The sequence below is a fragment of the Weissella confusa genome (genome assembly GCA_041871065.1).
Taxonomy (GTDB): domain Bacteria; phylum Bacillota; class Bacilli; order Lactobacillales; family Lactobacillaceae; genus Weissella; species Weissella confusa_A.
The window spans coordinates 680,172-737,842 of record CP168942.1 but is presented as its reverse complement, the minus strand read 5'-3'; the positions used below and the strand labels follow the sequence as shown (position 1 = coordinate 737,842).

Here is a 57,671-nt window from a genome sequence, read left to right as displayed (position 1 = left end):
GCAATGAGTCACCAGTATACGTTTCTTCAAACATACCGCGCATACCCATGTACTCATTTCCAAGTGATGTAATTGATTCTTGCAAACGCTTGTCAGCAGGAGTCAACTCGTGCGTTGTAATCGTCCAAGGACTAATTTCAAAAATTCGTTTCATGTTATTATTCCCTCATAATTAGCGCACTGGCTCGGTCCAAATCATAAAGTCGTTTGGTGCCAGTTGCGTCTCAGATTGATTTGTTTTTAGCAAAATACTTGTTGGCTGATCAACTGTTAAGTCGGTCGTGCCATTGTTGAATACCCCAACGATGCGCGTTTGATTGTCTTCGCGCGTCAATCGGATTTGACGTTCCCCAATCACGTCAAAGATAATTTTGTCGTCAGATAGCTTAGCAATGACTTGGCGCCTGACTTGTACTAATTTTTGCATAAAGTCGTACAAATCATGGTCTTGTAACTCTGGCTGCCAAACCATCGGCTTGCGATCGTCCGGATCGTTCTCCCCTGTCATTCCGTATTCTGTTCCATAGTAGATTGATGGGACACCTGGTTGCATGAAGGTAAATGCAAGAATGCTTTTTGCTAGTTGTTTATCTTCATGAGCCAAGGTCATCAAGCGTGGCGTATCGTGTGAATCCAAGGTGTTAAACATCATGCGATTTGTTGCATCACGGTACAACATCAATTGATGACTCATCTTTTGAACTAACGCATCTGCTGACTCATTTTCCAAGAAGTATTGGAGAATGGCGCCGGTGTAGCTATAGTTCATAACGGCTGTAAATTCATCGCCGACCAACCAGCTCTGCGATGTGTGCCAAATCTCACCTAGAATATAGAAATCTGGTTTCAATGCCATCATCGCATCGTGGAATTGTCGCCAGAAATGATGATCAATTTCATTGGCAACATCTAGACGCCAGGCGTCAATATCAAATTCTTTGACCCAATACGTCGCAATGTTCAACAAATAATCAACCACTTCCGGATTACTTGTATTCAGCTTTGGCATGTGTGGCGTGTAGTCAAACGTGTCATACGTTGCATCAGCTGCAAATTCGAAGTTATCGGTTGGTGTGTACGTTGCTGGGAACTGGTGAATGTGGAACCAGTCCGCATATGGTGATGCTTGCCCGTTCTTCAACACATCCTGCCACTGCATTGACTTATCACCAATGTGATTGAAGACCGCATCCAGCATGACGCGAATGCCACGTTCATGCGCTGCTTGAACCAGTTGCTTAAACAACTTGGCATCCCCGAAGTGTGGGTCCACCGTCATATAATCTTGCGTATCATATTTGTGATTCGATGGCGCTTGGAAGATTGGATTCAAATAGATACCCGAAACCCCAAGGTCTTGTAAGTGATCCAAATGGTCCAAAATCCCCTGCAAGTCACCACCGTAAAAGTCTTCACGACCAGGATGATCAGTTGAATCCCAAGCCTTCGTACCAACCGGATCATTTGAAACATCCCCATTTGCAAACCGCTCTGGAAAGATTTGGTACCAAACCGTATCGGTCACCCATTCCGGGGCGTTGTACTGGTCAATCGTTTGAAAAAAAGGCATGCGAAAGTAAAAGTTCATATCCATTAAATCGGCATCAGCCACTTTAAAGAAGCCTTTGTCGCTATAAATTTTCTGGATGCCGAGCATATCAGTCACTAAGAAGGCATATGCTAACCGCCGCTTTGGCTCGGTCACCGTCACCTGCCAAAAATCAGAAATCCCATCTGACATAATCTTAGTCATCTGCTTTGGCACTTGGTAGAACTTTTCATCAGTCGGCAAGCTTCGCAAACTGTACGGATCACCTGCTAATAATTCAACGTTAACGATATCGTCTTTGGCAGTACGCAGACGAATATTAACCATTTGCTCATTTACGACATACGCCATCTCACTGTCGGGACGGTGCATAATACCTGCTAGGTTCATAATGCTCCCCTCTCCAATAATTAACGCACGCTGTCACCGTGTTCGACAGATGTTTCCTTCACGGTCCAAACACTAATACCACCCAAAACAAACAAGACTGCTGATACCAAAATCATGTGTGGCATGTGGTTACCCAATAGTGGGTAAAGTGCGAATGATGCTACTGAGGCAACAATTTGTGGGAAGCAAATCCATGAGTTGAACAAGCCCATGTAAGTTCCGTCGTGTTGTCCGTCCAAAGCGTTCGTCAAAATTGTGAACGGAATGGCGTTCATCGTTACCCAAGCCATACCCAACATCACAAACGCAACTGCTGACATCGTCTTTGATCCAGTCGTGGCCAACAAAGCAAATCCAGCAGCCCCAACAATCAAACCAAATGTGTAAGCTGGCCTACGCGTCTTGTTGTTCAAACGTGAAATAATCAATCCCCAAACAATGGCCGTAACAGTTTCGATGGCTGACAAGACACCAAACCAGTTACCAGCAGCTTGGAAGGCTCCTGAAGCAGCGTTTGTCGTGTGCCAGATGTTACTTGCAACCGTACCCGTTCCATACGTCCATAGGTATTGGAAACCAGCCCAGCTAAAGAACTCAACCAATCCAAGTGTCCAGAAGACCTTTGGTGCGTGCTTTAGGATTTCGAAGACGTTTTGCTTCTCGCCCTTTTGTTCATCAAGACCGTGATAGTTTGCGTACGTTTCAGGGTCGTACTCATCAACCTTCCATACTGTGAAAGCGGCTGAAATAGCCAAAATAATTGCTCCAACATAGAATGACCACTTAACTGATGCTGGCAATTGTCCTTGAGCGGCAACGTTGGCAACACCAATTGCAGTAAAGAAGTATGGGAACAAGTTAGCGATAACACCACCAATGTTTCCCCAGATGGTTTGCCATGACCAAGCCATATCCTTTTGGCTATCGTTGACCATGTCTGAAATCATCATCTTAAATGGTTGCATTGACATGTTTGATGACAAGTCCATGAATAGAATGGCAATGGCACCGAACCACAAAGCAGTTGATGTCTTAAAACCAAATGAACCTGCGTTTGGCAACAACGCCATGACGACGATGGCAACCAAAGCTCCCAAAATCAAATATGGCAAACGACGACCAATCTTAGGCAACCAAGTACGGTCTGAGAAGTAACCAACCAATGGTTGGACAACCATTCCAGCCAATGGTGGCAAAATAAAGAAGAACCCTAGCTTCGTAGGATCAGCACCAAGCGTTTGGAAGATACGTCCCATGTTGGCACTTTGCAATGAGAACGCCATGGAAGTACCCAAATTTCCAAACGTCATCAACATCAATGTCGCGATTGTTAGCGTTGGTAGATGCTTCTTACCAACCTTGTTTTGCGATTCTGTCATGATTCAACCTCGTAATTTCAAAATAACCTATCTGTGAATTGCAAATGAAAGCGCTTTATTTACAAATTCCACTATAGTTCTCTTGATTACAAAATGAAAGCGTTTTCAGAATGTTACCGGTAACATAAAATTACATTCATGCGGTATTGGAAAATATGCTACACTTAATATAAGTTGGGCGTGTTAGCGCTTTCATTAATTAGGAGGTTTAAATCATGGTCTCACTTAACGATGTTGCGAAGACAGCTCATGTGTCTAAAATGACTGTTTCTCGTGTCTTAAACCATCCCGAACTAGTCTCACTAGAAATTCAGGAAGATGTGCAACAGGCAATTCTCGAGCTTGGTTATGTACAGAACCGAGCTGGTCGTGCCTTGGCGAACAAGCGACATTACAATATTGCCTTCGTTCTCCTTGATGATATTGCAGAAATTGAGCCGTATTATGCGCATTTATTGATACATTTAACTGATGCATTACGACATCACGGCTATACATTGGAGGTACGCCACGACCGTGAGTTTGATTTGACGAATGTGGACGCTTTCTTAGTCAGTGGTGCACGTCAATCAGATATCGAGGCACTGCACCTCCCTGTTCCCGTCGTCATTTACGGCATGGAACCCGGTCTGATTTCAGTGGACAGCGACAATGCAGTCGGCACCGCAATGGCAACTGAGTATCTCATCACCCACGGCTTTGAACACGTCATGTATCTTGGCCTCGCCATCAACGAGCCGTTTGCGTTGAATCGTGAAACAGGGTATCGACAAACGATGTTGAAATACGGGTTACCAATTGAGGCTTACGAGTTACCAAACAACGAGTGTGCTGCGACTGAGTTGGTGACATTAATCAACCCCACCCCTGGCACTGGGATTGTCACAGCGACCGATCGTTTGGCGCTCGGTGCAATTAGGGCTAGTCAAGCGCTCGGCCTGTCATTTCCAAACGAGATTGGGATTATTGGCTTTGATGGGATTTACATTCACAAGTTGTCATCACCGACCCTAACCACCATTCAGCAACCATTAGGCGTAATAGCGAATACGATGGTTAAGCTGCTGATGGCTCAACTGAACGGCGAAACCGTTTCATCCGAACTCATTACACCTACTTTAGTGATTGGTAATTCAACGCCATAGAAAAAAGCTTCCAAGGGCAGTAACGCTCTTGGAAGCTTTTCATTTTCTATCTCAAAATTTCAATCAAATTCTTGCGTGATGCTTGGCGTGCTGGCAACCAACCAAAGATAATTCCAATGGCAGTTGTGACACCGAAGACCATCAAGACGTTGTTCATCGTGACGACAGCTGTAATATTTGGATTGTCCATCACAACCGTGATCAACTTTCCCAAACCAGCTCCCAGTGCCAAACCGATGACACCACCTGACAAGGTCAACATGACCGCTTCAATCAAGAACTGTAGCAAAACGTGGCGTTCCGTGGCACCAACGGCCAAACGAATACCAATTTCTTGCGTACGCTCTGAAACAGAAATGTACATCATGTTCATGACACCGATACCGGCGATAAACAATGAAATACCAGCCACGGCTGACACAAACAAGGCAATCACAGACACATACTTTTGCAATGATGCCATGGTTGCGCCTTCATCTTCGAATTGGTACTTACCAGAAGATGCTTGGCTACCATTCTTTTGCAAGTAGTCCGTAACCTTTTGCGCCACCTTACCTGGCTTATCCTTTGTTGCAATCGTCAATTGTACCATCGGATAAGAAGCTGTTTGTGTGCCCAGGAACGTGTTGTATGGCAACCAAACTTGCGCTGGCATTTCCATTTGTGAATCTGCACCCATCTTCACAACACCAACAACCGTGTAACTCAAACCACCCAATTCGATAGCTTGATCAACAGCTGCGTGTGCTGAACCAAAATACTTTTTCGCAAAATCATTTGCAATCGTAACATTGCGTTGGGCCAATGCGTTATCATCCTTGGTTAGCTTACGACCAGTAACCAATTCAACATCACCACTACCCTTTACGACTTTGGCATTCAAGTTCGATACCTTTTGCTCACCAGCATAACCATCAAGGGTCGTTGAACCACTCTCAAGGCGCTTCAACTTGATGTTCGCAATCTTGTCAGCGTAAGGGCTGTTCTTGATTGTGTTGACGTCAGATTGATCCAACCCATTTGCATAGTAATCATCTTGTGTGTAGTAAATGGTTTCCTTGATCATCCCCGACTTATCAGCTGAGACGAACTTGGCCATTTGCTTGTTCACACCATTACCAATCGACAAAATCGTGATAACAGATGCAATACCAATGATAATACCCAACATCGTCAAAATTGAACGGCGCTTGTTAGAGATAAGTGACTGCCATGACGACTTAATAATTCCCCAAAGGTCCATCAGTTTCCTCCTACAATTTGCCCGTCAGCCAAACGAATCGTTCGTTGGGCTTGTGCGGCAACATGCGCATCGTGCGTCACCATCAAGATAGTGGTCCCTTCACGATTCAATGCAATAAACAAATCCAAAATTTCTTGCGCGGTGTGACTGTCCAACGCACCGGTTGGCTCATCAGCTAGCAAGAACTTAGGCTTGGCAACAAGTGCACGGGCAATGGCCACACGCTGCTGTTGACCACCAGATAATTCGGAAGGCTTCTTGTTTCCCTTATCGCCAATACCTAGGCGATCAAGCGTTTCTTGCACAGCTTCCTTGATGTCTACACGACGACGACCCGCATATACCAATGGTAGCGCAACGTTGTCGAACACTGACATTTGTTGAATCAACTTAAAGTTTTGGAAAACCCAACCAATGTTGCGGTTACGGAAAGCTGCGAAGTCGCGACGGTTCAACGCCGTTGTATCATCATCCGCAAAGACATACTCACCTTCAAATTCACGGTCAAGCATCCCCACGATGTTGATAAATGTTGACTTACCAGAACCCGATGGTCCCATCACTGCCACGAACTCACCATCTGAAATTTCAAGTGAGATGTCGCGCAAGACGTGCAACTTTGATTCACCGTTTTGGTAGGTCTTATTGATGTTCGATAACTTAATTAGAGCCATCAATTGCCTCCCCGTTCTTAGCTGAATCGTAATCCGTTACCACGTGATCACGTTCAGATAGGTTGGCTGTCACAATGACGTTGTTATCACCAGCGTGGCCGTCAACAACCGTCTTCACCGCGCGACCATTTACCACACGGTAGACCATCTTTTGGCCATCAACCGTCTTTACCGCAGTCTTTGGTACCACGATGCCGTGTTGTGAAAGAGATACCGTCACTGGTTGACCGTAACGGAACGTATCATCCAAAGTAACCGTAAATTCATACTTCGCCAGCTTACGGTTGCTGTCCTTAGTTGGCACAGCGCTCACCGTCAAGACACGTTGTGACGTCTTCTTTGTGTGATCTGAAACGCCGTTAACCGTCACTTCAGCATCTGGCTTGACCTTATCGTAGTCACCATCACTAACCGTCGTCACAACTTCCTTCTTTTGTGAGTAAACTTGTAGCTTTGGTGCGTCTGGATCTGTTTGATCAAGCACAACCACACCATCAAACTTCGCCGTGGCCGTCGTTGCAACCTTGGCTTGGATGTTGGCAACCTTTGTTTGTGCAGCTGCCAAATCGTTTTGCGCGTCTGACAACGCCATCTTGGCTTGAGAAACGGCTTCTTGGCCGGCTGCCGCATCATCTGGGTTCACGGCCTTTTGGGCGTTGTTAAGTGCTTCTTGTTGAATACCCACAGCTGCTTGTAGCTTCGTTACCTCGGCTTGCGCCTCACTAACATCAGCCTTACCATCAGCGGCCTCCATCGTCATCAAGGCATCCCCAACCTTGACTGTTTGGCCATCCTTGACCAAAATTTGACCTGGCTTCATGCTACCCAATGACACTTCTTGAATTTGCATTGGCTGAACAACCCCTGATTCCTTCAAAGCAGGTTGTTCTTGCACCTTAGTTGTGGCGATTGCGTGCTTCTCATCTGACTTACTAAATTGACTCACAATCACACCACCAACAACTAGTACCCCCACAGTACCGCCAATAATAATCTTTGTTCGCTTCTTCATTTTTCTCTCCTAAACAATAAACCCAATCGTACTACTACTATATCCTACCTGACGTTATTTATCTTTGATAAGTAACCGGGTGTTTCTTAACCTTTTTCTTGTCACCTGTCTGGTTTTTAGTACGCATCATTGTAACGCGTATACAATTTAAAAATCCCGTAAATAAATCCAAGTGCTAATCCGGCATCAACAACTCTTGCTGCCCAATCGTCAAGACCAATCCAGTCTACCAAATAAGTCTCACCTAGTGAAATCGCAATGAATACAATCAAAAAGGCGACAAAGAAAACCGGACCCTTAGCGTGCTTGAAACGTGGCATGAAATGGGCAACACCTAAATTAACCGCCAACCCAATGAAATTGACAAACAAGAAGACAAGCACGATTGCGCTTGTCGACTCCGCGACATTGGCAAAGTCCCAAGTAAAGTGCAACGCGTTATCTGCGTCGTTAGCATTCAAACCCTTTTCGATGGCCAGAATTACAAAGCGGTAAATTCCAGTCACAACCGCGACATTAATTAAAATAACCAACAAACGGACGACCAAATTGCTGATCACAAATTGCCATTTTGTTGCGGGTAGCAAGACCAACTTTGCATTTTGCCATGACTGCACTGATTTTACATAAGCCATTATCACATAAAATACTTGCCCAAAGATAACTGGTAGGCCAATCGCTAATGATAATGAAGTGTACAGCTGAGAGCCACCCACTTGCCAGCTATCCTTCAAAGCAATTGCCAGCGCCACAACCATTACAGCACCAACGGCGAATAGAAATGTGCGAAACCCTTCATAACTATCTTTCGCAATCAATTTAACGAGCTTGCTTGTCTTCATCATGATTCAATCCCCTTTCGATTCTCCGTAACGACTTGTACAAAATATTGCTCCAAGCTCATTTGTTCAGTCGTACGAATCTCGTCGATACCACGATCAACGATAATTTGCCCATCCTGAATGACAAGGGTGCGATCAATGACTGATTCAATTTCGTTAATCTCATGCGTCGACATCAACACAATTGATGATTCTGGTAACCAGCGTAGCAAGCTTTGCAAGACACGGCGACGCGTCATCACATCTACACCACTAAACGGTTCATCTAATAGGATGACTTTTGCTTCACGTGACACCGTCAAGGCAAAAATGACGCGTTCAAGTTGTCCCTTTGATAGCTTACTAATCTTAGCTTGACTATCAATCTTAAGTTCCTTACGTAACGCATCCCAACGCGCATTATCAAAATCCGCATAAGCATCTTGATAAAAAGTGGCGACCGATACCACTGTTTCACGCTTCATTGCCCAATTGAGATTTGGAATAAATGAAACCAGTGACTTCAGCACGTCACCAGATTGATTGTCAATCTTAATAACAGCCCCACGTTCTGGGTGAATCAATCCTGCTAAGGCACGCATAAACGTCGTCTTACCAGCACCATTTTCACCCAATACACCAACAATCTCCCCGGCCTCAACCGTCAACGTCATCTCTTTTAAGATTTGACGCAAACCGGTTCGATAACTCAAATTCTTGACTTCTAACATCCCCATTTACCCCTTCTTGTACTGTGCCACCACTTGCGCCAAAATATCCTGCAATTCAGCAATCGATACAAAGGCCAAACTGTTTTTAACGAATGTTTCCGTCATAGCGGTAATTTTATTACGACGAATACGCTGAATTTTTTCTTGATCCGTCGTCACAAAGTTACCCAAGCCACGTCGTGTTTCAACCAAGCCGGATTCAACAAGTCGTGTAATTGCATTTTGAACCGTGCGACCATTAATCACCAAATCAGCCGCCAACTCACGAACGCTGGGCACCTTGCTCCCCAATTCATACTTACCATCCAAAATTTCGCTTTCTAAATAGTCCGCGACCTGGATATATAAGGGTTCATTATCATCAAACTCCATTATGCGCCCTCCTGTTATAGTGTAGTATAACAGTGCAACACCCATAACACAACATCACGCGCTAACAAAAACACAGCCAAGACCATTCACTGTCCTAGCTGTGTTTGTTTTTTTGATTCAATTATTGACCGCGACGCTCAGCAAAGTACGCCTTCATGCGCTTCATTGCTTCAGCCAAGTCTTCATCTGATGCAGCGTATGAGATACGCACGAATTCAGGTGTGTATTCTGAGAATGCATCCCCAGGAATAATGGCTACCTTAGCCTTTTCTGCCAAATCAACGGCGAAGTCAAAGCCACTCTTACCCATGTCTTCAGGAATCTTCGCGAAGATATAGAAGGCTCCTTCTGGGTTAACCATTTCAAAGCCAAGTTCCTCAAGTTGTGGACGCAACCAGTCACGACGTCGCTTGTAAATATCACGCATTTCGTCAGCCACTTCCGCAGCCGTTGTTACAGCAACCAAAGCACCATCTTGCAAAACCTTTGGCAATGAGAACGTCAACGCACCGTGCACCTTTTGGGCGTAGTCGATGAAGCTCTTCTCACCAAGGATAAAGCCGATACGGTATCCCGTCATGGCGTGTGACTTTGACAACCCTGTAATCAAAATCGTTTGATCAGGAATCAACTTTGCCAAAGAAACGTGTTGTTGATCATACGTCAATTGTGAGTAGATTTCGTCTGAAATGACCCATAGGCGGTGCTTCTTGAACACTTCCGCCAAGGCAATCAATTCATCTTCTGAATACGTCACACCCGTTGGATTTGATGGGTAGTTAAACAAGATGGCCTTCACTGGCACCTTGGCATTCGCCATCGCCTCATCAACTTGTTCAGGCGTCAACTTGAACTTCGTTGGACGTGTGTTGATTGAAATCTTTGTACCGTGGGCCAAGTCCAATGACGCAAAGTATGGTGGGTATGCCGGTTCGGGCACGATTACACCTTCGTTGTCGTTCAACAACGTCAAGAACACAACGTTGATTGCTTCAGACACACCAATCGTCACAATCATGTTGTCTTCGCCATCATAGTTCAAATCGTACTTCTTGTTGAAGTATTCAACTGCTGCATTACGCAACTCACGCTCACCTTGTGACTCAGCATAGTGTGAATTGTCTTCACGAACTGATTCGATAATGCGCTCCTTGATTGCGTCATCAACGTTAAAGCCAGGCTCTCCGAACGTCAAACGAACCAAGTCTGGAATATCACGTACGGCCTTTTGAAAATCCAACAACCCATCTGGCGCCAAATTAGTTACAATTGGGTTAAGGGGTTGGATGAAATCTTTTTTAATCATATTAATTATTCTCACATTCTTCCCAAGTAGTAATTATTATAACAATAATCACTTACTTTTCTAGCTGTGTTTTGTGAAGAAAATATGAATGTCAAACAAAATGACTCACAGAGGGGGCTGTGCTGATGCTTGAATTTACTGGAAATCCAATTGAACCGCAACGTGATACCTGGGACTGGGGCGAAATCCGCGCCATACCGCTTAATTTATCAGATGAAAAACTGGTTTCAGTGAGCTATCTACCTGAAAAAATGGTAGTTAGCCCACAATACTTTATCCAGCAACTACCAGGTGCGAAGGCTGATATCTTCGTGCGCGAAACGATTCAACAAAAATTGAACGATGCCGCGGACATGCTGCCATATGGCTATAAGTTGGTTATCTTTGACGCTTGGCGTGATATCGATACGCAACAAGCCCTATTCGATCGCATGCAAAGTTTTGTGCAACGTGACCATCCCGAGTTCAATGCCGACCAAACACTGGCTGCGACATTGCGAATTGTGGCCTTGCCATCATCAAATGCAAACCGTCCTTCGCCGCACAACACGGGTGGTTCAGTGGATGTTTCGATTGTTGATGAACGTGGCCGTCTGTTAGAAATGGGTAGTCCATTTGATGACATTAGTGCCCGCGCCAAAACAACTTATTATGAATTTGAACCGGAATCTGAAGCAGTCATCAAGATCCGTGAAAACCGTCGTCTGCTCTACCATGTCATGACGAATGCTGGTTTCACCAACTATCTCGAAGAATGGTGGCACTACGATTACGGTAATCAAAATTGGGCCTTCATGAGTGGCCACGACACTGCGTTTTACGGTGCCACAAAACCTGAATTCCCTTGGCTATAGCAAAAACGACCTCACATTTTTAGTGTGAGGTCGCTTTTTTTATTATTCTGGAACAAATTCGTCTGCTTCAACGTCTTGAATAAAATGGGTCAAGTTATAAAAGAAAATCTCAGGGTCATCCACCATGTGGACGTGTCCGGCGTTTGGCGTCACACGCAAACGAGCATTCGGCATTTTGTCCCGCATCTCACGAGCCACGTCTAATGGCATTGACTCATGCCCACCGAAAGTCAACAATGTCGGCGTCTCAATCTCGTGCAAGCGATCGGCGACTGACCAGTGTGCCAACTTACCGGTAATCACAAATTCATTGTCACCCTGGAAATGGTTGTACACCGCTGTCCCCATCGTACTGATCTGGTGATGTGGGGCATTCGGGTGACGTGTGATGTATTCACGGTCCAAGTGCGTCGCGTACTTCTGATACGTTGGGTTATCCCATTCGCCACGTTCTTCCACTTCACGCATGAAGGCGACGACATCGGCATCAAATTCTTTTTCGCGGATTGCATTGATGTTCGTGACATAATCGTCGATGTTATCAATCATTGAGATAATGATAAGTCCCTTCAAAACGCCCGGATGACGGAGCGCATATTCTTGGGCAAGCAAGCCACCCCACGAGTGCCCAGCAAGATAAAATTCACCATCTTCATAACCTAACTTTTGGCGAACTTCTTCCACTTCGTTTAGGTAGTAGTCGTAATTCAAGAACTTCTCAACGTTGGTCGGATCATCAAAATCAGGTTAATCTGAATACCATGCCCCAAGTTGATCATATTGCGTCACTTCAACCCCAATTGGATTCAAGAACTCTGGGAAACTTTCATACGGCTCGTGGCCAGCGCCCGGACCACCATGCAACGTCAATAACTTGATTGGCTTGCCCGTTCCGTCAGTGCGTGACCACAAATGGTAGCCATTATCCAAACTCAAAATATGGGTTCCGTCTTTTGTCATACTGTTTTCTCCTAGTTCTTAACTGCGTTCTTCCAATCAAATGTGCCACCAACTGGGTTTACGAAGACACCCTTAACCTTTGGATTCATCAAAGCGGTCATCTTTGAGTATGTCAATGGCGCTACAGCACCTTGCTTTTGCGCATACTCTTCAGCGGCTGCCAAGTCCTTAAAGCGTGCCTTCTCGTCGTTAGCATCTGTCGTCGTTGCCTTTTGGTAAAGCGCATCGTACTCCTTGTCAGACCAACCTGTTAGGTTCCATGAAGCCCCCGTTACCAACGTTTGCAACATATCAACCGGATCAGTGTAATCTGCGTTCCACGTTGCCAATGACAAGTCAAACTTGCCAGACTTTTGCAGTGAACTCGTTTGCTTGGCTGGCACTGACTTCACTGACACCGTCAAGCCCTTCAAGTTCGTTTCCAATTGTGATTGCAAGTATTGGCCAGTTTGCTTAGCTGCATCAGTGTCGTTGGTTAACAACGTCAACTTCACTTGCTTTTGACCGACTTGCTTCAACCCTTGTTGCCACAACTTGGCAGCTTGTGCCTTATCATAGCTGACGTACTTCGTGTGAGCACCAACTGTGAAGTCCTTGCCCGTGTTTGGATCCTTTGCCAATCCCTTGGCGGTAAAGGTCTTAGCTGGTTCAGCCGCACCAGTCAACACATTCTTCGCTAGCTTCTCACGGTTAACCGCAAATGATAGTGCCTGACGAACCTTCACGTTTTGCAACGCCTTATTCTTTTGGTTCATTGTCATGTAGGTCGTTGCAGCGGTATCAACTACCGTGTAACCAGCCTTGTTCTTTGAGTTGCGGGCTTGCGTGGCATTCAACAACGCAAAGTCTGTCTTGCCTGAGTTGTATAGGTTGAAACTCGTCGTTGCATCGGCCGTTGTCGTCACGTTGACGGCTGGCGTCTTAACATTGGCTGCGTCCCAGTAATTTGGGTTCTTTTCATACGTATATGATGAACTTGAACCATCCCACTTCTTCAAGACGTATGGACCACTTGAAAGAGAATCAACAGCGGTCGTACCAAACTTTTGACCCGTTTGCTCAACGAAACTTTGCTTTTCAGGGAAGAAGTACATCATCCCCAACTCAGCCTTAAATTGTGGCAATGGACGTTCCAACGTCACTTGTAGTGTTGTATCATCGAGCGCCTTAGCACCCAATTCATTCAAATCTGTGACCTTACCAGCTTGGATGGCATCAGCATTCTTCACCCCACTGAAGAACATCGCTCCGATAGCCGCCGTCTTAGGATCATTCGTACGTTGCCAACTGTAGACGAAATCTTGGGCTGTTAACTTTGAACCGTCTGACCACTTCAAGTTGTCACGCAACTTAAACGTCCACGTCAAACCATCTTGTGACACGTCGGCTGACTGAGCAGCGGCCAATTCCGGTTGTCCACTCTTTCCAACACGGTACAACCCTTCACCGGTTGCCATAACCGCGTCTTGTGATGGGATGTCCGCAACGTTTGAAGGGTCGGTCGTCTTTAGATCACCGGTAAGCGTCCAATTGATGGCCTTACCTTCACTTGCTGAAACAACCGGCACCCCAGTTCCTGCGACCATACCCAATGTAACTGACAACAAAACTGAATTCTTAACAAACTTATTCATAACCATATCTCCTAATATTCCTGTATGACCTACGAGTAAAAGTTTGAGCTCAAAAAATTTATATAAAAAAACGGCTAGTATTCTGCGCAAAATACTAGCCGTTACTCGTTTACAAAGTAATTAAATTTGGCTAGCCATGATAATCTTCCTTGGGAAGCAGTCATGGCTAGCGTTAGCATCTCAAAAAGCCAACCATCACTGCGAAATAATAATAATAATCGCAATGATAATTGGGGCAACCAACGTCATAACATTCAACTTTTCTACTGACACGTTCTTCATGACGTTGTCCTCCTCTTTTCTTGATGTTCTTAAGTATACGAGGTTAATTATAAAAGTCAACACTTTTCTCTAATTTAATTTTAATCAAACGTTTTAGGGTTGGTTTGTATCGAGTTGGTGGTTAGTGTCCGTCCTAACGGTCGGAGTGCTTGGCCCCTTCTAGGGCACGCTAACACGTACAGACCATGACCTGCAGGGAGCGGAGTCCACGCCGTTGGCGCGTACGCCTTTACCTCCCGTGGCTCTAAGCGGGAAACCCGCTAAGAACCCACACCTGCGGGTCAAGTTCTGCACGCGTCTATACGCGTGGCGGGGCCAAGCACAGCATCCAAGCAATACTCTGATTGTTTTTATTTTCATCTACCGTAAGACAACAATGTGAACTGTTCACCCATTTGTTTTCAGGTAGATGAAAAACTCAAACTGACTGGATTATCTCGATTGCTGGCATGGAAGTTTGGCACTATCGGAGCGTTCAAATGAGGGCAACATGCCGCATGGCCGGCGCTATTCAGATAAGCCACACAGGACTTAAAGGATTAGGGAGAATTATTTGTCCCGCTGAATGGCGTCCGCGCCATTCGGTTGCCCTCATTTGAACTTTGCCGGAGATAGTGCCGAACTTCCATGCCTCGACGCAACGCGTCGACACTAACCACCAAACAAAAAACACCCAGAAAAATCTGAGTGCTTCATGCGTTGATTATGCAACTGTTGCGCTGATTTCGTTGATCCACTCAGTCATAACTGGGTAGTCATTGCCTTCACCTTCTGCGATACGGGCTGGCAATACTGAACCTAGATAGTGCTTGGCCAACAATTGTGACAACACCAAACCACCAATTACATCAAGGATGTAGTGTCGTTCAATGTGCGGAACGTCAAAACGTTGTCCGTGTTGCGTGCAATGTGAAAACGATCAATGGCAAAATTGATTGTCTTGGCAACGTCCCCAATTCCACTAACCGTTGAGCTAGCGGTATCGAAGGCGTTTAGTTCAGCTTGCAACACATCTTGCCAGTTGGCCAATGGCACTTGGCGTGGTTGCTCGCGTTGAATATCTGCTAGTGATAATGACATGTTCAGTTCCACCTAAATTTAATAATTACTATTCATTATAGACCAGACGCTAACATTTCGTCATTAATATCCCTTATGCGAACTTTTCAGCAGAACCTTCGGGCACGCGCACCAAGTCCAAGGCAACCAAGCGTTCGGCGATTTGTACCGCGTTCCAAGCGGCTCCCTTCAACAAGTTGTCTGACACAACCCACATGTGGTAGCTACCATCGTTTTCAAGGTCTGGACGCACGCGACCAACAAAGGTATCGCGCTTACCTTCCGCGTTGATTGGTTGTGGGTAAATTTGGTTGGCTGGATCATCTTCCAACACCACCCCTGGTGCTTCGGACAAGGCTTGTTGAATCTTTGGTGTTGAAGCGCCGTCTGCGTCAGCAACTTCAAAGTAGACCGTTTCACCGTGACCAACTGGGACTGGCACACGTACTGCCGTTGCTGTCACCTTGATGTCTTTAGCGTTCTTGTTGCCCAACATAATCTTCTTCGTTTCGTGAATCATCTTGTACTCTTCGTGCGTGTATCCTTCATCTTCAAACACGTCGATTTGTGGCAACAAGTTGAACGCCAATGGATAGTGCTTCTTGTCACCCTTTACTGGCAAGATTTCAGCCGTTTCTGGTTCACCATTCAAGTGTTGTTGCGCTTGATCGAGTAACTCTTGCCAAGCTGATTGACCAGCACCGGAAGCAGCTTGATACGTTGACACGATAACTTGCTTCAAACCGAATTGTTGGCGAATTGGCTCAAGGGCCACGACCATTTGAATCGTTGAGCAATTTGGGTTGGCGATAATGCCGTTGTGCTCGTACAATGCTTGTTCATTTACTTCAGGAACAACCAACGGCACATTGTCGTTCATGCGCCAGAATGACGTATTGTCGACGGCAACCGCCCCGCGCTTTACTGCTTCTGGCAACAAACGAGCTGATACGGAACCACCAGCTGATGCCAATACCAAGTCCACCCCTTCAAATGACTCCGGTTGCGCTTCTTCAATCGTGATTGTTTCACCACGGAACTCGCGTGTTTGACCGGCTGAACGGGCTGATGCCAATAGCTTTAGTGACGCCACTGGAATTGATGACTGGGCCAATTGTTCAATTAAACGCGACCCCACTGCGCCGGTAGCTCCCAAGATAGCAACTGTATATGATCGTTCTTCACTCATGTGTTTACTCCTCAAATTTTAATAAAACCCCGAATTTTGGGTACATTAAAAGCACAAGCCGAAAATGACCGGTTGTGCTTTCAAAAATTAAATTGTTCTCATTTTATGTTAGCCCTTCAAAGCAACATATTGCTTCAAACGGTTAACGGCTTCTGTTAGGTCTTCAGTTGAGGCTGCGTATGACAAACGCACGTAGCCCTCACCACCAGCACCAAAGATTGAACCTGGTGCGATACCTAGCTTCACCGTTTCTGCCAAATCAATGACAAATTCCATGTCGTTCGTGTTCAACGTCGCTGGAATTTTGGCAAAGATATAGAAGGCACCACCTGGTTGTGCGGCCGTAAAGCCAGCTTCCGCCAAGCCAGCCATGACCAAGTCACGACGTTGCTTATACGTATCACGCATATCAATGGCGTCTTGACGACCATTGCGCAATGCCTCTTCAGCAGCTGCCATCATTGGACCAGGTGCCGTCGTAACCAAGAATTGGTGCATCTTGCCGACGTGAGCCATCAACGTAGCTGGACCAGCCACATACCCAATACGGTATCCTGTCATCGCGTGAGACTTTGACAAGCCACTAATCAAAATCGTTTGATCTGGTAGCAATGATGCCATTGAAACGTGCTCACCATCGTAAACCAACTCAGCGTAAATCTCGTCTGAGAAGACCGACATGTTGTGAGCCTTTAGAATTGCGGCGATTGCCTCAATTTGCTCCGCTGAGTACGTCACGCCAGTTGGGTTTGATGGGTAGTTAAACAAGATAGCCGTGGCATCTGGGTTTTCAGCCAACGTTGCTTCCAACTTTTCTGGCGTCAACACAAAATCAGGTGCCGTGTTAATGCCCACAACATCAAGACCGATAATGTCAGCAATCGCTTCATACATTGGGAATGTTGGCGTTGGGATAATAATCTTCTCTCCCGCGTTCAACAAGCCATTCATCGTTGCAAACAATGCTTCTGAAGCACCAACCGTCACGACAACTTCGCCATTTGGGTTGTAGCGCGGTGCATCAAAGCGCTCCACCAAGTAATCAGAAATTGCTTCACGCAAGCTCAAGTGACCGTGTGGTGCGGCGTAGTGTGAATCATCAGCATCAATAGCGGCCTTTGTAGCCGCCTTAATGTGATCAGGCACCGCAAAATCAGGCTCACCTAGCGTCAACTTGATGATGCCATCAATGGCTGAAAACTTTTGATCAATCACACGGATTGGTGATGGCAAAATCTTGGCAAGCTCCTTGTTATAACGGTTTGCAAGGGCTGGATTTACTTCTGGCATTTCAGTCTCCTTTGGCTCTCAGGCCATTCTTTTTTCTTAAGCCTCGCTGGACTTGGGCAAAAATTACAATAGGTGTTCTAGACCGACTACCAGCCCATCAATTTGATGAACCTGACGAATAGCTAACGCAACGCCCCCCATAAATGATGTGCGTGTAAATGACGTTTGCTTCAAACGTAGTGTTTCACCAGGTGCCCCGAAGATGACTTCTTCTTCGGCAACGTAGCCTGGCAAACGAACGGCGTGCACGGGCACATTATCAATGACTTCACCACGGGCCGCATCATGTTGACGTTGTGCCACTGGTTCAGCTTCACGGGCAGCCGCAATTTTTGCAGCCGTCGCTTTTGCCGTGCCAGATGGTGCATCCAACTTATGCGGATTGTGAATCTCGATAATTTCGGCATCCGGCATATACTTGGCTGCCTGCTCAGCAAATTGCATCAGCAAAACAGCTGACAATGAGAAGTTTGGCACAATAATCGCATGACGATTATACTTCTGTGCCAGGTGTCCCAATTGCGTCACGTCTTCAGCGGACAACCCGCTGGTACCAACAACCAAATCATAACCATGTGACAACGCATAAGTCGCATTATCAAAGGCTGATTCAGGTTGCGTCACATCCACCCAAACATCGGCTGGCGTGTCGATCTCGTCCAGTTCAGTATACACGGAAATGGGACTTTCATGAAGCGTTGCTGAGAGAATTCCCACTAATTCTAAATCTGGTTGTTCAGCAATGAGCGACTGAATTTCGAGCCCCATTTTACCGAAGCCACCGGCTAATAAAACTGTTGTCATGTTTAATCGTCCTTTTCATTAAGTGTCGCTTGCACATCCGCCAATTCAGCGTCCGTTAATGGCAAAATTGGCAATCGCGTTGTGTTTTCGATTTCGCCGCGTTGTGCCAAAACCGCTTTAACTGGCGCTGGGGATGGGTAACGGAAGAACGCGTTCATGCGCGGCGTTAACCAACGTTGCAACCGCCCTGCCGTTTCGATATTACCGGCTGCAACCGCCGCAAACAAGTCCGCCATTTCGCGACTATAGACGTGAGCAGCCACTGAAATCGTTCCCGTTGCGCCGACCGCCTTGGCCGCCAACGTTTGGGCATCCTCCCCAGTGTAGACCGCGAAATCAGCTGGTGTGTGCCCAACCAAGAATGCCAAATCATCAATCGTGGTGACTTGCTTAACCGCGTTAATCATTGGATGTTGGGCCAACGTTACGACAGAGTCATTCGTTAGTCCCACCGCTGAACGCCCCGGAATGTTATACAGCATTACCGGTACGCTTGATGCGTCAGCAATCGCCGTAAAGTGGGCAATCATCCCCGCCTGACTCGGCTTATTGTAATAAGGCGTTACCGCCAACAAGCCATCGACACCAGGAATGGCACTCACTTCCTTGGCCAACGCCACTGAATGTGCCGTGTTATTGTCACCAACATTAGCAACAACTACGCCACGGTCACCGATGTGAGCTGCGAAATGCGTATACAACGCCATTTTTTCGTCATGCATTAGTGTTGGTGATTCACCAGTCGTGCCCCCAATGACAAATCCTTGGGTTCCCTCATGCAACAACCGATCTGCTAGTCGGTCTAATGCCACATAATCAATTTGGTCATTCGCCGTAAATGGCGTAATAATTGCGGTAATTAATTCAATATTTTCGTACATCACTCTTCCCCTATTGCGCCATGCGCCATGTTAAGTAACCCGTTATCGCATCCACGCCCGGCTGAATTGCCGCTTCATTTGGTGATAACCCTGCTTCATGTAAACTATGCGATGCATCATCGACACCAAGCCAGAACATCGTCCCTGGAATTTGGTGTAACAAATAACCAAAATCTTCCCCGGTCATAGCTGGGGCGATGTCCGTGTAATCAACGTCAGGTGCGTTGGTCATATAATCAATGAATAATTGCGTTGTGGTTGGATCGTTTTCAACCGGTAGATAGCCACCTTGGATTAAGGATAAATCCGCGGTCACACCATATGTCGTTTCGATGCCGGCAACGATGTCGCGCACGCGTTGTTGCATCATTTCAATGTCTGTTTGGCGGAAAGCTCTAATTGTGCCATCCAAGTGCGCCGTTTCAGCAATCACGTTACCAATCGTCCCGGCGTGGAACGTCCCCAACGTCACAACGCCACCGCGAACCGGATCAACATTGCGTGACACAATCGTCTGAATCGTCGAGACAAACGCTGCCCCTGCCACAATCGCGTCGGTCGCTTGATGCGGAAATGCGGCGTGCCCGCCACGACCAGTAAACGTGACGTGAATTTCCGTCGTCCCGGCAAACAACGTGCCCATGTGACTCGCAATTTGACCAGCTGGTAAACCAGGATGATCATGCAAACCGTAGAATTCATCAGGGCGCCAGTCTCCCGTAAAGGCGCCCGTTTCATAGACTCGTCGTCCACCATAATCTGACTCTTCAGCCGGTTGGAAGAAGAAAATTAAATTATCCTTCGGTTGATGCGTGGCAAAGTATGCCAGCACACCAAGCCCGACCGTCATATGCATGTCGTGTCCGCAGGCATGCATCACACCTTCATTTGTCGAAGCGAACGGCAATCCGGTCGCTTCGGTGATTGGCAAGGCGTCGATATCGGCGCGATACCCAATGGTGCGTGTCGGATTAGTACCATCTAAGCGCACCAACAAAGCCGTTGGCACCTCAGGTATCTCACGAATCGTCATGAAATCCGTTCTGAATGTTTCGATAACGTTTTTCAAATACGCATGCGTTTGCGTTTCGTGTAAGGCTAGTTCGGGGATTTTATGCAAATCACGTCGAATTTTGATTAAATCTAGTGTCGCCATATGCTTCCCCTGTTTCATTAATCCAAATTACGCAACGCATCAACGAGCGCTGTCTTCGCACTCGTTTGGGCGTCAATTTCCTTGATGACGCGCGCTGGCACCCCAGCTACCACTGTGTTCGCAGGGACGTCCTTCGTGACAATCGCACCAGCCGCAACCACCGCGTTGTCACCTACTTGAACGCCTTCAATCACGACCGCATTCGCACCAATCAACACATTGTCGCCAATGCGAACCGGTTGTGCTGAAGCTGGTTCAACCACCCCAGCCAGTACGGCACCTGCACCGACGTGACTGTGTGCCCCAACAATGGCACGGCCGCCGAGTACAGCACCCATATCGATCATCGTTCCAGGTCCAATTTCAGCACCGATGTTAATAATGGCCCCCATCATAATGACGGCGTTCGCGCCAATTTCGACTTGGTCACGAATGATAGCACCAGGTTCAATACGGGCTGGCACACCATCGTAATTAAGCAACGGTACACCAGAGTTGCGCGCCAACAATTCCACGTGTTGGTTCGTGATTTGGTTGGCATGCGCCGCCAATACCGGCGCAATTTCGTTATAGTCACCAATAACGGTTCCCGTACGCGTTTCGATAAATGCTTGGACCGTTTCTGGCCAAACGATTTCGGCCAAGTCACCCGCTAACGTCACGCGCGCTGGTGTTTGCTTGGGTGCGTTTGCAATGAAATTAATGATTGATTGTGCGTCTAATTCTGCCATGCTATGACCTCTTTCTTCCTATAAGTAGTGGCGATCTAGTCGCACGATATCTTGATAGCTTTCACGTTCAACAACCACCTTTGCTTCGCCGTTTTCAACAAAGACAACAGCTGGACGTGGGTTGCGGTTATAGTTGGATGCCATTGAGTAACCATATGCCCCAGTTGCCAGAACGGCGAGGACATCCCCAGCCTTCGTCTTTGGCAACGCCTGCTCCCAAACCAGTACATCCCCTGATTCACAGTACTTACCAGCAACGCGCACGACTTCTTCCGTCGGTGCGTCTGGTTGGTTAACCAGCACAGCTTCATACTTGGCTTGGTACAACGCCGGGCGAATGTTGTCGCCCATCCCACCATCAACAGCTAGGTATGAACGAATGCCTGGCACATCTTTACGTGAGCCAATTGTGTACAAGCTCACCCCTGCTGGGCCAACGATTGAGCGCCCCGGTTCAATCCAAACGGCCGGCATTGGCATCCCATATTCAGTCGTCTTTTCAGCAATCGTATCAATAATCGCTGCCACGAAATCAGATGCTGGAATGGGTTCGTCATCTTCGGTGTAGCGAATGCCGAAGCCACCACCGGTGTTAATCACCTTAGGATTGAAGCCCCATTCATGAACCAAATCAACCAACTTTGTGGCTGCCATTTGGAAACCAGTCACATCGAAGATTTGTGACCCGATGTGCGCGTGAACACCCAACACATTGAAGTGTGGATCTGCTAATGCTTCTTGCAACGCTGCTTGCGCTTGGCCACTGTTCACATCAAAGCCAAATTTACTGTCCGTTTGACCCGTTGAAATGTAGTCGTGCGTGTGCGCCTCAACACCTGGCGTAATACGTAATAGGATGTTTTGCACACGGTCACGTTCAGCCAACAAATCATGAAGCAAATGCAATTCGAAGAAGTTGTCGACAATAATCGTGCCCAGGTTGTTTTCGATTGCCACCACAAGTTCTTCTTCAGACTTGTTATTACCATTAAAAGAGACATCACTCATTGGAAAGTTTGCTTCGAGGGCCGTGTAAATCTCACCACCCGACACAACATCGATGTGCATTCCTTCTTGAGCAGCGACCTCATACATTGCAACTGTTGCAAAAGCCTTTGAGGCGTATGAGACAGCGTAATCAACTTGGCGTTCTGTAAAGACGCGCTTGAAGTCACGCATCTGTTGGCGCATTGCTGACACATCGTAGGCATACAAAGGTGTGCCAAATCGTTCTGCTAATTCGTTTGCTTCTACACCGCCAACCGTCAAATGGCCGGCAGCATTCGTTTCATATGGTGTTGTCATCTTATTTCCCCTACTAATCTGTAATTTGACGATAAATGCGTTCTTGTAAGCCAGTTGAAATTTCCCAAGGTGCCAATCCCACATAATCAGCGACATCTTCAAGGCGGTTTTCAACATCACCTTGGCGACCGATAATCGTAACGGTCGTGCCAATTGGTAACTCGCCAGGCAATGAAATCATCATCTGATCCATGGCTAACTTCCCAACAATTGGGCGATGCTCGCCATTCACAATCACTTCAAATCCTTGCATCTTACGTGGCAGACCGTCACCGTAACCAACCGGCACCGTGCCAATCCACTCGCCTTCTTCCGTGTAGTACGTGTGACCGTAGCTCACACCTTCGCCCTTGTGGCAACGCTTGACGAATACTAACTCTGTTTCAAGCGTCATCACCGGCTCCAAGTAATCATCATCACGTAGCTCACCAAGCGATGGTTCAACGCCGTACACCACCGTACCCGCACGAATCACATCCGTTGGCATTTCATCAGCGTGATACATGGCCGCTCCTGAGTTAGCGAGATGAACCAAAGGTGGCATTGGTAGGCCGTCCGTCAACTCATGCCAGCAGTGCAATTGTTGATGGAAGTAATCTTCCTCTGTCGAATCTGCTTCAGAGAAATGCGTCATGATGCTTTGATAATCAAAAATGTCTTCATGGGCCTTCAAATAGGTAATTGCCGTTTCCAACGTCGCGCGTTCACGGAAGCCGATGCGCCCCATACCGGTATCTACCGCCAAGTTCACTTGCAAACGTGGACCATCAGGACTTAAGTATTCGGCGGCCGTTTCCAACCAAGCAAGCGAACCGACCGTTGCCATCACTTGGTTATCGGCTAACAACTTCGCGTATTGTGGCAACGTAATCCCCAACACCAAAATTGGCGCGGTGATACCTGCTTGGCGTAATGCCAATCCTTCATCCAAAACTGCGACAGCCAATCCATCAACGCCACCCGCTAAGGCGGCTTGGCTCATAGGTACCAACCCAAAACCATAAGCATTGGCCTTCACTGCCAAAAAGACGAAACTTGCTTGCGCACTTTCACGAACTTGTTGGACATTATGTGTGACCGCAGCTTGCGAAATATTAAGACGTGTCGGACGTGTGACTGCTACTACCATGATGCTTTCCTCTTTTTCTTTAGTGTCCGTCGGGCAAATAAAAACGATCAACCGACGGCACTATCGCACTGTCAGTTGATCGCTCGAAAAAGCATTCAAATAGACTGTTACGATAGCTCTCCGCTGATTTCCAGCGACAGTCCAACAGCTCTTAACTGTTGTCCCAACAAATTAGTTGCGCTAATTCATTTCGGCGACCGCCCCTTTCACTTAACGTCCTTGCCGGTGCCGGCTCGGTTAAGCTACTCTTGTTGGTCGCAACCTCTATCAATAATTAAGATACGATTAGAATACTCCTTAGAATTATGAGTGTCAAGGGTTGACTTTTGAGAACTTTTCTTTTTAAATTATCGTCAATTAGCCATTATTTGAAGGAGTTCATCATGAAAGTTGTAAAATTTGGCGGGTCCTCCCTTGCGAACGGACCGCAATTAGAGAAAGTTTTGAATATTATGTTGGCCGATACAGATCGTAAAATCCTTGTTTTATCAGCGCCAGGTAAGCGTTTTAAAGAAGATATCAAAGTCACTGATTTATTAAAGACCTACGCGCAACTGACAATTGTTGGTGAAGACACGACCGATATTCAAACGCAGATTTTACAACGTTACCGGGACATTGTTACTTATTTTGAATTAGAAGAAAATGAGATTTTATCATCCTTATCTGATCAACTTGCACAATTGAGTCGCATTCACTACCCGTCATTTGATTACTTATATGCAGCTTTCATGGGGCATGGTGAATATTTGAATGCACAATTGGTCGCGTATGTTCTCCGCGAACTCGGTCATCCGGCGCAATTTGTGTCACCACATGACCTTGGCTTAACCGTGTCAGGCTCACCGATGGCGGCCCGTGTGAATGAAGATAGCTATGACCGCATCGCTGCGTTTAATCTACCTAGTGAGGGTCTGATTGTTGTCCCTGGTTTCCTTGCCTATACCACTGATGGGTTGATGGCGACATTCAGTCGCGGTGGTTCTGATATTACCGGTGCCATTTTGGCTCGTGGATTCCACGCGGACATGTACGAAAACTTCACTGATGTTTCAGCTATCTATGCCGTTGATCCTCACATCATCAAAGCACCCGCTGCGATTGAAACTATGACCTACCGTGAGATGCGAGAACTCGCCTACGCTGGTTTCGCTGTTTTCCACGATGAAGCGATTATTCCAGTTATCGAAGCGGATATACCAATTAACGTGAAGAACACAAACGAGCCAGATGCGCCTGGTACGATGATTGTGCCGGTGGATCAAGTTTCTAATCCAGCGAAGGTCACTGGTATTGCTAGTGACGACCGTTTCGCTGCGTTGTACCTACACCGCTACTTGCTTAACAAGGAAGTTGGTTTCACGCTTCGTATCCTACAAATCTTGGCCCGCCACGGTGTGAGTTATGAACACATGCCATCAGGTATCGATGACATGACGATTATCTTTGATAAGACGCAACTCACCCAACCAATTCAAGATGCCATCTGCGCTGAAATTCAAGCTGAAATCGCGCCGGACCATCTCGAATGGATTGATGATTTTGCGATTATCATGGTGGTTGGCGAAGGTATGCAAAATCGTGTTGGCGCGTTCTCGGAAATCGCAACGCCCCTTTCTGAAGCCGGCATTACATTGCCTATGATCAACCAAGGCGCCTCACAAATTTCATTGATGCTCGGTGTAAAAGCCAGCCAAGTCAATGACGCCGTTCGTGTGATTTACGACGCCGTCTTCTAAATAACGACAAAAAACCGAGAACCTGTTTAACACAGATTCTCGGTTTTTAATTGTGATTAAAATTGATTCTTCGCGTAATTACGCAACGTTGACTCAAGGCCAGCGTTACGGGCAGCTGGGCGAACATCCAACGCTTGGTGGATTTCACCACCTTGGCCAGCGTAGTTAGCTGACTCAGTGTTGGCAATCATTTGCAACTCATCAAGTGAGTAAGCATTATGATCTTGTACAAAACGTACTGACCCATCTGCAACAATCACTTGATGCGCTTCAAGCGGTTGCCACAATGACACAATCTGATCAGCTGAATCGAAAATCAATTCAACGTGATAATCAGGTGTGACCACCTTAACATTTGATTGATCCGCTACGCCACGATTGTGTAGGCTGACACCTGGGTGCAGCACCTCGTGTCCCATCTCTTCAAGGACCTTTGCCTCATACATCGCACGCGTCCAGCCTTGGGCACGTACAAAATCAGACACTGGCTTACCAAGATAGTAGCGCAGTTGGTTGTCAAACGTCGCCGTCAACAATCGACTGGTTGCATAACGTGAGCGAATACCATTCCAAGCACGGTACTTCAATCGCATCAAGTAGGCAACACGGTTAACAAACTGCCAATAGGCTTGTAGTTCATCTTCATCATTGATTTGTAGATAGTATAAATTGGGCGTCGCTTCACGATCGTCCCAAAGACCCAAATGTGTCATTTGCACAAAGTTGGTTTCATCTAGATATAACCCCAAAACATTGTACAACATCCCCAAACGGTCGGTTGCTGGCGCGCTACCACGGTGGAAACCGGCTACTAACATATCTGTAAATAGCGCCGATCCCACTCTGTGTGCTTCAAACCACTTGGCTTCCAATACATCCATCATCGTCGCATCGTTTAGCTCTGGTGCCTGCGCAACGGCCTCAACATATGTTGCCAAAGACTTAGGTAACCAGCCATCAGCCATCAACGTCTCAACTTGCCCTATCAAAGCTGCTGACATTGCTGCCTTATGTTCGGTTACTCCGGTCGGATTCGCTATTAAATCGCGTGTTCGCTTAAACAAAATTGTCATGGCGCACCTCCTCAGACTACTAGCTTACCATAATTAAGCTAATGGTGCAGTCGACTCGCGCACAATTAAATTCGCATCAAAGGCAGAAACTTGGCGTGGCGCGTCTGGTTCCGCAATGCGCTTAAGCACTGAATCCAGCGCCGCCTTGGCAATATCCCAAACTGGCTGCTCAATCGTCGTCAACGCCGGGCGGAAGAACTCCGCATAATCCGTGTCGTCATACCCAATGACAGACATTTGTTCTGGCACCTTAATTCCGATAGCATTCAAGCCCGAAATCACACCAATTGCCAACTCATCATTCAAAGCAAAGGCAGCCGTAGCGTGTGTTACTGACACGGCCATTGCAGCCGCACGACCCGCGTGCTTGGTCAAATTACGCGTGGCAACTTCACTGACCTTCACGCCAGCTTCAGCCATCGTTTCCTTGAAACTAGCCGTACGGTATTGCAAGTTATCCGTATAAACTTGATTACCCAACAAAACCACGTGCTTGTGCCCCAACGCAATCAAGTGTTCCGCCGCCTTGCGACCACCTTGCGTATCTGATGCATAAACTGCATCGGCATCTTCCAATTCATCGTGGTTTTCAAGGACAACCATGGCAATGCCACGGCGACGCAAACTACGCGCAACAGCGGGTGGATTAGACAATTGACTCGCCACAACCAACCCTTGCGCACCCGCAGCCACCAACGTTTCAACCGTTTGATCAGCCGTGCTGGTTTCCGCCGTCATGATTTGCAATGACACATTTTCTGGCAACACTTCTTGCATACGTTGCACAATGTCACCAAAATATGGATTGCGCAAACTTGGCACAATCACCCCAATCATGGTTGTCGTGCCACGCTTCAAGCTACGGGCACTGGCATTTGGCACATAACCAACCTCGTCACGTGCAGCCAACACCTTTTGTTTCGTGGCGTCTGAAAATCGCTCGCCCTTACCGTTCAGTACTTGTGACACTGTTGCAATTGAAACCCCCGCCAAATTAGCAACGTCACGGATTGAAGCCTTCCCCATTATTCCTTCTCCTTCTTAAAACACTGTTAACCCAGTTCCTGCAATATCAACCACTTTAAATTCACCTGGCAAATCCAAATAAGCCAGCACATCTAACAAATCTTGGGTTTGGTTAGGTGCAACCAACGTCACCACCGCTGGTCCATCACCCGCAACCACCGATCCATAGACATCAAGCGCATGTGATGCTTGACGAATCGCGGCCAACTCTGGCACGTCATTAATCACCGCACGTTGGATATTGTCCGTTTCCAATAATTGACCAGCCAACACCAATTGTTGTGACTGCCAGGCAGCCAACAGCATATTACCGGCAGCTGCCGTTGCGGTTGCGTCCGCCAACGCAATCTCGTTTGGCTTGTCAGTCTTGTCCGTGCGTTGGTAATCAGGCAAATAGATGACCGCTTGATATTCAGGTGCGACCACCCCGCTAGCAAAAACGTTACCGTCGTTCAAGTAGCTGGCTGTGACACCACCAAGCAAGGCAGCTGTGACATTAGCAGGTTGCCCTTCAGTACGAGCGGCCAACGTCAACTTTGTGTAGTCATCTAGGCCGAGCTCACCGAGTTGGTTCGCCAATTCAATCGCCGCCAAAAGCGCCGCTGTTGATGATCCCAGGCCTTGGCGCAATGGAATATCTGACGTCACGCGCAACACATGTGGCGTAATGTCTGGATACAACTTCTTGGCAACTGCCACAATGTAATTCGTCTCATCATAAGGAATCGTATCCCCTAGATTGTGTTCAACCACCCAAACATTGCTTGCTTCAATGATTTCGACCGTTAATGATAGGTCTAGCGCCATGCCTAGTGACGCGACCCCAGGCCCAAAATTGCCTAATGTTGCAGGTACCTTAATTGTTATCATGATTAATCTCTTTCCGGGTTAAATACTATGTAAACATTTTACCAACTTTTGAAAGGTTTTACAGCCCCTTTTGCGACTTATGTTCACAAATTAACCCACAATTCGCAAATTAGTTGCCTCTATCAACTAATATTGTTCGTATATTCCGAACGATAAAACGTTTTAACATTTTTCTTTCGTTGTTAAACATTTTACTTTGATAAATACAATAACTTTTTGTATCTCTTTCGGACAAGTTGTTCTACAATAGAACTCGTAACAGAAATGCAGGGTAGATTTTGATGCGTTAAGTGCTGTGGAAACGGAATGTGGGCCACAGACGAAGGACTGATACGTTCGCGATATCATTATCACATTCACTGTAATAGGTGAAACCCTCCAAATAAAATTAGGAGGTGTTTTCGATATGAAGACATTAAGTTACGCATTGCCACGTTTGCGCACGACGCAGTTGGCATTACTAGGAATTTTGATGGCGTTGGAAATCGTCATCGGCCGTTTTACGTTTGGACCAGCTTCCGTTAAGGTCGGCTTCACGTTCATCGTTGTTGGGTTGATCGCCAAGTGGTATGGCCCTTACTGGGGAATGATTGTTGCATTCTTCAACGATTTTATTTCAACGATGATCAGTGGTTATAGTTATTTCTGGGGATTCGCCCTTTCAGCGCTAGTTGGTGCTGCCATCTACGGGTTCTCATTCTATAACCGTGAGCACATCAGCTGGGCCCGTGTAATCATCACGGTTATTCTAGTTTTGGTTATTGTTAATGCCATTATGAACACGCTATGGATTGTGATTATGGGCGGTATGACTGATCCACACGCAATCACGTCACTTCTTTGGGTACGTGGTGTGAAGCAACTCATCTTCCTACCAATTCAAGCAATTATCCTTTATTTTTTTTTGAACCACCCCGTTCTTGAGCAAATGAAGTCACGTCTGATGATGAAGTAAAAAATAAGAGGATTCGACAAGCGTCGAATCCTCTTATTTTTTACTTAGAAACTTTGATGAACGGCTAACCCTTGTTCGACACAAGCTGTCTCAAAAGAATTGGCGAACTTGTTCCGTTCATCGGGTGTGCTGAACTTTAACTTAAAGGAGTTTTCGATTGTGTCACAACCAATATGATAGACACAACTGTCATAAACGCGTCCAACGAATACTTGTCGCTTACCATAGCCAGATTGCTTAACGGCCGAATAAACGAATAATGCGGTCTGCTGCGGGATTTCGCGAGCACTGTCTAATAGTGCCCACAGCTTTTGTTCCCCGTGTAGCTTGTTTTTTTGGTGAAACTCCTGTCCGTACATGTCTGCCTCCAAAACTTCAAACCTGATGGCGATACCACCAGTGCGCTATCAACAAACTAAGCATATCCTGAATTTTATTTTTCGGCAAATCACCTTTATGTTTTTTAAAGGACTTAACTTTTATATCCGGCACTTCATGTTATAATTAACGCACTGAACAAATTATCGTAAAAAAGGAATTTCATTATGAGCGAATCCGTATCAAAAACGCAGTATCTGCAAACGATTTTAGAGCTAAGTGGCGGTGACGACGACAGCAAGATTTCAAACAATCAAATCGCTGATCACTTGAATGTCACGCCTTCTTCAGTTTCAAACATGTTGGCGAAGTTGCAAGAAGCCGGCGAAGTTGATGTGGTGCCTTATTACGGCGTTACGTTGACGGAACCAGGTCGTCAAACTGCCCTTCGTTTGATTCGTTCTCACCGTTTGATTGAAACGTTCGGAGCAACTAAGCTCGGTCTTTCAATTTCTGAAGCGCACTTTAACGCTGACAATTTGGACCACGATGCTGACGATGAATTTGTTAACGCCCTTGAAAAGTTCTTGGATTATCCAACTTATTCACCCCATGGGTTGCTCATTCCAGACGCAAATTACAATTATGCACCAGACAAGTTGCGCACATTGCGTGAAGCACACGATGGTGAAACCGTCACGCTTAACAGCTTTACGGAAGACTTGGAATTGCTTCAATACGTTGAGACGGTTGGCGTAACCCTTGGTAGCACCTGGACAATCAAGGAACGTCTGCCATTCGATGGTCCACTTGTCTTAACGGATGGACAAAACGAAGTCCAAATCACGCAACACGCTGCTGATTTTATTTATATTAACGACTAACAACAAAAGCCATTGGCTCCTCTATTTGAGGCGCCAATGGCTTTTTTGCATCTCTACTTAATCCAACGGTTAGCCGTCGTGAATGCCTTTTGGATGTCCTTTGGTGTGTCTGCCCAGCTCTTCACACCTTGCAACTCACCACGCATCATAATACGCCCACATTCGGCCGTGTAATCACATGTAATCAACGTGACCAACTTCTTGCCTTCAACTGGATAAACCCAATCGACATCGGTTGGTTGGATGACCTTGAAATCTACTGCTTCATAGCGGTAAACCTTATTCATATCAGTCAGGTAAATGTCCTGGCCCACTTTCCCCTTGTAGTAAAGTGGTGAAAACAACAAATCACGACCTGAATCACCCGGAATAAAGTGGGATGCCAACGCGTAATTGCCTTCGCCCATCACTTCATCAGGAAACATCGTCCCAGCCCCCAGTGACAAGTTCAAATCAGTTGTGCCGTTTGAAATCGGCACTGAAATCCGCACCTCAGGCACGGCCACAAACCCGATAAAGTTAATCTTATCTGAATTCAAGCGCGCTTGGAGGACCTGCTGCGCTGTCAAAGCGCCCACCTTTTCCCAATTATAGTTCGCTTTCTTCTTTTCCTTCTCACCTGCCTTGATCGACTGCTTCGTGACTTGTGGTTCGAACGACTTTAATGCAAAGTTGGTAATTTCGTTATGAAAAATCAACCCCAACGAAATTAGCAAAATCAGTAGAACGCCTAGCCATTTCAGCCACGCACGTTTCTTTTTATTTTTCTTTTCACTCATATCAACGTCACCCCTGTTAATTTACTTGTATCGTACCACCAAATTAATAAAAAAATGGGCCTCCGATATGAATATATCGGGGCCCATTTTACAAACAGTCGTGGTGGTTAAGCACGCCCATTTGCGGCGTTATCATTTTAGAGGTCTTAGACAATAATAACGTTTATAACATATGAGAAATGCTAAGTATGAACTACTTAACATATATTATTCTACCAAAACAACTTCCACAAAGTAAGCGTTCTCATGTTTCAAAATGAAATAAAAAGTCACCCAGGATTGGGTGACTTATCATGTCGTTATTCAGCCTCTGAACCGCCAAAGTTGTTGATGAAGTACAACAACGTTTGCAATTCGTTCGTCAAATCAACGTTTTGCACGCGGACATCACTTGGCACATCCAAACGCAATGGCGTGAAGTTCAAGATTCCGTGTACACCGGCCTTTGCCAAACGGTTAGCCAATTCTTGGGCAACTGGTGCTGGCACCGTCAAAATTGCCACGTCGATGCGTTGATCAGAAATTTGCTTCTCCAAATCGTCCATGCTGTAAACAGGGACACCAGCTTGAATCGTGTTCACGATATCTTCGTTGATATCAAAAGCTGCAGAAATGCGGGCGTTTGAGCTTTGGTGGAAGTTAAAGTTCAACAAAGCTTGTCCCAAGTTACCAACTCCGACTAGGGCAACTGATGCCAATGTGTCTTGGTTCAAAATTTCACCAAAGAACGTCATCAATGCCTTAACGTCGTATCCGTAACCACGCTTTCCCAATGCACCAAAGTATGAGAAATCACGACGAATCGTCGCAGCGTCAAACTTTACGGCATCAGACAATTCGTTTGATGAAACGCGAGTCGTACCCGCATCCAACAAAAGCTTCAAGTAACGGTAATAAATTGGCAAACGCTTTGCGGTCGCGCGGGGGATGTCATGTTCTGCCATGTCAACCTACCTCATTTTCTAAAAGTTTTATTTTCATGCTATTTCACAAACAAAAAAACGTTTGTGAACTCTCTATCCTTATTTATAGTAACACATTCCCCACTTTATGTGAACTAAATAACAATGCATTTTCACAAACTAAGGATAAAAAGAAAGACCGCTATTTCCGGAATAGCGGTCTGAATGCCTAGTTTTCGCCGTTTTTACGCTTTGGCTTACCCTTGTTTTTACTGTGCTTACGCTTAGCTTTTTTCTCTTTTGCGAAGCGATCTGTACGAGCCACGACCTCTTCAGTCTTCTTCTTTTGCACCTTACGAACCTTGGCAACTGGACGTGGCTTGTCAGCGACTTCCTTTTTCGCCCCTGGTTCTGCTGTGTGACCAGCTGAACCTGAGAATGAAGTTGGCTTCGTTGCTTGGCTGGCACCATTAACCAATTGAATATCAACTGCCACCAAACGACGCAAATCACGTAAGTCGTGATCATTACCGAATGAGATGACCAAACCATGCTTCCCCATACGACCAGTACGGCCGGCACGGTGCGTGTACGTTTCACCGTTACGTGGCAAATCAAAGTTAATAATCGCTGGCAAGTCAGGAATATCCAAACCGCGCGCGGCCACATCCGTCGTCAACAAGAACTTTGCCGTTCCCTTACGGAAGTTTTCCAATGACTTGGCACGGGTTGAACTTGAGTCACCACGGACCAATGTTGCCATCGCAACGTGTTCGTGCGCCAAGAAACTAGCCGTCACCTTCAATTGCTTGGTTGTGTTAAAGAACACAATGGCTTGGAAGTTCTTGCGGGCTGCTAATTGACGCAAACGCTTGTTACGTTGCTCGCGGGCAGTTGGCCAGAATTCGTGGGCAATCGCCGTTGGAATTGGCACATTACGTTGATCAATACGCGTAAAGTCACGATCGAACAAACCAGCTGCAATTGTCGTATCAACTTCAGTTGCGCCAAACAAGGCAACTTGTACGTCAGGGTCGTCAATTGCGTCCCAAACACCGTCGATTTGCTTAGCAGTGTCTTCCGTCAACAATTCGTCCGCTTCGTCCAATAGCAACGTGCGCAAACGCTTCAACTTCAACTTACCGTTGTCGACCAATTCAGCGACACGACCTGGCGTTCCCACAATCACTTCTGGGTGCTTCTTCAAGGCGTCTAGTTGGCGCTTCACGTTCGCACCACCTGTCAAAGACAAAACCTTCAAGTCCACCAAAGTTGCCCATTCACGCACAACACGTGTCGTTTGCATGGCCAATTCTTGTGATGGTGCCAAGATTAGCAATTGCTCACCATCCCCCGGTACCAATGTTGGCAACAATGGCCACGTAAAGGCCAATGTCTTTCCAGTTCCAGTTGGTGCCAAGGCGTCGATTGATTCACCGGCAGCCAACGGTTCAGCTACGGCTTCTTGAATTGGCGTTAGCGTGGTAAACCCAACGCTCGCCAATCGTTCTTCAAAACGAGTATCCATTTTCTATCCTCATTCAATTTCTTTCATTGTCTTTCTAATTGTAACAGAAAAGCGCCCCACAAAACGTGCGACGCTTATCATTCGTTCATTTTACTTGTCAGCTGGGAAAACAATGCCAGCATCGTGACGCAAATTCGTCATTACAATGTTGACGCGTTGGCTCAACGTCAACAATTGACGGTATTCTTCATCGTTAGCAACTGGATCATTGATAATCTTGGCAAAGACGTTCATTTCAGCCACCATTGGGTTTCCTGGGCACGCTTCACTCAACACAGTGTCATTCCCTTGGCCATCCTTGTATGTGACCTCATGCAATTCTGCAATGCTATCAATCACGATTGTATCGCGCATACCCAAAATTTCTGATTGTAGGTAACTGTTGGCACCCTTACCAAATTGGACCGTCACATCAAAGTCAGCGTAACGCAAAATGGCAATACCGCGACCATCGGCCCCATTACGCAATGGTGTTGCGAAGTAGTGACTTTCCTTTGGCATACCAAACAATGCAATTGCCGCATAAAGTGGATAAACACCCAAATCAGTCAAAGCACCCGCACTAAACTCACGCGTCAAAACGTTTGGCTCCTTACCAGCTAGGTAGTCGTCGAAACGTGATGAGTACTTCTCGTAGACCAAAGTCGCACCAGAAATGTGATCCATTTCGCCAATCTTCTTTGCAATTGCCTTGAAGTTTGGTTGGTGAATGTGGCGCGCAGCCTCAAACAAACGCACATTTGGGTGCTCACGAAGCAATGAGTACACTGCTTCGTACTCCTTCGTGTTTGAAAAGGCTGACTTTTCAACAATCACGTGTAGCTCGTGCTCGATTGCTTGCACAACTTGGTCATAGTGCAGGCTGTTTGGGGATGCAATGTACACCACTTCAATCCCGCTGTTGTAAAAATCAGCCAAGTCAGTAAACACAGGGACATCCCCGAAATCAGCGGCAAAAGCTGCCCCCGTTTCAGCACGGCGTGAGTATACGGCTGCTAGTTCATATTCATTAGATTCATGTGCGGCCTCAACCAGCATCTTGGTAATCCAATTTGTACCGATTACACCTAACTTTAGTGTCATTTCCATATCCCTCGTTTCCTTAAAGCGCTTTCAATAATACATTCATTATACATTGCGATACCAAAAAAGCCCACCAAACAGTTAGACTGTCGGCGAGCTTCTTCAGGTTATCGATGTATTTTTTAATATTAGTCCTTAACGAACACAGTGATTGACTCAATGTGCGTCGTTTGTGGGAATTGGTCGATTGGTTGAACAGGTCCCTCAATGTGGTAACCGTTCTCCAAAATTTGAACCGTGTCACGTGCCAACGTTGCAGGGTTGCAGCTAATGTACACGAACTTTTCTGGTTCCATGCCAGTTGCGGCGTCGATCAATTCTGGCGTCAATCCCTTACGAGGAGGATCAACGAAGATAACGTCTGGTCGCATACCAGCATCGTGCCACTCAACCATCTTCTCTTCGGCCTTACCCAATTCGAACTTGGCATTCGTCACACCGTTGATGTCGGCGTTACGCTTGGCGTCGTCAACGGCACCAGGTACGATTTCGACACCCAAAACTGACTTAACACGGTCAGCAATCGTCAATGAAATCGTTCCGATACCTGAGTAGGCGTCGATAACTTCTTCATCACCGTTCAAGCCAGCCTTGTCAGCAGCCAATTGGTACAACGTTTCCGTCGTTTGTGGGTTAACTTGGTAGAATGAGTTTGGTCCGATGGCAAACTTCTTACCGAACAACGTGTCAGTGATGACATTCTTCCCCCAAAGGGTGTTGTTCTTCTCGCCCAAGATAACGTTTGTCTTTTCTTGGTTAACGTTTTGGATGATTGACTTCACTTCAGGCAAAGCTTCGCGAATGTCTTCAACAATCATCTCTGCGCCTGGCAACTTCTTTGAACGCGTTACCAAAACAACCATCATTTCGTGGCTGTAGTAACCGCGACGCACCATGATGTTACGGATAACACCTGTGTGCTCAAATTCGTTGTAGGCTGGAATGTGGTACTTACGCAAAATATCACGGATAACCACGATAGCCTTGTCAATTTCAGGATCTTGAATGTAGAAATCCTCAATTGGCATCAAGTTGTGTGAACCACGACGGAAAAATCCAGTCGTCAATTCACCACGCAATTCACGCGTAGGAATTTGCGCCTTGTTACGGTACCCAGTTGGGTTCTCCATACCAAGCGTCTCAGAAACTTCAACATCAACGTGTTGCTTCTTGAACAATTCTTGGATTTGGTTTTGCTTGAAACGCAATTGTGCATCGTACTTCAAGTGAGCCAAAGGTGCAATTCCCGTCGTCAACGTTGCCACGTCAACATCCTTGTTGCGGTCCTCTGATTCCTTCAATGTCTTCACAACACGTCCGAATGCGTACGTTCCAGCAACCTTCGTAATGCCGACACGGATTTCTTCACCCGGAACAGCATTTGGGACGAAAATTGGGAAATCATCAACCTTAACGACTCCGTTACCTTCGTACGTTAGATCGATGACCGTTGCGTCAAATTCTTGGTTCTTCACCACTGGCGCTTTCTTTTTCATCTTAATCTCCTTTTGTTGGCCTTTTCGACGACCATGTTACTTGTCCATTGTAACACAGTTAAATTGTAAGTTTCATGAGATGCCCGTGAGAGTTTTGACAAAAACACCCGCGCCATGCAGTTTTGCACGACGCGGGTGTTGTGTTTTACATATTGCGTAAAGCTTCGATACGCTTTTCCATTGGTGGGTGGGTGGCAAACAAGTTCGCCATCTTATCCCCCTTTAATGGGTTCGCGATATACAATGCTGAACTTTCTGGTGAAACGTTGGCTTCTGACATCGGTTCACTTTGCGAAATCTTAGTGAGGGCATTGATCAGCCCCTGTGGATTACGCGTCAATTCAACCGCCCCAGCGTCAGCCAAGTACTCACGGTTACGTGAAATCGCCAATTGTACCAACGTAGCAGCCAGTGGCGCCAACATCAACACAAGTAATGACACAATCATACCGATTGCATTACCGCCACCTTCGCGATCACGACTACGGTTACCACCGAAGTACCAGAAGTGCGTTCCTAGGTTGGCTAGCAACGCAATCGCTGACGTCATCGCCACAGCAATCGTTTGCAAACGGATGTCGTAGTTACGAACGTGGGTCATCTCGTGGGCCATAACACCCTCTAGCTCTTCACGATTCAAACGTTGCAAGATACCCGTGGTCGCTGCGACCGCTGCGTGTTCTGGGTTGTTTCCCGTCGCAAACGCATTCGGACTTGGATCGTTGATAATAAAGACACGTGGCATTGGCACTTGCGCCACCATCGCCATATCTTCAACGATGTGCCACAAATCAGGCGCCTCATCCGCACTCTTGATTTCGCGGGCGTGGTTCATAGACATGACAACGTCAGTCGATTGACCAACCATGTATACCGTATAAACCAGGCCGACCACAAAGGCAATCACGATTCCCTGTTGCCAGTGACCATTCATCAGAAAGGTTCCCAATGCAGCCCCGACAACCCCCATGAATAGGAAGAATCCAAAGAAAAGCATCACTGTTTTACGCTTGTTTTTGGCAATTTGGTCAAATAACATCTGCGTTTAAACCTCGATTACATTCCTTGATCGTCAAATGATACCTTAACAACCTGCTTCTCTTCTTCAGGCGTCTCCAAGAATTCGCTTGGTTGGAAGTGGTGAATCCCAGCAATAATGTTTGTTGGGAAAGTTTGCAACTTGGCGTTGTAGTTCGCCGTCGTTGTGTTGAACAATTGACGTGAGTAAGCAATCTTGTTTTCCGTGTTCGTCAACTCATCCATCAACTTGTTGTATTGGGCTGATGCCTTCAAGTCTGGGTAAGCTTCTGCAACCGCAAAGACTGACTTCAAACTCGTCGTCAATTGGTCAGAAATTTCCATGGCTTGTTGGTGGTCGCCAGATGGTACTTGTGTCAAAGCGTTACGCAATGATACAACCTTTTCCAACGTACCTTGTTCGAACTTGGCATAACCCTTAACCGTTTCCAACAAGTTCGGAATCAAATCGTTACGACGCTTCAATTGCACATCAATTTGGCTCCAAGCCTCTTGCGTGTGCATACGTGCCTTTACCAAGCCGTTGTAAATGCTGATCCAAATCAAACCAATCACAACAACGACTGCGATAATGATGATAATTGTCATCTATATTGCCCCCTATTAAATTGTTTTTATGACATCTTTTAATGCTAATTTCATTTTACCAGAAAGTTGATGGTATTACCGAAATATCAAATTTGGGCAAAGAAAGCTTGGGTAAATTCGTAGCGGTCTTTTAGCCAGCTCGTGTTATTACGCGTTGGATGCACACGGTTCGTCAAAACGACCATCCCCTGCATCGTACGGTAATTAACTGCCATGATTGTGCCAGTGAAGCCCGTTTGGTACAACCAATCCGTGACCACAACCGGATTATCTTCACCACCGTATGTCCAGTAGTGCCAACCAAACGTGCGAATTCCGGCTTGGTTGTCCTTCAGATAAGCGTGCATATCAGCCGGCAAATCTTCATCCGGCATCAACCACTCGTGTACGAATGACAACGCATCTTCAGCTGTCGCAAACATGCCGGCGTGTCCACCAGCACCACCCAGCAAATGCGCCTTGAAATCATCGACCTCACCCTGCAAGACACCCCCACGGAATGGCACGTCCTCGGTTGGTACGAAACGATCAAGTGGCGCATCAAAACGGCCCTTGTCAGCTACGCGATAGCCCGAGTTAGCCAAATTCTTAGGTGCCAACACATTCGCCGTCACATCCAACGCCAGTGGCATGTCATCAAGTGCTTCCAACACCTTACCCAACACCATGAAGCCAACGTCGGAATACTTCGTTACTGTGCCGGGTTCGTTGATTGTGTCACCTAGCATCAAATCTTCTTCCAGCATCTCACGGGTCAGTTCAGGCACCTTGCGCACGCTACTTGGCAAGCCAGAATTATGCCACAACAATTGACCAAGCGTAATCTCAGCGTTACCAAAAGCTGGCAAGATTGATTGCACCGTCGTTTCTGGCGTTACTGTCCCTGCCTTGAATAATTGCAAATAGCGCATCGTCGTATAGAGCTTGGTCAAACTCGCTAAGTCGTAAATGTGGTTTACAGACAAAATATCGTCCGCAAACTCGCCTGTACCGACTTGTCCGACTGAGGCAATTTCTTTTTGGTTTTTGAAATTCACCACGCCGACTGTCGCCCCAAACAAGCGTCCATCATCGACCATCTTTTGGGCGATATTTTCTAGGCGTTCAATTAATTCTTCCATTTTCAATATCTCCTCAAGATGTCATCGACTTCATGTAGTGGTAGCGAAGTTGGGCAATCGTCACATCCCCATTACTTTCAGGGAAATAAATCATGCGGTTGGCGCTATCAATGCGTCGTGACCAACCACCATCAAGTCCTGCCTGTAGTTCAGGCTTACCCGTTCCTTCGAACGGTGTGCGGAATACTTCCTTCAGAAGCTTGTTTATCTTTTTCGTTGTCTTTGGATCTTGCGTCAAAAAATATTGATAGTCATCGAATGCTTGTTCAGTAAAAATTAGCTTTTTACCACCACGCATACCGTCGGCTAACTTCTTAGCTGCTTTCATCGTCATCAGCCGTCACCTCATCTCTTATGTATACCGTTATCATATCATGATGAAATAACGGCCACTATGAAAAAGACCGCCACAACTCAATTGGTTGTAGCGGTCAATCATTATTATTAGTCTACATAAGTTGCAATCGTTGCTTGGATAGCAGCCAACTCTTCGTCAGCAGCTTGTGCCGTAGCACCCTTCGTTCCAACGTAGAACTTAATCTTTGGCTCAGTTCCTGAAGGACGAACGGCTACCCATGAACCATCAGCCAACCAGTACTTCACCACGTTTGCCTTTGGCAACGTCATTGGCGTTACGGCACCCGTAGCTGTGTCCGTCTCAGTTTGCAATGAGAAGTCTTCAACCTTGGCAACCTTAACACCACCAAATTCAGCAGGCGTCTCAGCACGGAACTTGTTCATCAATGATGCAATCTTGTCGGCACCGTCGATACCAGCAAACGTCAATGACTTCGTGTTTTCAACAAAGTAACCGTATTGCTCGAACAATTCTTGCAAACCATCGTACAACGTCTTACCCAATGACTTGTAGTAAGCTGCCACTTCGGCCAACAAAACCGTTGCTTGAACTGAGTCCTTGTCGCGGGCGAATGACTTTACCAAGTAACCGTATGACTCTTCAAATCCGAACAAGAACGTGTGCTCGTTCGTGTCTTCGAAGTGTTGGATTTGCTCGGCAATGTACTTGAAGCCAGTCAAAACGTTGATTGTCTCAACACCAAAGCTCTTAGCAATATCAGCTGCGAATTCTGATGACACGATTGACTTAACCAAAGCACCGTTAGCTGGCAACGTGCGGTCAGCCTTCTTGGCCGTCAACAAGTAGTTCAACAAAACGGCACCAATTTGGTTACCCGTCAACAATTGGTACTCACCTGATGGTTGGCGAACCGCCGTTCCCATACGGTCAGCGTCTGGGTCAACCGCGATAACAACGTCAGCCCCCTGCTCCTTAGCCAAAGCAATTCCCATTGCCAAAGCTTCTGGATCTTCAGGGTTTGGCAACTTAACCGTTGGGAAATCACCATTTGGCTCAGCTTGTTCAGGCACAATCGTCACGTTTTCAAAACCAGCGTTCTTCAATGCTTGACCAGCAATAAAAGCACCCGTTCCGTGCAATGGTGAGTACACCAACTTCATGCCCTTACCAACAGTGTCGATCAACTCTTGGTTAACCGTCACCGTCTTCACTTCAGCCAAGTAAGCATCGTCGACATCCTTGCCAATCTTAACCAACAAACCAGCTTCGACCAACTCAGCTTCATCCTTAACTGGCACTTCGAACATGTCAGCTTCACGAATTGAGGCCGTGATGATGTCTGATTCCTTAGGTGGCATTTGTCCACCATCTTCACCGTAAATCTTGTAACCGTTGTATTCCTTAGGGTTGTGTGACGCCGTAATCATGATACCTGCGTAGGCGTTCAAGTGGCGAACCGTGAATGACAACTCAGGCGTTGGACGCAACGTCTCAAAGACATAAGCCTTGATGCCGTGCGCTCCCAAAACCTTAGCAGATTCGATAGCGAATTCTGGTGAGAAGTGACGTGAATCGTAAGAAATCGCAACACCACGTCCCTTAACAGCGTCGTCCAATGAATCCATCAAACGTGCCAAACCTTCAGTTGCTTGACGAACCGTAAAGATGTTCATACGGTTGATTCCAGCACCCAAAAGGCCACGCATACCAGCCGTTCCGAATGAAAGTGGTTGGTAGAATGCGTCTTCAGCAGCCTTTTCATCAGCTGCCAACTTCTTCATATCGTCTTGCAAGTTTTGTGGCAAATCAGTACGATCTGCCCAAATTTGGTAATTGTCTTGCCAAGTCATAAGTATTAATTCTCCTTTTAATAAGTCCCCGAACTTACTACTATTGCTCATTATTATACCATACGCTATTTTGTGAATTTGAAAATTATGTGGACAATCAGCGATTTTCAATAGTTTCGCGCTCGATAATTACTAACTTTTCACCACCAATTATGACAGCGTCCGCCACGTTCAAAAACAAGCCGTGTTCAACCACACCGATGGTTTGCTCCAGATAATAAGCCAATGCTTGTGGGTGCTCAATGACTTCAAGATGTAAATCGATGATGTAATTGCCAGCGTCCGTTGTCAAACGTTGGCCATCTGGCAAACGGCGAAATGTTGGCGCCATATCAGCGGCATCGAAACGCTTCAAGAGTTGGTGACTACCATACGGCACCACTTCAACTGGTAATGGAAATTGGCCTAATTGGTCATGATACTTACTTTGATCCACAATCCAGATATTACGCTTGGAATTTAGCGCGACAATCTTTTCAAAGAGCAATGCGGCCCCACCACCTTTGATTCCATCCAAATTGGCATCTACTTCATCAGCCCCGTCAATGGTCAAATCGATTGCGGGCACTTCATCAACTGACTTCAGTTTGATTCCCCAACCTTTCGCCAAAGATGACGTTTGGCGTGAGGTAGTCACCCCAACAATATCCAAACCTTCACGATTGATTCGCTCCGCTAGTTTTTCAATGAAGAACTTAACGGTTGAGCCAGTCCCTAGACCAACAATCATGCCATCCGTAATCAACGAAGCTGCGTACTCGCCAGCTTGTCGCTTTTGTTCTGTAATTCGATCCATGATTCATCCCCCGTCTATCCAACTTCATTTTACTTAACCCCACAAAAAAACGCCAGATAGTAACTATCTGGCGTTCGATATTGAATAATTGCAATTGTTTAAAATGCTCGGAAACGTGCGCGACGTTGCTTAACAAGTTCATCAGGTGCAAGTGATTGCAACTTTGAAATCTCATCTTGCAACTTGGCACGAACCAAATTGAAGACACGTGCATGTGAGCGACTCTCTGGGACGATGTAGTCAATAATCTCGTTCGCTAAGAGATCATTAGGCGTCAATCCCATCAATTCGGCTGCTTCGGCACTACGCTTGGCATCCTTCCACAAAATAGCTGCAAATCCTTCCGGAGAGAGAATGGAATACGTTGAATTTTGGAACATCCAAACTTGGTCAGATGTTGCTAGGGCCAACGCGCCCCCTGACCCACCTTCACCGTACACAATGGCAATCATTGGTACTGGGTACGTCATACTTTGCAGAATACTTTGGGCGATTGCCTCACCTTGTCCTTGATCTTCAGCTGACTTACCAGGAAAGGCTCCTGGCGTGTTGATAAAGGTGATGATAGGACGACCAAACTTAGCTGCTTGGTCCATCAAACGGGTAGCCTTACGATAACCGTATGGCTCAGGAGACCCGTTGCGCTTTGCCAACTTGTCTTTGATATCGGTTCCCTTATCAACGGCAATAACCGTAACTGGCTTACCATCAAGGTTTGCTAGGCCACCGATGACACTCGCGTCATCACCAGCAAAACGATCACCGTGTAATTCAAAGAAATCAGTGAAAATACCGTCAATAATTTCGCGTGCTGAGAATCGATCCTCACGCGACTTTTTCACCACCTGCACAGGAGTTAATTCACGACGAAATAGGGCTGCCATTTACTTAACCTCCGTTGTTTGGTGAAAACGCACAAGTTGTGCAAGAATTGCTGCCATTTGTGGGCGTTGCACAATCGCATCGATAAAGCCATTTTCCATGACCGTTTCGGCACGTTGGAACTCCTTAGGCAACTTTTCGTGAATCGTTTGCTCGATGACACGCTTACCAGCAAAACCAACCAATGCGTGTGGTTCGGCCAATGTAATGTCACCTTGCATGGCAAATGATGCGGTTACCCCACCCATTGTTGGGTCTGTCAGAACCACAATGTATGGCAAACCGGCATCTTGGTGGGCCGCAACTGCGCCTGACACCTTTGCCATTTGCATCAATGAGTGAATACCTTCTTGCATACGTGCACCACCAGATGCGGTAAACAAGATGACTGGCAACTTAGCTGCCGTCGCGTGCTCAAACAAGCGCGTGATTTTTTCACCTGTGATTGATCCTAGTGACCCCATGATGAAATATGAATCCATGATACCGATAGCAACCCGCTGGTCTTCAAGGGTCGCTACTCCCGTCAAGACTGAGTCACCCAATTCCGTTTGTTGTTGCGCACGTTCCAACTTCGCCGCATACCCTGGGAAGTCTGAATCTGCCAACTTCAAATCAGCATCTAGTTCTTCAAAATCATTCGTCATCAAGGCCATGCGTTCGCGTGCTTGCAAACGGAATCCATAGCCACAATTTGGGCAGACACGGTGGTCACCCAATTGCTTTGAATAGAGTTGTGCGCCACAGTATGGGCACGCCAAGAACAAGCCATCTGGAATGCGATCATTTAGGTTCGCATCTCGCTTAATCTTGGGAGTTGAAACCGTGGTGTTATTAAATAAATCCATGCCTCTCCTCCTTAATCCGCCTTAGGCAGACTGGCTTGCCAACGTGGCAAGAACTCCTTCTCCAAGTAACGTGTGTCGAACATGCCACGGGCAACCGTTGGATCGTGCAACAACGCCTTTTGGAATTCAGCGTTCGTGCTGACCCCGTGAACAACCAATTCATCCAAGATGCGGTCCATCTTCGTGACTGCATCGGCACGGTTATTAGCGTGAACCAACAACTTACCAATCATTGAGTCGTAGAATGGTTGAATCTTATCACCAGCATAAATGGCAGAATCGATACGAATACCAGGTCCACCAGTTGGCAAAAAGGCAAAATCAATTGTTCCGGCACTAGGTGCAAAGTTCTTTGCTGGTTGTTCTGCGTTCAAACGCACTTCCAAAGCATGTCCCTTCAAGGCAATGTCTGCTTGTGACACAGACAACGGCTCACCAGCTGCCACTTCAATTTGCATACGAATCAAGTCGACACCGGTTACCATTTCAGTAACTGGGTGTTCAACCTGGATACGCGTGTTCATTTCCATAAAGTAGAAATTGCCATCGTGGTCTTGCAAGAATTCCAATGTTCCGGTGTTCTCGTACTGCAAAGCGTTAACCGCCTTCGTTGCGATTTCACCAAGGTTGTCACGCATTTCTTGTGTGACACCAAGCGCTGGACTTTCTTCCATGACCTTTTGATTGTTACGTTGCAATGAGCAATTACGCTCAGGGAAGTACAATACGTTGCCGAAACGATCACGCATCACTTGCATCTCAATGTGACGCACGTTCTCCATAACCTTTTCAACGTACATGTGTTCATCCCCAAAGGCAGCCTTGGCTTCACGCTGGGCATCATCGAACTTGTCTGCCAACTCATCAGCTGAGTAAACAAAACGCATTCCCTTTCCACCGCCACCAGCCGCAGCCTTTAGCAATAATGGATAACCCACGCGATCAGCTACCGCCTTGGCTTCTGCAGCATCACGAATGAAGCCTTCAGAACCAGGAATCACTGGTACGCCAGCAGCGCGCATTGATTCACGAGCGTTAGCCTTATTACCCATCAGTTCAATCACCTTAGGGCTCGGACCAATCCACTTCAAACCAACCGCTTCTGCCATTTCAACGAACAACTCATTTTCAGATAAGAAACCATAACCTGGGTGAATCGCTTCAGCACCCGTCAACAACGCGGCACTCAAGATATTCTTCATGTTTAGGTAACTATCTTTTGACTTTGGTCCTCCAACTGAAATTGCTTCATCAGCCAACTTCACATGGAGGCTATCCGCATCAGCTGAAGAGTAAATTGCGACAGATTGAATGCCCATTTCCTTCAGTGTACGGATGACACGAACGGCGATTTCACCGCGGTTCGCGACTAACACTTTCTTGAACATTTTAGTCTCCAATAATAAACGTCAAATCAGCTGTTGTAGCCTTCTTACCGTTAACGTAAGCAATACCCTTACCTTCACCGATTGGTCCGCGCAAACGATCTAGCGTCACTTCAAGACGCATTTGATCACCAGGCTTTACCATCTTACGGAAGCGAGCCTTCTTGATACCACCAAAGTAAGCTGTCTTACCCTTAAACTCAGGCATTGACAACAACGCAACTGCACCAGCTTGGGCAAGCGCCTCAATCGTCAAAGCGCCTGGGAACGTTGGGTTACCAGGGAAGTGGCCTTGGAAAACCTCTTCGTTGATTGTGATGTTCTTAATCGCAACCGTCTTCTCACCAGGCACCAATTCCTCAACCGTATCCAACATCAACATTGGGTAACGGTGTGGCAAGATCTCTTGAATTTCTTGTGTGTTTAATACTGACATGTCGAGACCTCCTTAGGCATCCAATTCGACACGGAATAGTGCGTGACCGTAGTCAACAACATCTTCTTCCTCAACCAAAATTTCAGTAATGATACCAGCAACTTCACTCTTTACTGGCGTCATCAACTTCATTGCTTCAACAATCGCAACTTGCTCACCAACGGCAACGTGATCACCCACTTGCTTAAATGGTGCTGCATCTGGATTTGGCTTCAAGTAAACCGTACCAACCAACGGTGCGTCGATTGTTACGCCTTGCTTTTCTTCCTTATCCAATGGATGATGCTCAGCAGCTGCTACAGGCGCCTCTGCTGTCGCGACACTCGCAACAGCTGGCTGTGCAGGCGTCGTGACAACAGGTTGCGCGATTTCGTTCTTGCTCAAGTGCAAACTGAAATCATCTGATTGCAATGAAAACTCACGCAATGAACTGTTTTCCAAATCTTGCATCAAAGCTCGAATGTCATCTAATTGCAAACCCATTAATTCTCACTCCACTTCTTGAAAATGATAGCGGCGTTGTGGCCACCAAATCCGTAGTTAGCTGACAAAACGTAGTTAGGGGCAACAAACTTGTTGTCATCATTAACCAACGTTACACCAGCAGTTTCAGGATCTTGTTCCGTCACACCAACGTTAACTGGCAATTGCTCACGAACCAAAGCACCAATTGCAGCGATTGCTTCAATAGCACCAGCGGCTCCCAACAAGTGACCCGTCATACCCTTAGTTGATGAAACAAGGACACCGTTTTGACCGAATACCAACTCCATTGCCTTTGATTCAGCAGCATCGTTAGCACCAGTCGCTGTTCCGTGTGCGTTGACATAGTCAATGTCGCTTGCTTCAATACCAGCGTCTTGCAAAGCCAACTTCACTGAACCAGCAGGTCCTGATCCGTCAGGTGTTGGACTCGTCAAGTGGTAAGCATCTGAGTTAGCCCCGTAACCAACCACTTCGGCGATAATCTTGGCACCGCGAGCTTGTGCGTGTTCCAAAGATTCCAAAACCAAAATTCCTGAGCCTTCACCCATGACGAAACCGTGACGGTTAACATCAAATGGCTTTGAAGCTTCAAGTGGGTTCGGCTCAGTTGACAAAGCAGTCAACGCAGCAAATCCTGAGATTCCCATTTCGTTAACCGTTGCTTCTGAACCACCCGTAACCATCACATCGTACTTGCCTGATTGGATACGCCAGAAGGCTTCACCAATCGCGTTCGTCGCACTGGCGCACGCCGTTGACAATGTGTAGTTAATTCCCTTGGCACCGTAACGCATTGACACGTTACCTGATACCATGTTTGGGATAGCGTTTGGCACGAACATTGGGCTCACACGTTGTGGTCCCTTGTCGTGCATCTTGATAACTTGTTCTTCGATCGTCGTCAAACCACCGATTCCGTTACCCATGATAACGCCGAAACGATCCGGGTTATCAACACCATCTGCCAAACCAGCGTTTTCCAAAGCTTCACCAGCTGCGTGAACGGCATATTGTGAGAACAAATCCATCTTGCGAGCTTCGCGCTTTCCAACGCGTTCTGCAGGATCGAAGCCCTTCACTTCACCAGCAACCGTGACACCCGTTTCTGTGGCATCAAACTTTGTAATTGGGGCAATACCAACTTGACTGTTAAAGATTCCATCCAAAAAGTCATTTGCTGTATTACCAACGGGTGTAACTGCACCCAAACCTGTTACGACAACTCGTGTCATGTTGTTCTCCTCTACTTTCCTAAAGCGTTAGATACGACTTATTAAAATAAGTTACGAAAGAATAAGTGCATCAAGTCGTATCTGGTTTCCTTAGATGTACAATCCACCATCGACCGTAATTGTTTGGCCAGTGATGTAATCGTTTTGAGCCAAGAACAAGGCAGTTTGTGCGATTTCAGCCGCGTTTCCAAAACGCTTCAAAGGCACAGCCTCTAGGACTTGTTCCTTAACCTTGTCAGACAAAGCATCCGTCATGTCAGAAACGATCATGCCGGGCGCGATTGCGTTAACACGAATGCCACGCATTGCACCTTCCTTTGCCAACGTCTTCGTCAAGCCGACGATTCCGGCCTTTGACGCAGCGTAGTTAGCTTGTCCAACATTGCCCATCAATCCCACCACTGACGCGATGTTAATGATGTTTCCTGAACGGGCGCGCAACATCTTCTTAAAGAGTGGTTGCGTCACGTTAAACGTACCGTTCAAGTTTGTGTTCACAACATTGGCGAATTCGCTAGGCTTCATCCCCATGGCCAACTTGTCGTCAACGATTCCAGCGTTGTTAATCAAAATGTCGATACCGTCTACTTCTTCAAGCAAACCAGTCAACGCGTCGTTAACACTGTTTTCATCAGCGATATCAGCCGCAATTGCCAATGTGTCTTCACTGAATTCAGCCATTACTTCAGGCTTTACAGCTGAGCGTCCGTGCAAAATCACACGTGCGCCAGCTTCATCGAAAGCCTTGGCAATTGCCAATCCGATACCACGTGTTGATCCCGTGATCAACACATTCTTTCCTGCAAGATCCATTATTGTACTGTCTCCTGTTCTGCAATCAACATGTCGCGAACTTCATTAAATGAAGCAAGATTCTTCACGCAGTAGCGCTTAACGTCCTTACCAACAACCTTCTTGGCAAACTTCATCAAGGTGTCGCTTGGACCAAACTCAATCAACGTATCAACACCATCATCAACCATCGCTTGCAACGCTTGAGCAAAGTACGTTGGTGACGTGATTTGTTGCAACAAGGTTACCTTCACATCCACGAACTTTTGACCCGTCGTGTTTGAGTAAACAGCGAATTCAGGCGTGTTAAACGTTTCGTCAGTTAGGCGAACTGCCAATTGATCAGCAGCCGTTTGCAACAATGGTGTGTGGAAAGCCCCTGAAACTGGCAATTCAACCATGCGTGAGACACCAGCTTTAGTTAGCGCTGCCATGGCATCATTGACGTCTGCTTCAATACCACCGATGACCAATTGGTTAAATGTGTTGAAGTTCGCTGGATAAACGCGCTTGCCAGCTGCTTGTAGCTTTTCAAGCGTTGCAACTACCATATCTTGTTCATCCGTCATAACGGCAACCATCTTACCTGGGTTTGCATCACCAGCCGCTTGCATGTATGCACCGCGATCCTTGATAATGCACATTGCTTGTTCAAACGTCATTGCACCAGCAGCAGTCAATGCACTGTATTCACCTAAACTTAGGCCCAATGCAGCGGCTGGCTTTGGCATAACGTCTGACAAAGCATTGTAGATACCCATGCTCATTGCCAAAATAGCAGGTTGTGTGTACTTCGTTTGCTTGATGTTGTCTTCACTATTTACAATAGTGGCCATGACATCATAGCCAAGCAACTCACTCGCACGGTCAATTGTTTCTTGATATTCAGGTAAGTTAGCGTACAAGTCAGCTCCCATGCCAACTTGTTGCGCACCTTGACCACTCATCAATAGTCCTAGTTTCATGTTCTCTCCCCTGTTGTTTGGTTAGTTCAACAAGCCTTCAGCTTGTGACCAAACATCTTCTAGAATTTGTGCCACTGGCTTAATATCAGTAATCATTCCTGAAATTTGACCAGCCATGAAGGCACCGTTTTCCTTATCACCATCAAGCACAGCTCGGCGAAGTGAACCATTTTCAAGTTCTTCAATCGCATCTGCATCTGGCTTAGGCTTTGTGATTTCAATACGTTCTTGCTTAACAAAGTTCTTTGACATCTTCGTCTTCAAAACACGAGCGCGATTACCAAGCAATTCACCGGTAACAATCGTATCAATGTCCTTTGCCTTCACAACAGAATTCTTAAAGTTTTCGTGTACTTCAGCTTCTTCTGAAGCCAAGAAACGCGTTCCCATTTGTACACCTGAGGCACCTAGCATGAAGGCCGCAGCAACGCCGCGACCATCTGCAATACCACCAGCTGCGATAACTGGAATCTTCAATGCGTCAACCACTTGTGGTACCAATGTCATCGTCGTCAACATACCAATGTGACCACCTGACTCCATACCTTCAGCAACAACCGCATCAACACCCTTCTTTTCCATCATCTTAGCAAGTCCAACTGATGGTACAACTGGAATTACCAAGATGTCGTGGCTGTGCAATTCTTCGATAAATGGTGACGGATCACCAGCACCGGTTGCGACAACCTTAACACCTTCTTCGATGATGACATCGAAGACTTCGCGAATGTGACGTGACAACAACATCACGTTGACACCGAACGGCTTATCAGTAACTTCACGGGCACGACGAATTTCTTCACGTACCTTATCAGCCTTCCAATAACCCGTTCCGATGATACCTAAACCACCTGCCTCAGAGACAGCACCTGCAAGATGACCAGTCCCTGCCCAGGCCATACCACCTTGGATGATAGGGTACTTCATGCCTAACTTTTCAAATAATGGATTACTTAGCTTGACGCTCATTTTGCGGTTCCCTTTCTCTTTGGGTTTGTGTAATTAGGCGTTTACTTGCTCAGAAACCTTGTTTACCAAGTCTTGAACAGTTTGAATTTCTTCAGCAACGGCCAACTTGATGTCGAAGTCGTCTTCGATACGGTTCAACACTTCAAACAAATCCAATGAATCTGCGTCGATGTCTTCAGTCAAGTTCGTTTCAGGCTTAACTTCGCCCTCTTCCAAATCAAATTGGTCTACCAAGATTTCAGTTACCTTGTTCAAAATTTCTGCTTCAGTCATGTTAATATCCTCTGTTTTCTTTAAAATTTAAAAGTAGTTTGAAAATTAAAATGTATATGCCATATACAATTTTAGAAAAATAAATTAGACCTTGATAATCAAGGCGCCAACCGTCAATCCACCACCAAATCCGGCGATTGCGATTGTTTGTCCTGCGTGCACCGTCCCTGCTTCACGAAGTTCGTCAAGCAAGATACCGATACTTGCGGCACTTGTGTTTCCATATGAAGCCATGTTCATTGGGAACTTTTCAATTGGTTGGCCAAAGCGCTTCGCAATACTGCTGATAATGCGTCCGTTTGCTTGGTGCAATAGGTAAACATCAATATCATCAGGTGTTAAGTCAGCTTTAGCCAACGCTTCATTTAAGACATTTGGTACTTCGCGAGTTGCAAAGCTATAAACCTCACGTCCATCCATTTTGAAATATGGATCAGCTGGCTTCAACTTGCCTGCAAAGTGATTTGCATTTTGTTGTTGCCCAGCCGTTAGGAATTGTGATCGTTCACCAAACGTTTTCAATGATTCAGCTAGCAAACCAGTTGCTGCTGTTGTGCGTTCTAGCAAGACGCCCGCTGCGCCATCTCCGAAGAGTACGGCCGTTGAACGGTCTTCCCAGTTCACAAGTTTGCTCAACACTTCCGCCCCGATAACTAAGCCTCGTTCATAACGCGTTGTGAGCAATGAACTTGCCATACTCAACGTATAAACGAAACCTGAACAAGCAGCGCTTAGGTCCCAAGCGAAAGCATTGCGCGCACCGATTTTCCCCTGCACAATTTGTGCAACACTCGGTGACAATGTATCCGGTGACATCGTACCAACTAAGATAAAATCTAGTTGATCCGCGGTCAAACCAGCTTGATGGAGGAGTTTTTCTGCTACCGCCACGGCCAAATCACTGGTATCCTCAGTGTCGACGATGTGACGTTGCCGAATTCCAGTACGTGAACTAATCCATTCATCAGACGTGTCCATAAATGATGCTAAATCATCATTCGTAACGACTCGTGATGGGATTGCTCGCGCTGACTGGACGATGGTAAATTTTTCCATGTCGCCCTCTCTTAGAACTGGATCAACTCGTGAAGATATTCTTGCAAATTAATCACTGCTTTACGTACAGCAGCCGCTTCATCGTCGGATAGAGAGTCAAACAATGAGCGGGCCATACCGCGGTGGAAAGCCTCGTGTGCACGGAAAACCGTACGTCCCGAGTGCGTTAGTACAAGATGGACAACCCGTCGATCTTCGTCATCGCGACGACGTTCAACATATCCCTTCTTCACTAGCTTATCGATTACGCTCGTCATCGCACTAGGCGTCAAGTGCACCATTTCGGCGACTTGTGACGCTGTACGTGTCTCATACATCGAGATGGCTGCAATCGTGTGCATATCCTTAATCGTGATGTCATTAAACTTTGATTCACGCAATGAGGCTTCCTCAATCCAGACAACGTTGTTAAAAACGTTAACTAGGGCCTCATTAATCTGTTCGAACGATGCTTCTTCACTAGCTGCCATACTTACTTCTCCGTCTCACTCTTGGCGTCAGCCGCCTTTTTCTCGTCAGGTGAAACAACAAACATCAATTCGGCGCTAGTTGCTAACTTCCCATCAACCATAGCTTTGACGTTTACTGTTCCCATGTTCTCTCTCAGATTACCGAATTCTACGTGTAACTTCAAGACGTCGCCTGGCTTTACCATGCGCTTGAACTTGGCATTATCAATACCCGTCATATAAGCCGTCTTACCAACAAATTGTGGTGATGACAAAATCAAGATTGATGCCGCTTGTGCAAGTGATTCAATAATCAACACACCAGGCATAACTGGGTTCCCTGGGAAGTGACCTTGGAAGAATTGTTCATTGATTGTTACGTTCTTCGTTGCAATCAATGATTCTCCTGGTGTCATCTCGTCCACGTAATCCATATAAAGAATTGGATAACGGTTGGGAATCAAATCCATGATTTCAGTCGTCGTTAAAACTGCCATAGTCTCACTCCTTCCAAAAAGTATTTCGAACATCAAACTATTCGATATTCAAATCATATTTTGTTTTAAGCAAAATGTCAACACACTTTCGCAATAAATATACGTATACCCCGTTTACTATCTAAACTCCAGTTGTCGAAAACGCCTAAATTTAGGCGTTTTAACAAGTTATATCTTATTCATTTAATTCATAAAAACAGTAAATTTATGCAATAACTTACTTTTTGTATACAAAAAACAGGGATGATGTTCGCTGCCATCATCCCTGTTTGATTAGTCTACTTATCAGAATCCTTGTGCATCTTGTCCTTCAAGTCTTCAACTGCATCGGCAGCCTTTTCCTTGATATCACCCATTGCATCACGGGCCTTACCAGCAAGGTTTTGCGTCTTGCCTTCAGCTTCAACGCGCTCATTTCCAGTCGCTGATCCAACTACTTCCTTTGTCTTCCCAGCTGCTTCGTCGTACTTTCCCTTAACGTGATCTGACATTGCCATATAAATCGTCCCCCTTTGTTTGATTGCTTTAATCATAACAAGGAACATGTGGCTTGCCATCTGCCAAACGGGCAAGCTTAGTCAGCTAGTCCGACACGCTTAAAGATATCATCGACGTGCTTCAAGTGCCAATTGTAGTCAAAGGCGTCGTCGATCTCATCCTTCGTTAGCTTCTCGGTGATTGTTGCGTCAGCATCTACCAAATCACGGAATTGGAGTTGCTCATCCCATGAACGTGCCGTCAACGGTTGAACCGTATCGTAAGCTGCTTCACGAGACATTCCTGCATCCACTAACTTCAAGAGCAAACGTTGTGAGTAAATCAAGCCATACGTACGCTTCATGTTAGCCAACATTGTTTCTGGGAAGACTTGCAAGTTCTCCAAAATTGCCGTCAAACGGTGCAACATGTAATCCAAAACTGTCGTTGCATCAGGCAAAATAATACGTTCAGCACTTGAGTGTGAGATTTCACGTTCATGCCACAAAGCAACATCTTCCATAGAAGTAACTGCATAACCACGCAAAACGCGTGACAAGCCAACGATGTTCTCTGAACCAATTGGGTTACGCTTGTGTGGCATTGCTGATGATCCCTTTTGACCACCCTTAAAGCCTTCTTCAACCTCATGAATTTCTGAACGTTGCAAACCGCGAATCTCAGTGGCAACTTCTTCCAACGTCGTTCCGATAACCGCAATCGTCGTCACGTAGTCAGCGTGCAAGTCACGTGGCAACACTTGTGAGCCAATTGCTTGTGGCGTTAGGCCAAGTTCAGCCATGGCTGCCTCTTCAACAGTTGGTGGCACATTGGCGAATGTACCAACTGCCCCTGACAACTTTCCCGTTTCAACGGCCGCTGCGACGCGTTCAAAACGCTCAAGGTCGCGGACAGCTGCTTGGTAAAAGCGCGCCATCTTCAACCCAAACGTCGTTGGTTCTGCGTGAACACCGTGTGTACGGCCCATCATCACGGTGTGCTTGTACTTACGGGCCAACGTTGCCAAGACATCCTTGTATGCTGCCAAATCGGCCTTAATAACGTTGTTTGCTTGGCGTAGACGTAATGCTTGGGCAGTGTCTACGACGTCAGTTGACGTCAAACCATAGTGAATCCACTTACGCTCATCCCCCAATGACTCTGACACATTGCGCGTAAAGGCAACCATGTCGTGACGCGTCGTCTCTTCAATATCTGCAATGCGATCAACATCGAATTTTGCATTTGCACGGATTGCTGCCAAATCTTCCGCCGGCACGTGCCCCTCAGCTACCCAGCCGGCTGTTACAGCAATTTCTACATCTAGCCAAGATTGGTATTGGTTCTCCAATGACCAAATATGGCGCATTTCAGGTCGTGCATAGCGATCAATCATGTTTATCCCCTTATTAAATCGTCTTAAAATACGAACAAAACTTTAATTACGTTTATTATTGTACATTATTCACGAATGTTTTTGCACTATTTATCTGAATTTTGACCAAAATAAAAGGAACAAGCGGTTATCGCTTGCTCCTTAGTTCGTATTATTTACTTTTCAGATTGGGCACCAATGGCCATAATCGCCATCCCAACGGCGCCCATGGCACTGCCCAGTACAAAAGACACAACCATGCCATTATCCTCAGCTATTCATTCAAATTATTAGTTCTTACGTCCAGCAGCGTCCCATAACGCCAATAAATCCGCCGGCCATAAATGAAAGCAACATCATCATCTTGCTTCCTCCTCTTTTTCTCTATGTACTAATAGTAACCGCAATTTATGAACGGTTTATGAACATTATTTGGACGAAAACGACATGCTCGAAAGTTGCATTTAACAGGTTTTCCAGCTAAACTTAAATCTTAACGGGGGTACCGGAATGTATATACTTGGCTTGCTAATCGCCTTCATTTTAGGCGGTTGCGTTGGTGTTGTGGGCATGGCACTTTTTGTTGCTGGTGCTAACGCTGATCGACGAGATTCAAACAAATAATAATAACAATGGGCAACGATTCTATCACACTAGAGTCGTTGCCCATTTTTTAGTATGCTGAAAAGAAACGCTTTTTCTTAATTGGCGTTTGGTGCTGACGAGATAAACGCTCACCGTTGACCAAAGCCTTGGCGTTATCATCAAATTGCTTTGCTAGGTCAGAACCATATGCTGCTTTTAGTTTATCGAATGCAGCTGTTATTTCATATTTGCGACCTGGAATATGGTGTGCATCTGATGCAAACAAGTGTGCCAACCCATTAGCGATAATATCTTCACTAAAGGCTGTCACTGCTTTACCAAATGTCCCAACATATGAACTAGCGGTCACTTGTGCATATGCCCCGCGTGACACCATGTCATACAACAATTGTGGTTCCTTCATTAGACGCGTATTACGTTCTGGGTGCACAATGATTGGCACCAAACCGCGTTGTTGGATTTGGAACAACATGTCCATCGTAAATGCTGGTACATCATCTGATGGGAATTCGATTAAGATGTAAGTTCCCTGCTCATCTGTTGTGAGAATGTCGCCGTCATCCAACGCTGACAATAAGCCACCATTGATGCGAACTTCTTGCGATGGAAAAACCGTCAATGGAATATTCGCATTGTTCAATTCAGCTTGAAAATCAGCCGTTAGCTTAATCACATCTGACGCATGATTAACGTAACGTCCGTTCATATGGTGTGGTGTCATAAGTGCGTGTGTCACACCATCTGCCACCGCATCACGTGCCATCTGCAACGAAACGTTAAGGTTCTCTGAACCGTCGTCAATGCCTGGTAATAAGTGACTGTGAATGTCAATCATATTCGTCTCCTTAAACCTTTTCTCTTTCTTTAACTATACCCTAATTATTCACGGATTGTTATATAATTATTCATGATTTGAATACATTTTAAGGAGTTTTTCCCATGATTAAAAAGGTGTTACTTTGGATTTTGGGTATCGCTGTTACCCTGATTGTGATTGGTGGTGGCGTCGCTGCATTTGCGCTACACAACACGACTTCGAAGATTCACTCGATGGATAGCTCATTGAGCAAGGCCTCAGATACAAAAACGTCCGCTGGTAAACCAGTTTCCTATCTCTTGTTAGGAACTGACACTGGTGCGTTGGGTCGCACGGAAAAGGGTCGTACAGATACCATGATGGTAATGACGGTTAACCCTAATACGAAGACGACGACAATGGTTTCTTTGCAACGTGATACTAAGATTACCATTTATGGTATGACTGAAAAGTTGAACGCTGCATACGCACTTGGGGACGCCAAGCAAGCCATGACGACAGTTGAGCAATTGCTTGATATTAAGCTTGATGGGTATTTATTGGTCAATATGAAGGGGATGGAGCAATTAGTTGATGCCGTTGGTGGCGTGACTGTTAAACCTCCCCTAACCTTCTCATATGAAGGATACTCATTTACTGAAAACCAAGATGTCACAATGAATGGTACGGAAGCATTGGCATTCTCTCGCATGCGTTATGATGATCCACGTGGTGACTACGGTCGTCAAATTCGTCAACAATTGGTCATCGAAGCTGTTATGAACAAGTTGAAGGCTGATCCAAAGTCAGCGCTGAACAACGACTTCCTTGATGCTGTTTCAGATAACGTTCGTTCAAACATTTCACTGACTTCAATGCGTAACTTGGCTACCAAGTACCGTGATGCAGGTGAAACAATCAACCGTGACCAAATGACTGGTACCGGCGTGATGATTGATGGCGTTTCTTACCAAGAGATGTCTCAAGACGAAATTATGCGTGTTCATAATGAGATTGTGAATGCGGGTAAGTAATCTATCAGTTTAATTAAATACCTGTTTTAAATTTGGTACTGCCATTTATTCGTCCACACGATTAAATGGCAGTACCTTTTTTCTTCTTGGCATAAAAATTAAAAAAACTACGGCTTCAAACGCACAACGCCTGTACCCAGAATTTTTAAATTCTGTGCATTCTCTTTCTGCGTGCAACCTACCTATACGCAAAAGGCAGCCAATTTCAACAATGTGAAATCAGCTGCCTACGTAAAATCCAAAATATTAAATTTTACCAGTCATCACTACCATCCGTTTTAAAATCAGACGACGAACCGACTTAAAGTTTTACCAAACATCAACATGACTCCATCATACACTTTCATCATCAAATCATTAACGTGTAGGAGAGCGAACAACTTATTCCTTGCGTATTCCATAATTAAAAAAACAATGTACATAAGAACTGTGAAGGCCAACAATTTAGCTATCGTTAAACCAACATTATAATTCATCATCCACACATTTTTATTAGCCAAAAATTCATAGAAAACTGATCCATTAATCAAATATGCCCCAAAGGTTAATGGGGAAATACGAGATATAACTTGTTTAAATAGGTGGTTTCGAACTTCCAATTTAACAAATAATATAAATGCAGATAAGCTTTCTACCACTACAATGGGCGAAACATAACTAATAAAGTGCTTTAATCCAACATTACCAATCAAGTGAGATCCAAACTCTCCAATTGACGAAATTAAAGCCATGGTTACCCATACCAAAAGTAATTTGTAGGTATTAAAGCTAGATGTCGAAGTAAATTTTTTAATATATCCACCAACAGCGTACATCGTAATTAGCCATCCGGCTGAATAACCTGATTCCAAA

At 46.1% G+C, this 57,671-nt stretch carries 56 protein-coding genes, 3 pseudogenes and 2 riboswitches (2 of these 61 cut by a window edge); of the genes and pseudogenes, 6 read left to right on the top strand and 53 right to left on the bottom strand.

Going from position 1 to position 57,671, the window contains the following annotated elements; translation table 11 throughout:
• The 3 genes in view from ACAW68_03315 to ACAW68_03305 are tightly spaced (at most 20 nt apart) and all read right to left on the bottom strand, a layout consistent with a single transcriptional unit that may run on beyond the window.
• Positions 1 to 154, bottom strand: the start of a protein-coding gene (locus ACAW68_03315) for a glycoside hydrolase family 65 protein (protein ID XGA16598.1). Its footprint begins 2,108 nt before the window's first position; only the first 154 of its 2,262 coding nucleotides appear in the window; its start codon is at positions 152 to 154; the stop codon falls past the left edge of the window.
• A gap of 18 nt (positions 155 to 172) precedes the next feature.
• A complete protein-coding gene (locus ACAW68_03310) occupies positions 173 to 1,939 on the bottom strand; it encodes a glycoside hydrolase family 13 protein (protein XGA16597.1) in 1,767 nt (588 codons plus the stop codon).
• Between the two features lie 20 nt (positions 1,940 to 1,959).
• A complete protein-coding gene (locus tag ACAW68_03305; GenBank protein XGA16596.1) occupies positions 1,960 to 3,318 on the bottom strand; it encodes an SLC45 family MFS transporter in 1,359 nt (452 codons plus the stop codon).
• Between the two features lie 215 nt (positions 3,319 to 3,533).
• Here ACAW68_03305 and ACAW68_03300 point away from each other — a divergent pair, with 215 nt between their 5' ends.
• The gene (locus ACAW68_03300; GenBank protein ID XGA16595.1) at positions 3,534 to 4,463 is read left to right on the top strand and encodes a LacI family DNA-binding transcriptional regulator; all 930 of its coding nucleotides are present in this window, start codon (positions 3,534 to 3,536) and stop codon (positions 4,461 to 4,463) included.
• Positions 4,464 to 4,509: 46 nt separating this feature from the next.
• Here the strand turns inward: ACAW68_03300 and ACAW68_03295 are convergent, their stop codons facing one another.
• The 7 genes from ACAW68_03295 to ACAW68_03265 form a co-directional block, all read right to left on the bottom strand.
• Positions 4,510 to 5,706: an ABC transporter permease gene (locus ACAW68_03295; protein XGA16594.1), complete on the bottom strand. Its 1,197-nt coding sequence runs from the start codon at positions 5,704 to 5,706 to the stop codon at positions 4,510 to 4,512.
• Positions 5,706 to 6,380 (bottom strand): ABC transporter ATP-binding protein, encoded by a 675-nt coding sequence (locus tag ACAW68_03290; GenBank protein ID XGA16593.1) that lies wholly within the window; start codon positions 6,378 to 6,380, stop codon positions 5,706 to 5,708. Before ACAW68_03290 ends, ACAW68_03295 begins: the two co-directional genes overlap by 1 nt.
• The gene (locus ACAW68_03285) at positions 6,367 to 7,392 is read right to left on the bottom strand and encodes an efflux RND transporter periplasmic adaptor subunit (GenBank protein ID XGA16592.1); all 1,026 of its coding nucleotides are present in this window, start codon (positions 7,390 to 7,392) and stop codon (positions 6,367 to 6,369) included. Before ACAW68_03285 ends, ACAW68_03290 begins: the two co-directional genes overlap by 14 nt.
• Before the next feature lie 116 nt (positions 7,393 to 7,508).
• On the bottom strand, positions 7,509 to 8,237 hold the full coding sequence (locus ACAW68_03280; protein XGA16591.1) for a hypothetical protein: 729 nt from the start codon (positions 8,235 to 8,237) through the stop codon (positions 7,509 to 7,511).
• The gene (locus ACAW68_03275; GenBank protein XGA16590.1) at positions 8,234 to 8,944 is read right to left on the bottom strand and encodes an ATP-binding cassette domain-containing protein; all 711 of its coding nucleotides are present in this window, start codon (positions 8,942 to 8,944) and stop codon (positions 8,234 to 8,236) included. Before ACAW68_03275 ends, ACAW68_03280 begins: the two co-directional genes overlap by 4 nt.
• A 6-nt stretch (positions 8,945 to 8,950) precedes the next feature.
• On the bottom strand, positions 8,951 to 9,316 hold the full coding sequence (locus ACAW68_03270) for a GntR family transcriptional regulator (GenBank protein XGA16589.1): 366 nt from the start codon (positions 9,314 to 9,316) through the stop codon (positions 8,951 to 8,953).
• A 121-nt stretch (positions 9,317 to 9,437) separates the two neighbouring features.
• On the bottom strand, positions 9,438 to 10,622 hold the full coding sequence (locus tag ACAW68_03265; GenBank protein XGA16588.1) for an aminotransferase class I/II-fold pyridoxal phosphate-dependent enzyme: 1,185 nt from the start codon (positions 10,620 to 10,622) through the stop codon (positions 9,438 to 9,440).
• Positions 10,623 to 10,747: 125 nt separating this feature from the next.
• On the opposite strand from ACAW68_03265, the gene ACAW68_03260 reads away from it, so the two are divergent.
• A complete protein-coding gene (locus tag ACAW68_03260) occupies positions 10,748 to 11,476 on the top strand; it encodes a M15 family metallopeptidase (GenBank protein ID XGA16587.1) in 729 nt (242 codons plus the stop codon).
• A gap of 42 nt (positions 11,477 to 11,518) precedes the next feature.
• On the opposite strand, the pseudogene ACAW68_03255 reads toward ACAW68_03260, so the two are convergent.
• The 12 genes and pseudogenes from ACAW68_03255 to alr all read right to left on the bottom strand — a co-directional run bounded on the left by ACAW68_03255 (position 11,519) and on the right by alr (position 23,896).
• Positions 11,519 to 12,436: pseudogene (locus ACAW68_03255) on the bottom strand (proline iminopeptidase-family hydrolase).
• Between the two features lie 11 nt (positions 12,437 to 12,447).
• Entirely contained in the window at positions 12,448 to 14,070 is a 1,623-nt protein-coding gene (locus ACAW68_03250) for a peptide ABC transporter substrate-binding protein (GenBank protein XGA16586.1), read from the bottom strand.
• A 985-nt stretch (positions 14,071 to 15,055) separates the two neighbouring features.
• Positions 15,056 to 15,181: a hypothetical protein gene (locus ACAW68_03245; protein ID XGA16585.1), complete on the bottom strand. Its 126-nt coding sequence runs from the start codon at positions 15,179 to 15,181 to the stop codon at positions 15,056 to 15,058.
• Positions 15,182 to 15,195: 14 nt separating this feature from the next.
• Entirely contained in the window at positions 15,196 to 15,432 is a 237-nt protein-coding gene (locus tag ACAW68_03240) for a hypothetical protein (GenBank protein XGA16584.1), read from the bottom strand.
• Positions 15,433 to 15,505: 73 nt separating this feature from the next.
• Positions 15,506 to 16,600: an aspartate-semialdehyde dehydrogenase gene (locus ACAW68_03235; protein ID XGA16583.1), complete on the bottom strand. Its 1,095-nt coding sequence runs from the start codon at positions 16,598 to 16,600 to the stop codon at positions 15,506 to 15,508.
• Between the two features lie 108 nt (positions 16,601 to 16,708).
• Entirely contained in the window at positions 16,709 to 17,890 is a 1,182-nt protein-coding gene (locus tag ACAW68_03230) for an aminotransferase class I/II-fold pyridoxal phosphate-dependent enzyme (protein XGA16582.1), read from the bottom strand.
• Positions 17,891 to 17,953: 63 nt separating this feature from the next.
• Positions 17,954 to 18,694: a 4-hydroxy-tetrahydrodipicolinate reductase gene (gene dapB / locus ACAW68_03225; GenBank protein ID XGA16581.1), complete on the bottom strand. Its 741-nt coding sequence runs from the start codon at positions 18,692 to 18,694 to the stop codon at positions 17,954 to 17,956.
• Positions 18,695 to 18,696: 2 nt separating this feature from the next.
• Positions 18,697 to 19,575, bottom strand: coding sequence for a 4-hydroxy-tetrahydrodipicolinate synthase (dapA, locus tag ACAW68_03220; GenBank protein ID XGA16580.1), 879 nt, complete (start codon positions 19,573 to 19,575; stop codon positions 18,697 to 18,699).
• A 10-nt stretch (positions 19,576 to 19,585) separates the two neighbouring features.
• Complete coding sequence (locus ACAW68_03215; protein XGA16579.1) at positions 19,586 to 20,731, bottom strand: N-acetyldiaminopimelate deacetylase; 1,146 nt, start codon at positions 20,729 to 20,731, stop codon at positions 19,586 to 19,588.
• A gap of 17 nt (positions 20,732 to 20,748) precedes the next feature.
• Positions 20,749 to 21,462, bottom strand: a complete 714-nt coding sequence (gene dapD, locus ACAW68_03210; protein ID XGA16578.1) for a 2,3,4,5-tetrahydropyridine-2,6-dicarboxylate N-acetyltransferase — start codon at positions 21,460 to 21,462, stop codon at positions 20,749 to 20,751.
• Between the two features lie 18 nt (positions 21,463 to 21,480).
• Entirely contained in the window at positions 21,481 to 22,767 is a 1,287-nt protein-coding gene (gene lysA / locus ACAW68_03205) for a diaminopimelate decarboxylase (GenBank protein XGA16577.1), read from the bottom strand.
• A gap of 13 nt (positions 22,768 to 22,780) precedes the next feature.
• A complete protein-coding gene (gene alr, locus ACAW68_03200; GenBank protein ID XGA16576.1) occupies positions 22,781 to 23,896 on the bottom strand; it encodes an alanine racemase in 1,116 nt (371 codons plus the stop codon).
• 105 nt (positions 23,897 to 24,001) lie between these two features.
• Positions 24,002 to 24,171, bottom strand: a riboswitch (Lysine riboswitch).
• Positions 24,172 to 24,279: 108 nt separating this feature from the next.
• On the opposite strand from alr, the gene ACAW68_03195 reads away from it, so the two are divergent.
• A complete protein-coding gene (locus tag ACAW68_03195) occupies positions 24,280 to 25,635 on the top strand; it encodes an aspartate kinase (protein XGA16575.1) in 1,356 nt (451 codons plus the stop codon).
• 56 nt (positions 25,636 to 25,691) lie between these two features.
• On the opposite strand, the gene ACAW68_03190 is transcribed toward ACAW68_03195, so the two are convergent.
• From ACAW68_03190 to ACAW68_03180, 3 genes are read right to left on the bottom strand one after another with little or no spacing between them, the layout of a single operon-like run.
• Complete coding sequence (locus ACAW68_03190) at positions 25,692 to 26,708, bottom strand: DUF3114 domain-containing protein (protein XGA16574.1); 1,017 nt, start codon at positions 26,706 to 26,708, stop codon at positions 25,692 to 25,694.
• Positions 26,709 to 26,741: 33 nt separating this feature from the next.
• Positions 26,742 to 27,734, bottom strand: a complete 993-nt coding sequence (gene rbsR / locus ACAW68_03185; GenBank protein ID XGA16573.1) for a ribose utilization transcriptional repressor RbsR — start codon at positions 27,732 to 27,734, stop codon at positions 26,742 to 26,744.
• A 15-nt stretch (positions 27,735 to 27,749) separates the two neighbouring features.
• On the bottom strand, positions 27,750 to 28,604 hold the full coding sequence (locus ACAW68_03180; protein ID XGA16572.1) for a homoserine kinase: 855 nt from the start codon (positions 28,602 to 28,604) through the stop codon (positions 27,750 to 27,752).
• Between the two features lie 265 nt (positions 28,605 to 28,869).
• Positions 28,870 to 28,968: riboswitch (THF riboswitch) on the top strand.
• A 42-nt stretch (positions 28,969 to 29,010) separates the two neighbouring features.
• Between ACAW68_03180 and ACAW68_03175 the strand changes: the two genes are divergently transcribed.
• Entirely contained in the window at positions 29,011 to 29,559 is a 549-nt protein-coding gene (locus ACAW68_03175) for a folate family ECF transporter S component (protein ID XGA16571.1), read from the top strand.
• Positions 29,560 to 29,603: 44 nt separating this feature from the next.
• Here the strand turns inward: ACAW68_03175 and ACAW68_03170 are convergent, their stop codons facing one another.
• Positions 29,604 to 29,918, bottom strand: a complete 315-nt coding sequence (locus ACAW68_03170; protein XGA16570.1) for a hypothetical protein — start codon at positions 29,916 to 29,918, stop codon at positions 29,604 to 29,606.
• Between the two features lie 186 nt (positions 29,919 to 30,104).
• Between ACAW68_03170 and ACAW68_03165 the strand changes: the two genes are divergently transcribed.
• Positions 30,105 to 30,761 (top strand): metal-dependent transcriptional regulator, encoded by a 657-nt coding sequence (locus tag ACAW68_03165; GenBank protein ID XGA16569.1) that lies wholly within the window; start codon positions 30,105 to 30,107, stop codon positions 30,759 to 30,761.
• A 53-nt stretch (positions 30,762 to 30,814) separates the two neighbouring features.
• On the opposite strand, the gene ACAW68_03160 is transcribed toward ACAW68_03165, so the two are convergent.
• From ACAW68_03160 to ACAW68_03035, 26 genes and pseudogenes are all read right to left on the bottom strand, one after another.
• A complete protein-coding gene (locus ACAW68_03160) occupies positions 30,815 to 31,540 on the bottom strand; it encodes a class A sortase (GenBank protein XGA16568.1) in 726 nt (241 codons plus the stop codon).
• Positions 31,541 to 31,839: 299 nt separating this feature from the next.
• Positions 31,840 to 32,484: a redox-sensing transcriptional repressor Rex gene (locus ACAW68_03155; GenBank protein XGA16567.1), complete on the bottom strand. Its 645-nt coding sequence runs from the start codon at positions 32,482 to 32,484 to the stop codon at positions 31,840 to 31,842.
• 187 nt (positions 32,485 to 32,671) lie between these two features.
• Complete coding sequence (locus ACAW68_03150; GenBank protein ID XGA16566.1) at positions 32,672 to 33,970, bottom strand: DEAD/DEAH box helicase; 1,299 nt, start codon at positions 33,968 to 33,970, stop codon at positions 32,672 to 32,674.
• Positions 33,971 to 34,060: 90 nt separating this feature from the next.
• Positions 34,061 to 35,053 carry a Gfo/Idh/MocA family protein gene (locus ACAW68_03145; GenBank protein XGA16995.1) on the bottom strand — a complete coding sequence of 331 codons (993 nt, stop codon included), beginning with the start codon at positions 35,051 to 35,053 and terminating at the stop codon, positions 34,061 to 34,063.
• Positions 35,054 to 35,181: 128 nt separating this feature from the next.
• Entirely contained in the window at positions 35,182 to 36,549 is a 1,368-nt protein-coding gene (gene rlmD / locus ACAW68_03140) for a 23S rRNA (uracil(1939)-C(5))-methyltransferase RlmD (GenBank protein ID XGA16565.1), read from the bottom strand.
• A gap of 145 nt (positions 36,550 to 36,694) precedes the next feature.
• Complete coding sequence (gene htpX, locus ACAW68_03135) at positions 36,695 to 37,588, bottom strand: zinc metalloprotease HtpX (protein ID XGA16564.1); 894 nt, start codon at positions 37,586 to 37,588, stop codon at positions 36,695 to 36,697.
• Positions 37,589 to 37,605: 17 nt separating this feature from the next.
• Entirely contained in the window at positions 37,606 to 38,175 is a 570-nt protein-coding gene (locus tag ACAW68_03130) for a LemA family protein (protein ID XGA16563.1), read from the bottom strand.
• A gap of 86 nt (positions 38,176 to 38,261) precedes the next feature.
• A complete protein-coding gene (locus ACAW68_03125; GenBank protein XGA16562.1) occupies positions 38,262 to 39,296 on the bottom strand; it encodes a serine hydrolase domain-containing protein in 1,035 nt (344 codons plus the stop codon).
• 13 nt (positions 39,297 to 39,309) lie between these two features.
• Positions 39,310 to 39,630 (bottom strand): Txe/YoeB family addiction module toxin, encoded by a 321-nt coding sequence (locus ACAW68_03120; GenBank protein ID XGA16561.1) that lies wholly within the window; start codon positions 39,628 to 39,630, stop codon positions 39,310 to 39,312.
• A gap of 110 nt (positions 39,631 to 39,740) precedes the next feature.
• Positions 39,741 to 41,465 carry a phospho-sugar mutase gene (locus tag ACAW68_03115; protein XGA16560.1) on the bottom strand — a complete coding sequence of 575 codons (1,725 nt, stop codon included), beginning with the start codon at positions 41,463 to 41,465 and terminating at the stop codon, positions 39,741 to 39,743.
• A gap of 97 nt (positions 41,466 to 41,562) precedes the next feature.
• Positions 41,563 to 42,261, bottom strand: coding sequence for a ribose-5-phosphate isomerase RpiA (gene rpiA, locus ACAW68_03110; GenBank protein ID XGA16559.1), 699 nt, complete (start codon positions 42,259 to 42,261; stop codon positions 41,563 to 41,565).
• Between the two features lie 98 nt (positions 42,262 to 42,359).
• A pseudogene (gene accA, locus ACAW68_03105) lies at positions 42,360 to 43,991 on the bottom strand (carboxyltransferase subunit alpha).
• A gap of 11 nt (positions 43,992 to 44,002) precedes the next feature.
• Entirely contained in the window at positions 44,003 to 45,379 is a 1,377-nt protein-coding gene (gene accC / locus ACAW68_03100; protein XGA16558.1) for an acetyl-CoA carboxylase biotin carboxylase subunit, read from the bottom strand.
• Position 45,380: 1 nt separating this feature from the next.
• Positions 45,381 to 45,812, bottom strand: a complete 432-nt coding sequence (gene fabZ / locus ACAW68_03095) for a 3-hydroxyacyl-ACP dehydratase FabZ (GenBank protein ID XGA16557.1) — start codon at positions 45,810 to 45,812, stop codon at positions 45,381 to 45,383.
• Between the two features lie 12 nt (positions 45,813 to 45,824).
• On the bottom strand, positions 45,825 to 46,295 hold the full coding sequence (gene accB / locus ACAW68_03090; GenBank protein XGA16556.1) for an acetyl-CoA carboxylase biotin carboxyl carrier protein: 471 nt from the start codon (positions 46,293 to 46,295) through the stop codon (positions 45,825 to 45,827).
• Positions 46,295 to 47,530 (bottom strand): beta-ketoacyl-ACP synthase II, encoded by a 1,236-nt coding sequence (gene fabF / locus ACAW68_03085; GenBank protein XGA16555.1) that lies wholly within the window; start codon positions 47,528 to 47,530, stop codon positions 46,295 to 46,297. The genes accB and fabF overlap by 1 nt, the downstream gene beginning before the upstream one ends.
• A 90-nt stretch (positions 47,531 to 47,620) precedes the next feature.
• Positions 47,621 to 48,343, bottom strand: a complete 723-nt coding sequence (gene fabG, locus ACAW68_03080) for a 3-oxoacyl-ACP reductase FabG (protein ID XGA16554.1) — start codon at positions 48,341 to 48,343, stop codon at positions 47,621 to 47,623.
• A complete protein-coding gene (locus ACAW68_03075) occupies positions 48,343 to 49,287 on the bottom strand; it encodes an ACP S-malonyltransferase (protein XGA16553.1) in 945 nt (314 codons plus the stop codon). Before ACAW68_03075 ends, fabG begins: the two co-directional genes overlap by 1 nt.
• Positions 49,288 to 49,308: 21 nt before the next feature.
• A pseudogene (locus ACAW68_03070) lies at positions 49,309 to 50,265 on the bottom strand (nitronate monooxygenase).
• A gap of 24 nt (positions 50,266 to 50,289) precedes the next feature.
• A complete protein-coding gene (locus ACAW68_03065) occupies positions 50,290 to 50,529 on the bottom strand; it encodes an acyl carrier protein (protein XGA16552.1) in 240 nt (79 codons plus the stop codon).
• Positions 50,530 to 50,613: 84 nt separating this feature from the next.
• Positions 50,614 to 51,585 (bottom strand): beta-ketoacyl-ACP synthase III, encoded by a 972-nt coding sequence (locus tag ACAW68_03060; protein XGA16551.1) that lies wholly within the window; start codon positions 51,583 to 51,585, stop codon positions 50,614 to 50,616.
• A gap of 11 nt (positions 51,586 to 51,596) precedes the next feature.
• Positions 51,597 to 52,055, bottom strand: coding sequence for a MarR family winged helix-turn-helix transcriptional regulator (locus ACAW68_03055; protein ID XGA16550.1), 459 nt, complete (start codon positions 52,053 to 52,055; stop codon positions 51,597 to 51,599).
• 2 nt (positions 52,056 to 52,057) lie between these two features.
• Positions 52,058 to 52,531, bottom strand: a complete 474-nt coding sequence (gene fabZ, locus ACAW68_03050) for a 3-hydroxyacyl-ACP dehydratase FabZ (protein ID XGA16549.1) — start codon at positions 52,529 to 52,531, stop codon at positions 52,058 to 52,060.
• Between the two features lie 278 nt (positions 52,532 to 52,809).
• Positions 52,810 to 53,028 carry a CsbD family protein gene (locus tag ACAW68_03045; GenBank protein ID XGA16548.1) on the bottom strand — a complete coding sequence of 73 codons (219 nt, stop codon included), beginning with the start codon at positions 53,026 to 53,028 and terminating at the stop codon, positions 52,810 to 52,812.
• Between the two features lie 77 nt (positions 53,029 to 53,105).
• The gene (purB, locus tag ACAW68_03040; GenBank protein XGA16547.1) at positions 53,106 to 54,404 is read right to left on the bottom strand and encodes an adenylosuccinate lyase; all 1,299 of its coding nucleotides are present in this window, start codon (positions 54,402 to 54,404) and stop codon (positions 53,106 to 53,108) included.
• A 652-nt stretch (positions 54,405 to 55,056) separates the two neighbouring features.
• Positions 55,057 to 55,824: a tyrosine-protein phosphatase gene (locus tag ACAW68_03035; GenBank protein XGA16546.1), complete on the bottom strand. Its 768-nt coding sequence runs from the start codon at positions 55,822 to 55,824 to the stop codon at positions 55,057 to 55,059.
• A gap of 107 nt (positions 55,825 to 55,931) precedes the next feature.
• On the opposite strand from ACAW68_03035, the gene ACAW68_03030 reads away from it, so the two are divergent.
• The gene (locus tag ACAW68_03030; protein XGA16994.1) at positions 55,932 to 56,819 is read left to right on the top strand and encodes an LCP family protein; all 888 of its coding nucleotides are present in this window, start codon (positions 55,932 to 55,934) and stop codon (positions 56,817 to 56,819) included.
• 284 nt (positions 56,820 to 57,103) lie between these two features.
• Here ACAW68_03030 and ACAW68_03025 read toward each other — a convergent pair whose 3' ends face one another.
• Positions 57,104 to 57,671, bottom strand: the 3' portion of a protein-coding gene (locus tag ACAW68_03025) for an acyltransferase family protein (GenBank protein ID XGA16993.1). Its footprint extends 398 nt past the window's final position; 568 of the gene's 966 nt are visible here — the last part of the coding sequence; its start codon lies beyond the right edge, outside the window; the stop codon is at positions 57,104 to 57,106.

Coding starts and splice junctions, on each gene's coding strand:
- ACAW68_03035 (XGA16546.1), bottom strand. CDS start 55,824: ATGATTGACATTCACAGTCACTTATTACCAGGCATTGACGACGGTTCA.
- ACAW68_03275 (XGA16590.1), bottom strand. CDS start 8,944: ATGTTAGAAGTCAAGAATTTGAGTTATCGAACCGGTTTGCGTCAAATC.
- rlmD (XGA16565.1), bottom strand. CDS start 36,549: ATGAAAAAGAAAGCGCCAGTGGTGAAGAACCAAGAATTTGACGCAACG.
- ACAW68_03130 (XGA16563.1), bottom strand. CDS start 38,175: ATGACAATTATCATCATTATCGCAGTCGTTGTTGTGATTGGTTTGATT.
- ACAW68_03235 (XGA16583.1), bottom strand. CDS start 16,600: ATGAGTGAAGAACGATCATATACAGTTGCTATCTTGGGAGCTACCGGC.
- ACAW68_03290 (XGA16593.1), bottom strand. CDS start 6,380: ATGGCTCTAATTAAGTTATCGAACATCAATAAGACCTACCAAAACGGT.
- accC (XGA16558.1), bottom strand. CDS start 45,379: ATGTTCAAGAAAGTGTTAGTCGCGAACCGCGGTGAAATCGCCGTTCGT.
- dapD (XGA16578.1), bottom strand. CDS start 21,462: ATGGCAGAATTAGACGCACAATCAATCATTAATTTCATTGCAAACGCA.
- fabZ (XGA16549.1), bottom strand. CDS start 52,531: ATGGCAGTTTTAACGACGACTGAAATCATGGATTTGATTCCCAACCGT.
- ACAW68_03265 (XGA16588.1), bottom strand. CDS start 10,622: ATGATTAAAAAAGATTTCATCCAACCCCTTAACCCAATTGTAACTAAT.
- ACAW68_03295 (XGA16594.1), bottom strand. CDS start 5,706: ATGGACCTTTGGGGAATTATTAAGTCGTCATGGCAGTCACTTATCTCT.
- ACAW68_03230 (XGA16582.1), bottom strand. CDS start 17,890: ATGCCAGAAGTAAATCCAGCCCTTGCAAACCGTTATAACAAGGAGCTT.
- ACAW68_03260 (XGA16587.1), top strand. CDS start 10,748: ATGCTTGAATTTACTGGAAATCCAATTGAACCGCAACGTGATACCTGG.
- fabF (XGA16555.1), bottom strand. CDS start 47,530: ATGACACGAGTTGTCGTAACAGGTTTGGGTGCAGTTACACCCGTTGGT.
- ACAW68_03240 (XGA16584.1), bottom strand. CDS start 15,432: ATGTCATTATCACTAGCAGATATTCAACGCGAGCAACCACGCCAAGTG.
- ACAW68_03060 (XGA16551.1), bottom strand. CDS start 51,585: ATGGAAAAATTTACCATCGTCCAGTCAGCGCGAGCAATCCCATCACGA.
- ACAW68_03250 (XGA16586.1), bottom strand. CDS start 14,070: ATGAATAAGTTTGTTAAGAATTCAGTTTTGTTGTCAGTTACATTGGGT.
- ACAW68_03065 (XGA16552.1), bottom strand. CDS start 50,529: ATGACTGAAGCAGAAATTTTGAACAAGGTAACTGAAATCTTGGTAGAC.
- ACAW68_03045 (XGA16548.1), bottom strand. CDS start 53,028: ATGGCAATGTCAGATCACGTTAAGGGAAAGTACGACGAAGCAGCTGGG.
- ACAW68_03120 (XGA16561.1), bottom strand. CDS start 39,630: ATGACGATGAAAGCAGCTAAGAAGTTAGCCGACGGTATGCGTGGTGGT.
- ACAW68_03195 (XGA16575.1), top strand. CDS start 24,280: ATGAAAGTTGTAAAATTTGGCGGGTCCTCCCTTGCGAACGGACCGCAA.
- ACAW68_03280 (XGA16591.1), bottom strand. CDS start 8,237: ATGATGAAGACAAGCAAGCTCGTTAAATTGATTGCGAAAGATAGTTAT.
- ACAW68_03300 (XGA16595.1), top strand. CDS start 3,534: ATGGTCTCACTTAACGATGTTGCGAAGACAGCTCATGTGTCTAAAATG.
- fabZ (XGA16557.1), bottom strand. CDS start 45,812: ATGTCAGTATTAAACACACAAGAAATTCAAGAGATCTTGCCACACCGT.
- rbsR (XGA16573.1), bottom strand. CDS start 27,734: ATGGGGAAGGCTTCAATCCGTGACGTTGCTAATTTGGCGGGGGTTTCA.
- rpiA (XGA16559.1), bottom strand. CDS start 42,261: ATGGATCGAATTACAGAACAAAAGCGACAAGCTGGCGAGTACGCAGCT.
- ACAW68_03150 (XGA16566.1), bottom strand. CDS start 33,970: ATGGATACTCGTTTTGAAGAACGATTGGCGAGCGTTGGGTTTACCACG.
- lysA (XGA16577.1), bottom strand. CDS start 22,767: ATGACAACACCATATGAAACGAATGCTGCCGGCCATTTGACGGTTGGC.
- ACAW68_03170 (XGA16570.1), bottom strand. CDS start 29,918: ATGTACGGACAGGAGTTTCACCAAAAAAACAAGCTACACGGGGAACAA.
- ACAW68_03160 (XGA16568.1), bottom strand. CDS start 31,540: ATGAGTGAAAAGAAAAATAAAAAGAAACGTGCGTGGCTGAAATGGCTA.
- ACAW68_03310 (XGA16597.1), bottom strand. CDS start 1,939: ATGAACCTAGCAGGTATTATGCACCGTCCCGACAGTGAGATGGCGTAT.
- ACAW68_03055 (XGA16550.1), bottom strand. CDS start 52,055: ATGGCAGCTAGTGAAGAAGCATCGTTCGAACAGATTAATGAGGCCCTA.
- purB (XGA16547.1), bottom strand. CDS start 54,404: ATGATTGATCGCTATGCACGACCTGAAATGCGCCATATTTGGTCATTG.
- ACAW68_03145 (XGA16995.1), bottom strand. CDS start 35,053: ATGACACTAAAGTTAGGTGTAATCGGTACAAATTGGATTACCAAGATG.
- alr (XGA16576.1), bottom strand. CDS start 23,896: ATGGTAGTAGCAGTCACACGTCCGACACGTCTTAATATTTCGCAAGCT.
- ACAW68_03215 (XGA16579.1), bottom strand. CDS start 20,731: ATGGCGACACTAGATTTAATCAAAATTCGACGTGATTTGCATAAAATC.
- ACAW68_03190 (XGA16574.1), bottom strand. CDS start 26,708: ATGACAATTTTGTTTAAGCGAACACGCGATTTAATAGCGAATCCGACC.
- ACAW68_03155 (XGA16567.1), bottom strand. CDS start 32,484: ATGGCAGAACATGACATCCCCCGCGCGACCGCAAAGCGTTTGCCAATT.
- ACAW68_03180 (XGA16572.1), bottom strand. CDS start 28,604: ATGATAACAATTAAGGTACCTGCAACATTAGGCAATTTTGGGCCTGGG.
- ACAW68_03305 (XGA16596.1), bottom strand. CDS start 3,318: ATGACAGAATCGCAAAACAAGGTTGGTAAGAAGCATCTACCAACGCTA.
- fabG (XGA16554.1), bottom strand. CDS start 48,343: ATGGATCTTGCAGGAAAGAATGTGTTGATCACGGGATCAACACGTGGT.
- accB (XGA16556.1), bottom strand. CDS start 46,295: ATGGGTTTGCAATTAGATGACATTCGAGCTTTGATGCAAGATTTGGAA.
- dapA (XGA16580.1), bottom strand. CDS start 19,575: ATGTACGAAAATATTGAATTAATTACCGCAATTATTACGCCATTTACG.
- htpX (XGA16564.1), bottom strand. CDS start 37,588: ATGTTATTTGACCAAATTGCCAAAAACAAGCGTAAAACAGTGATGCTT.
- ACAW68_03165 (XGA16569.1), top strand. CDS start 30,105: ATGAGCGAATCCGTATCAAAAACGCAGTATCTGCAAACGATTTTAGAG.
- ACAW68_03175 (XGA16571.1), top strand. CDS start 29,011: ATGAAGACATTAAGTTACGCATTGCCACGTTTGCGCACGACGCAGTTG.
- ACAW68_03285 (XGA16592.1), bottom strand. CDS start 7,392: ATGAAGAAGCGAACAAAGATTATTATTGGCGGTACTGTGGGGGTACTA.
- ACAW68_03115 (XGA16560.1), bottom strand. CDS start 41,465: ATGACTTGGCAAGACAATTACCAAATTTGGGCAGATCGTACTGATTTG.
- ACAW68_03075 (XGA16553.1), bottom strand. CDS start 49,287: ATGAAACTAGGACTATTGATGAGTGGTCAAGGTGCGCAACAAGTTGGC.
- dapB (XGA16581.1), bottom strand. CDS start 18,694: ATGACAACAGTTTTATTAGCCGGTGGCTTCGGTAAAATGGGGCTCGAA.
- ACAW68_03125 (XGA16562.1), bottom strand. CDS start 39,296: ATGGAAGAATTAATTGAACGCCTAGAAAATATCGCCCAAAAGATGGTC.
- ACAW68_03270 (XGA16589.1), bottom strand. CDS start 9,316: ATGGAGTTTGATGATAATGAACCCTTATATATCCAGGTCGCGGACTAT.